General features: G+C 41.4%; 58 protein-coding genes (2 of these 58 only partly in view). 13 read left to right on the top strand and 45 right to left on the bottom strand.

All coding sequences use genetic code 11. The features are described 5' to 3' along the window. From FZ954_RS09650 to FZ954_RS09500, 32 genes are all read right to left on the bottom strand, one after another. Positions 1-274 carry the 5' portion of an acyltransferase gene (locus tag FZ954_RS09650; protein ID WP_148878216.1) on the bottom strand. Its footprint begins 260 nt before the window's first position, so the window shows 274 of its 534 coding nt (coding positions 1-274); the start codon lies at positions 272-274; the stop codon falls past the left edge of the window. Between the two features lie 348 nt (positions 275-622). Beyond that, complete coding sequence (locus FZ954_RS09645; RefSeq protein ID WP_148878215.1) at positions 623-2,083, bottom strand: lipopolysaccharide biosynthesis protein; 1,461 nt, start codon at positions 2,081-2,083, stop codon at positions 623-625. A 1-nt stretch (position 2,084) separates the two neighbouring features. Further along, positions 2,085-3,299: an O-antigen ligase gene (locus FZ954_RS09640; RefSeq protein ID WP_148878214.1), complete on the bottom strand. Its 1,215-nt coding sequence runs from the start codon at positions 3,297-3,299 to the stop codon at positions 2,085-2,087. Next, the gene (locus FZ954_RS09635; protein WP_148878213.1) at positions 3,299-4,213 is read right to left on the bottom strand and encodes a glycosyltransferase domain-containing protein; all 915 of its coding nucleotides are present in this window, start codon (positions 4,211-4,213) and stop codon (positions 3,299-3,301) included. The genes FZ954_RS09640 and FZ954_RS09635 overlap by 1 nt, the downstream gene beginning before the upstream one ends. An 8-nt stretch (positions 4,214-4,221) precedes the next feature. Beyond that, positions 4,222-5,265, bottom strand: a complete 1,044-nt coding sequence (locus FZ954_RS09630; RefSeq protein WP_148878212.1) for a glycosyltransferase family 2 protein — start codon at positions 5,263-5,265, stop codon at positions 4,222-4,224. Positions 5,266-5,300: 35 nt separating this feature from the next. Further along, the gene (locus FZ954_RS09625; RefSeq protein WP_148878211.1) at positions 5,301-6,020 is read right to left on the bottom strand and encodes a 2-C-methyl-D-erythritol 4-phosphate cytidylyltransferase; all 720 of its coding nucleotides are present in this window, start codon (positions 6,018-6,020) and stop codon (positions 5,301-5,303) included. 31 nt (positions 6,021-6,051) lie between these two features. Further along, a complete protein-coding gene (locus FZ954_RS09620; RefSeq protein WP_148878210.1) occupies positions 6,052-6,909 on the bottom strand; it encodes a phosphorylcholine transferase LicD in 858 nt (285 codons plus the stop codon). Positions 6,910-6,923: 14 nt separating this feature from the next. Next, positions 6,924-8,144, bottom strand: coding sequence for a DegT/DnrJ/EryC1/StrS aminotransferase family protein (locus FZ954_RS09615; protein WP_148878209.1), 1,221 nt, complete (start codon positions 8,142-8,144; stop codon positions 6,924-6,926). Positions 8,145-8,158: 14 nt separating this feature from the next. Continuing rightward, on the bottom strand, positions 8,159-8,851 hold the full coding sequence (locus FZ954_RS09610; RefSeq protein WP_148878208.1) for a sugar transferase: 693 nt from the start codon (positions 8,849-8,851) through the stop codon (positions 8,159-8,161). Between the two features lie 8 nt (positions 8,852-8,859). After that, positions 8,860-10,668 carry a nucleoside-diphosphate sugar epimerase/dehydratase gene (locus FZ954_RS09605; RefSeq protein ID WP_148878207.1) on the bottom strand — a complete coding sequence of 603 codons (1,809 nt, stop codon included), beginning with the start codon at positions 10,666-10,668 and terminating at the stop codon, positions 8,860-8,862. A 9-nt stretch (positions 10,669-10,677) separates the two neighbouring features. Next, positions 10,678-11,385 carry a tyrosine-protein kinase gene (locus FZ954_RS09600; protein ID WP_148878206.1) on the bottom strand — a complete coding sequence of 236 codons (708 nt, stop codon included), beginning with the start codon at positions 11,383-11,385 and terminating at the stop codon, positions 10,678-10,680. Between the two features lie 8 nt (positions 11,386-11,393). Then, complete coding sequence (locus FZ954_RS09595; protein WP_048791596.1) at positions 11,394-12,089, bottom strand: CspC family polysaccharide chain length determinant protein; 696 nt, start codon at positions 12,087-12,089, stop codon at positions 11,394-11,396. 28 nt (positions 12,090-12,117) lie between these two features. Further along, positions 12,118-12,849 (bottom strand): capsular polysaccharide biosynthesis protein Cps4B, encoded by a 732-nt coding sequence (gene cps4B, locus FZ954_RS09590; protein ID WP_062003909.1) that lies wholly within the window; start codon positions 12,847-12,849, stop codon positions 12,118-12,120. A 3-nt stretch (positions 12,850-12,852) separates the two neighbouring features. Further along, positions 12,853-14,304 carry an LCP family protein gene (locus tag FZ954_RS09585; protein ID WP_148878205.1) on the bottom strand — a complete coding sequence of 484 codons (1,452 nt, stop codon included), beginning with the start codon at positions 14,302-14,304 and terminating at the stop codon, positions 12,853-12,855. A gap of 332 nt (positions 14,305-14,636) precedes the next feature. After that, a complete protein-coding gene (gene nrdG / locus FZ954_RS09580) occupies positions 14,637-15,236 on the bottom strand; it encodes an anaerobic ribonucleoside-triphosphate reductase activating protein (RefSeq protein WP_148878204.1) in 600 nt (199 codons plus the stop codon). After that, positions 15,233-15,751 carry a GNAT family N-acetyltransferase gene (locus FZ954_RS09575; RefSeq protein ID WP_148878203.1) on the bottom strand — a complete coding sequence of 173 codons (519 nt, stop codon included), beginning with the start codon at positions 15,749-15,751 and terminating at the stop codon, positions 15,233-15,235. Before FZ954_RS09575 ends, nrdG begins: the two co-directional genes overlap by 4 nt. Before the next feature lie 9 nt (positions 15,752-15,760). Further along, entirely contained in the window at positions 15,761-16,258 is a 498-nt protein-coding gene (locus FZ954_RS09570; RefSeq protein WP_148878202.1) for a GNAT family N-acetyltransferase, read from the bottom strand. Positions 16,259-16,313: 55 nt separating this feature from the next. Continuing rightward, complete coding sequence (locus FZ954_RS09565) at positions 16,314-16,451, bottom strand: hypothetical protein (protein WP_005592063.1); 138 nt, start codon at positions 16,449-16,451, stop codon at positions 16,314-16,316. 1 nt (position 16,452) lies between these two features. Further along, positions 16,453-18,648 (bottom strand): anaerobic ribonucleoside-triphosphate reductase, encoded by a 2,196-nt coding sequence (gene nrdD, locus FZ954_RS09560; protein WP_148878231.1) that lies wholly within the window; start codon positions 18,646-18,648, stop codon positions 16,453-16,455. A gap of 121 nt (positions 18,649-18,769) precedes the next feature. Continuing rightward, on the bottom strand, positions 18,770-20,281 hold the full coding sequence (locus FZ954_RS09555; protein WP_398587659.1) for a heme transporter CcmD: 1,512 nt from the start codon (positions 20,279-20,281) through the stop codon (positions 18,770-18,772). Between the two features lie 80 nt (positions 20,282-20,361). Then, positions 20,362-20,508 carry a hypothetical protein gene (locus FZ954_RS11785; RefSeq protein ID WP_187423363.1) on the bottom strand — a complete coding sequence of 49 codons (147 nt, stop codon included), beginning with the start codon at positions 20,506-20,508 and terminating at the stop codon, positions 20,362-20,364. A gap of 286 nt (positions 20,509-20,794) precedes the next feature. After that, a complete protein-coding gene (gene cls / locus FZ954_RS09550) occupies positions 20,795-22,330 on the bottom strand; it encodes a cardiolipin synthase (protein ID WP_148878200.1) in 1,536 nt (511 codons plus the stop codon). Between the two features lie 179 nt (positions 22,331-22,509). After that, complete coding sequence (locus FZ954_RS09545) at positions 22,510-23,007, bottom strand: SP_0198 family lipoprotein (RefSeq protein WP_148878199.1); 498 nt, start codon at positions 23,005-23,007, stop codon at positions 22,510-22,512. Between the two features lie 60 nt (positions 23,008-23,067). Beyond that, complete coding sequence (locus FZ954_RS09540) at positions 23,068-24,300, bottom strand: folylpolyglutamate synthase/dihydrofolate synthase family protein (protein ID WP_148878198.1); 1,233 nt, start codon at positions 24,298-24,300, stop codon at positions 23,068-23,070. Positions 24,301-24,524: 224 nt separating this feature from the next. After that, positions 24,525-24,836, bottom strand: a complete 312-nt coding sequence (locus tag FZ954_RS09535; protein WP_005591498.1) for a DUF1292 domain-containing protein — start codon at positions 24,834-24,836, stop codon at positions 24,525-24,527. A 20-nt stretch (positions 24,837-24,856) separates the two neighbouring features. Next, positions 24,857-25,276 carry a Holliday junction resolvase RuvX gene (gene ruvX, locus FZ954_RS09530; protein WP_005591497.1) on the bottom strand — a complete coding sequence of 140 codons (420 nt, stop codon included), beginning with the start codon at positions 25,274-25,276 and terminating at the stop codon, positions 24,857-24,859. Continuing rightward, the gene (locus tag FZ954_RS09525; protein ID WP_060976488.1) at positions 25,276-25,542 is read right to left on the bottom strand and encodes an IreB family regulatory phosphoprotein; all 267 of its coding nucleotides are present in this window, start codon (positions 25,540-25,542) and stop codon (positions 25,276-25,278) included. Before FZ954_RS09525 ends, ruvX begins: the two co-directional genes overlap by 1 nt. A gap of 167 nt (positions 25,543-25,709) precedes the next feature. Next, complete coding sequence (locus FZ954_RS09520) at positions 25,710-26,267, bottom strand: SP0191 family lipoprotein (protein ID WP_148878197.1); 558 nt, start codon at positions 26,265-26,267, stop codon at positions 25,710-25,712. Positions 26,268-26,310: 43 nt separating this feature from the next. After that, positions 26,311-26,877 (bottom strand): SP0191 family lipoprotein, encoded by a 567-nt coding sequence (locus FZ954_RS09515; RefSeq protein ID WP_148878196.1) that lies wholly within the window; start codon positions 26,875-26,877, stop codon positions 26,311-26,313. A gap of 107 nt (positions 26,878-26,984) precedes the next feature. Beyond that, positions 26,985-27,383: a transcriptional regulator Spx gene (gene spx, locus FZ954_RS09510; RefSeq protein WP_005591493.1), complete on the bottom strand. Its 399-nt coding sequence runs from the start codon at positions 27,381-27,383 to the stop codon at positions 26,985-26,987. 85 nt (positions 27,384-27,468) lie between these two features. Further along, positions 27,469-28,617, bottom strand: coding sequence for a recombinase RecA (gene recA, locus FZ954_RS09505; protein WP_048763545.1), 1,149 nt, complete (start codon positions 28,615-28,617; stop codon positions 27,469-27,471). A 54-nt stretch (positions 28,618-28,671) separates the two neighbouring features. Beyond that, entirely contained in the window at positions 28,672-29,928 is a 1,257-nt protein-coding gene (locus FZ954_RS09500) for a competence/damage-inducible protein A (protein ID WP_187423362.1), read from the bottom strand. A gap of 270 nt (positions 29,929-30,198) precedes the next feature. Here FZ954_RS09500 and FZ954_RS09495 point away from each other — a divergent pair, with 270 nt between their 5' ends. Further along, entirely contained in the window at positions 30,199-30,609 is a 411-nt protein-coding gene (locus FZ954_RS09495) for a helix-turn-helix domain-containing protein (protein ID WP_148878194.1), read from the top strand. A 43-nt stretch (positions 30,610-30,652) separates the two neighbouring features. On the opposite strand, the gene FZ954_RS09490 is transcribed toward FZ954_RS09495, so the two are convergent. The 4 genes from FZ954_RS09490 to ruvA all read right to left on the bottom strand — a co-directional run bounded on the left by FZ954_RS09490 (position 30,653) and on the right by ruvA (position 33,109). Next, on the bottom strand, positions 30,653-31,210 hold the full coding sequence (locus FZ954_RS09490) for a GNAT family N-acetyltransferase (RefSeq protein WP_148878193.1): 558 nt from the start codon (positions 31,208-31,210) through the stop codon (positions 30,653-30,655). An 83-nt stretch (positions 31,211-31,293) separates the two neighbouring features. Then, positions 31,294-31,947, bottom strand: a complete 654-nt coding sequence (locus FZ954_RS09485) for a type II CAAX prenyl endopeptidase Rce1 family protein (RefSeq protein ID WP_148878192.1) — start codon at positions 31,945-31,947, stop codon at positions 31,294-31,296. A 4-nt stretch (positions 31,948-31,951) separates the two neighbouring features. After that, on the bottom strand, positions 31,952-32,506 hold the full coding sequence (locus FZ954_RS09480) for a DNA-3-methyladenine glycosylase I (RefSeq protein ID WP_148878191.1): 555 nt from the start codon (positions 32,504-32,506) through the stop codon (positions 31,952-31,954). Positions 32,507-32,515: 9 nt separating this feature from the next. Beyond that, positions 32,516-33,109, bottom strand: coding sequence for a Holliday junction branch migration protein RuvA (gene ruvA / locus FZ954_RS09475; RefSeq protein ID WP_148878190.1), 594 nt, complete (start codon positions 33,107-33,109; stop codon positions 32,516-32,518). A 168-nt stretch (positions 33,110-33,277) separates the two neighbouring features. Here ruvA and FZ954_RS09470 point away from each other — a divergent pair, with 168 nt between their 5' ends. Then, complete coding sequence (locus FZ954_RS09470; RefSeq protein WP_148878230.1) at positions 33,278-33,784, top strand: helix-turn-helix domain-containing protein; 507 nt, start codon at positions 33,278-33,280, stop codon at positions 33,782-33,784. Continuing rightward, positions 33,768-34,289 (top strand): RDD family protein, encoded by a 522-nt coding sequence (locus FZ954_RS09465; RefSeq protein ID WP_187423361.1) that lies wholly within the window; start codon positions 33,768-33,770, stop codon positions 34,287-34,289. Before FZ954_RS09470 ends, FZ954_RS09465 begins: the two co-directional genes overlap by 17 nt. 35 nt (positions 34,290-34,324) lie before the next feature. On the opposite strand, the gene mutL is transcribed toward FZ954_RS09465, so the two are convergent. Beyond that, complete coding sequence (gene mutL, locus FZ954_RS09460; protein WP_045500183.1) at positions 34,325-36,268, bottom strand: DNA mismatch repair endonuclease MutL; 1,944 nt, start codon at positions 36,266-36,268, stop codon at positions 34,325-34,327. 184 nt (positions 36,269-36,452) lie between these two features. Between mutL and FZ954_RS09455 the strand changes: the two genes are divergently transcribed. Together FZ954_RS09455 and FZ954_RS09450 are read left to right on the top strand one after the other, a co-directional pair. Continuing rightward, on the top strand, positions 36,453-36,893 hold the full coding sequence (locus tag FZ954_RS09455) for a LytTR family DNA-binding domain-containing protein (protein ID WP_045500179.1): 441 nt from the start codon (positions 36,453-36,455) through the stop codon (positions 36,891-36,893). Next, positions 36,890-37,360, top strand: a complete 471-nt coding sequence (locus FZ954_RS09450; protein WP_148878188.1) for a DUF3021 family protein — start codon at positions 36,890-36,892, stop codon at positions 37,358-37,360. The genes FZ954_RS09455 and FZ954_RS09450 overlap by 4 nt, the downstream gene beginning before the upstream one ends. A gap of 191 nt (positions 37,361-37,551) precedes the next feature. On the opposite strand, the gene mutS is transcribed toward FZ954_RS09450, so the two are convergent. Beyond that, complete coding sequence (gene mutS, locus FZ954_RS09440; RefSeq protein WP_148878187.1) at positions 37,552-40,101, bottom strand: DNA mismatch repair protein MutS; 2,550 nt, start codon at positions 40,099-40,101, stop codon at positions 37,552-37,554. 72 nt (positions 40,102-40,173) lie between these two features. Continuing rightward, on the bottom strand, positions 40,174-40,614 hold the full coding sequence (argR, locus tag FZ954_RS09435; RefSeq protein WP_148878186.1) for an arginine repressor: 441 nt from the start codon (positions 40,612-40,614) through the stop codon (positions 40,174-40,176). Positions 40,615-40,739: 125 nt separating this feature from the next. Between argR and argS the strand changes: the two genes are divergently transcribed. Next, positions 40,740-42,428 carry an arginine--tRNA ligase gene (argS, locus tag FZ954_RS09430; protein ID WP_148878185.1) on the top strand — a complete coding sequence of 563 codons (1,689 nt, stop codon included), beginning with the start codon at positions 40,740-40,742 and terminating at the stop codon, positions 42,426-42,428. Between the two features lie 51 nt (positions 42,429-42,479). Next, positions 42,480-42,746, top strand: coding sequence for a MarR family transcriptional regulator (locus tag FZ954_RS09425; protein ID WP_148878184.1), 267 nt, complete (start codon positions 42,480-42,482; stop codon positions 42,744-42,746). 46 nt (positions 42,747-42,792) lie between these two features. On the opposite strand, the gene nrdI is transcribed toward FZ954_RS09425, so the two are convergent. The 4 genes from nrdI to malQ all read right to left on the bottom strand — a co-directional run bounded on the left by nrdI (position 42,793) and on the right by malQ (position 47,863). Continuing rightward, positions 42,793-43,269, bottom strand: coding sequence for a class Ib ribonucleoside-diphosphate reductase assembly flavoprotein NrdI (gene nrdI / locus FZ954_RS09420; RefSeq protein ID WP_398587654.1), 477 nt, complete (start codon positions 43,267-43,269; stop codon positions 42,793-42,795). 63 nt (positions 43,270-43,332) lie between these two features. After that, on the bottom strand, positions 43,333-43,851 hold the full coding sequence (locus FZ954_RS09415; protein ID WP_148878182.1) for a lantibiotic ABC transporter permease: 519 nt from the start codon (positions 43,849-43,851) through the stop codon (positions 43,333-43,335). A gap of 193 nt (positions 43,852-44,044) precedes the next feature. After that, a complete protein-coding gene (gene glgP, locus FZ954_RS09410) occupies positions 44,045-46,306 on the bottom strand; it encodes a glycogen/starch/alpha-glucan family phosphorylase (protein ID WP_148878181.1) in 2,262 nt (753 codons plus the stop codon). Between the two features lie 39 nt (positions 46,307-46,345). Further along, positions 46,346-47,863 carry a 4-alpha-glucanotransferase gene (gene malQ / locus FZ954_RS09405; protein WP_260470224.1) on the bottom strand — a complete coding sequence of 506 codons (1,518 nt, stop codon included), beginning with the start codon at positions 47,861-47,863 and terminating at the stop codon, positions 46,346-46,348. Positions 47,864-48,181: 318 nt separating this feature from the next. Here malQ and FZ954_RS09400 point away from each other — a divergent pair, with 318 nt between their 5' ends. The 6 genes from FZ954_RS09400 (at position 48,182) to pulA (ending at position 55,727) form a co-directional block, all read left to right on the top strand. Further along, on the top strand, positions 48,182-49,447 hold the full coding sequence (locus tag FZ954_RS09400) for an extracellular solute-binding protein (protein ID WP_148878180.1): 1,266 nt from the start codon (positions 48,182-48,184) through the stop codon (positions 49,445-49,447). Between the two features lie 145 nt (positions 49,448-49,592). After that, positions 49,593-50,882, top strand: coding sequence for a carbohydrate ABC transporter permease (locus FZ954_RS09395; protein ID WP_005591469.1), 1,290 nt, complete (start codon positions 49,593-49,595; stop codon positions 50,880-50,882). A gap of 1 nt (position 50,883) precedes the next feature. After that, a complete protein-coding gene (locus tag FZ954_RS09390; protein ID WP_005592080.1) occupies positions 50,884-51,726 on the top strand; it encodes a sugar ABC transporter permease in 843 nt (280 codons plus the stop codon). Positions 51,727-51,830: 104 nt separating this feature from the next. Next, positions 51,831-52,643, top strand: a complete 813-nt coding sequence (locus FZ954_RS09385; RefSeq protein WP_148878179.1) for a DUF1189 family protein — start codon at positions 51,831-51,833, stop codon at positions 52,641-52,643. A 9-nt stretch (positions 52,644-52,652) separates the two neighbouring features. Continuing rightward, positions 52,653-53,636, top strand: a complete 984-nt coding sequence (locus FZ954_RS09380; protein WP_061910722.1) for a LacI family DNA-binding transcriptional regulator — start codon at positions 52,653-52,655, stop codon at positions 53,634-53,636. A gap of 15 nt (positions 53,637-53,651) precedes the next feature. Then, positions 53,652-55,727: a type I pullulanase gene (gene pulA, locus FZ954_RS09375; RefSeq protein ID WP_148878178.1), complete on the top strand. Its 2,076-nt coding sequence runs from the start codon at positions 53,652-53,654 to the stop codon at positions 55,725-55,727. A 128-nt stretch (positions 55,728-55,855) separates the two neighbouring features. On the opposite strand, the gene FZ954_RS09370 is transcribed toward pulA, so the two are convergent. Together FZ954_RS09370 and aspS are read right to left on the bottom strand one after the other, a co-directional pair. Continuing rightward, positions 55,856-56,791, bottom strand: coding sequence for a YitT family protein (locus tag FZ954_RS09370; RefSeq protein WP_148878177.1), 936 nt, complete (start codon positions 56,789-56,791; stop codon positions 55,856-55,858). Beyond that, positions 56,778-57,671, bottom strand: the 3' portion of a protein-coding gene (gene aspS, locus FZ954_RS09365; RefSeq protein ID WP_148878176.1) for an aspartate--tRNA ligase. 861 nt of this gene lie beyond the right edge of the window; the window shows 894 of its 1,755 coding nt (coding positions 862-1,755); the start codon falls outside the window, past its right edge; the stop codon is at positions 56,778-56,780. Before aspS ends, FZ954_RS09370 begins: the two co-directional genes overlap by 14 nt.

Here is a 57,671-nt window from a genome sequence, read left to right as displayed (position 1 = left end):
TAATTTCACCAAAACAATCAATATCCTTTAGACCTAAATTCCTAAGAACCCACACTCCACCATCGTGGGTAACAAATTTAACACCATTGGTAATTCTAACATTGTTACCAATGGTAATTAAATAAGGCTCACTTCCAAATTCAACATTTGGAAAAATCTCACAATTCTCACCAATCTTTCCTCCGTTTCTTAAAAATTTAGTATAATTTGTTGATAATCCCAGGTTAAATTGACTAAATATCAATTGCTTTATACATCTTTTTAAAGAAAACATTATACTATCCTCCCAACACTCCTAATAGACTCTTCAAGTGTAGTTTAAAAAATAAAATTAACGAAACAATAATGAAACTGATCATAGGAAAAACGATAGAGTATCTCCTAATATATTGATAATTTTTGAATTCAAACACAGGAGATATTCTGATAAATTAGATAAAAAACATAAGAAATGTTGCCTATAAAAACTATATATTTTTCACTAAGAAATGAAATATTAATCTAAAAGTAAAGAGATACATCTATTGAAGACAAAAGTAAGAACATAGCATGCAACTAGTAATATAGCAGGCTCCCTCATCCCTAAAATATACGTAGTCTATGCTCTCATTGTATCACCTTTTTAATATCTTTTTACGAGTAATTTAGTTGATAGTTTAAAAATCATTTTTCGATAGCTAGGAAAACACAAAATCACAAGACTATAGATGATTATGGCACATACTATAGTAAAAAATTCCCATCCAATATCACTTGATATTGACAGTAAGGAAAAAATCACAAGCCCCATAACAGCCGAACTTATATAAGGAGGCGCCAGATTTTTGAACATCTGTAAAAAAGGAACTTTGAGATATTTTTTTGCTAAGAAAAGATTAATGAAACCATAAAATAATCTAATAAAACATCTCACTACAACAATTACTTCAAATCCAAAATTTGAGAAAACTGTCAGTAAAGGAATCAGAAGGATTAACTGAATGCTTTGAGATAATACAGACAATTTTGGCAGTCCTTTGGCAGTAAATATCAAACTAATATATTGTCCAATAAGAATTGAAAAACCGTTCACTAAGCTATATAAACCGATTAAGAAGCTAGCTTCTTTCCACTGATTTCCTAGCAACACATATGTCACTAAATCTTGATACAGAAAAACTCCAACACTTAAAGGGATTAGAATAATTCCAACTGTTTGCTGAAAAGTATAAAATAATTTATAAAATTGCCCATCATCACCTTTAGTCGCAGCTAAGGCTGACAGCAGGACTGAGCTGGTGGCTGCAATAATTATATTAAAGATACTATTTGTTAAAGTAATGGAGTTTTTATACAAACCAATATAATAAGACGAAAGTGTTTGACTTAATATAAATATATCACCATTAGTTGTTAGCCACAGCAAAATAGATTCAACTAATATCCAACTACTAAAAGAAAACATTTCCTTCAGCTTGACAAGACTATATTCGAAAGAAGGTCTCCATTTAGATTGTATTGTCAAAACCAATGCAACTGAAAACTGAGCTACTAACGACCCGATAATAACACTCCAATAGCTAAAACCTAAAAACGCTAAAGGTAGAGTTACACCAACGGGAATAACGACCATTAAAATACGTATCCAAAATAACACTTTGAATTGAAAATTTTTCTTCAAAATAGCCGATTGTATACTTGAAAATGAGGTGAAAATTAAGCTGATGCTAGAAAACGATATCGCATGGCCTAATCCACGACTCCCAACCATGCTAGCAATCTGCTCTGAAAATATGATAATCAGTAACATTAAAAGACAAGAAATTCCCATGTTAGTCCAAAATGCCACATTTGCATTATCAATTAACTCTTTTTCATTATTAAATTTTTTTTGAATAATATATTTCTGAAATCCAGCATCTGTAAAAACATCCGCAAAACTGATAGTCATATTAACTGTTGCAATAACACCAAATTCCGAAGGGGTTAGCAATCGTGCCAAAATCATTGCAGTTATTGGAGTTATTAATTTTGTTGCAATTTCTGTTAAACTTGACCATTTTACAGAATTGACGATAGTTCCTGACATTTTTGTATCTAACATACTAGCTCTTTTCCAAATCTGTATTCAAAGATAATACTATTAATATTAATATTGTTCTAAAATAGAAAACAATACGAGAATAAAAAGTAACTGTTATCATATCTGATAGGATCAAACTAATTATCAAAATCAATAGCATATCTTTCATCTTAGATTTTTCTTTCAAGAAAATAGTTATACTAAGAAGCAATAAGTACCCATAATAAATGATAAATCCTACTATTCCGCCGCTTACTAACAGTTCTAAAAAATTATTATGGCTGTAATATCCATATCCCCCAAATTTTGCAAATGCTCCAATCCCCCAACCAAATATAGGCTTTTCTGTAAACATTTTCCAAGCCGTTTCCAACATATCTATACGCTTAAGTGTTGAAGTAGCATCCACAGATACCCCGGCTATATCTCGTCCAATACCTAATGTTAACAACATTTCATCAATTCTTTTTCCGACTAATGTATATAATAGTGGGTTATGCTGGATAGAAAACCACAAGATTCCTATTGCTAAAATAATAAGTATAGTTATTTTAATATTGAGTGTAAATAAACTTTTGATTCCATAATACAAAATAGGAATCAACATAAAAAGCAGGCCAGCTTTTGATCCGCTTAATAATATAAAAATAACTTGAAGAACGATTAAAAGCAAATACCTTCTATGGCGTTCATGAATGTACAGAAATAAAGTTAACATCCCTAGTATTCCAAATAGCCATGCAATTGTATTTGGATTTATATTTGAAGATAACCCCAACCTATAACCTATATGTCCTTTTAAATAATCAGCCCACCTATACCTCAATATAGGAAGCTCACTTAAAAATATAAACAATGAAGTGACAATAGTTGTTAAATACAATGTGTTCTTTAAGATATCAAAGAAATACTCACTATATTTTAAAAATAATAGATAGATATTTAAAATGTTTAAAAAAGAAACTATATTATATAAAAGAGAGAAATTCTCAGCATTTTCTGATAATTTTACTCCAATCAAAGATGTGTAAATAGATAATAATATTATCCATACGACCCCTGTGTTGCTTTTAATCTTTTGAGTATCAAACAATAAAAGAAATGAGCCAAATATCGGAGTTATATATAGCTCCCTTCCTCTAAAATATAATTCGTCAAATAATATAAAGGCTATAAAAGCTCCAACAAGTAATAAATTAAATTTTATTCGTTTTTTTTGTATAACAATTTTTCTCATTATAAATGATTCAACCCTCTATTAAACCTCGGATTTTTATTCAAATTATTACCTAGTATATAAATTTCATCTGGTGGAACTTGATTTTTCCAAAGTAAATATGGCAAACTTAATTGATCCCGAGTGGGAAATTTTAAATATTCGTCCCACCATTTATCCATTAATTTGCACATCAACTGACTGTTATGGTTTCGGATCATAATAGTATTTTCGTACAAGCCATTATGTATTGGGAAACCTTCATTTCTATAAATGTTAAGCTGTTGATTAACAATTGACATATCCGCTTTTTTCGCATACTTAATCATAATTGCTTCATCATAAATACAGTCTCTCTGGTTGTGAAAATGAACTCCCAAACTAGATGATTTCATATTCTCAATTAAAGGTTTCATACTACAAACTATTTCAATTAACCCATCTACATAGATACTATAATCATAATCTTTCAGATAAATATGTGGCAACATTTTTATTTTACGGTTTAATTGAATAGGTGAAAGTTTATTATACTCTTCGAATTGTGTAATATCTATTTTTTTCCATTTGGAGTCACTTGGTAAATCTAAATCAGTAAACATGAAATAGTCAATATCGCAATCAATGTAAAGCGGTTCTACAATAGAATCATATCGTCCAACAATACAACTATAAACTGCAATTTTTTTCCCTGTTATATCTAACTCGCCTGATGTATTAGGCTTGATAACATTTCCAGCCGTTGATGACGGTATCTTAATAAAGATTTTAAAAAGTATATCTTCAATAATCTTTTTAAAATCACCATTTTTAAAATAGTTTATATATTTTTCATTTCTACGTTTTTTTTGAAATGATGAAGAATAAAACAACTCCTGATATCTTTTATTTATTTCTACAGCAGTTTGATCATATTTTTCTTCATTCTTTTTCATTTTATCCACTATGTATTCCCTCTCATAATCAGTAATAGTTGAGAAATGAGCAACAGACTTCTGTATCTCTCTTTTATAAATAACATAACATATAATCTATCTTTAAATGAAGCGTTTGACACGATCGAACTGTTCGCTTCTATATCAAATGCAACGCTATTTTTCAAATCTTTTAATTTAACTATTTTATCTAGAAAAGATAAACCACTCTCGCGATGCATCATTATTTTAACTATTTGTCCTAAATACATCGCCATACTGTGGGCATAATATTCATCCTGAATTTTTTCATCAATTAGCAACCTCAATTCAGACTCTGCTACTTTTTTTATAGCTACAATTCTATTCTCCTGATATTTGGTAGAGGTACTATGAGATAGTCTTCTATAATAAATATAAAGAATATCTGGAATAAACAGTATATTTCTAAACACTGCATATAATTCCAAGTTCAACAACCAATCTTCTCCACCGAATTTTATGTCTGTATCAAATCTAATTTTATTATTTTCAAATAATTCTCTTTTGAAAACTCCATTCCAAATACCGGAAAAACAACCACTATTGCGGACCCTAAGATAGCTATTGAAAAATTCATCACGGCTCATATAAATTGGGATGTCATTTATACAGAGCCCTTTACAACCATATATATCTTCCTTTACTTTATTTTCAGTAAATATTTGGACTCTCTTACGATTAAATCGAACTATATCAACATCAAACTTATTTATATAATTACAAAGAATATCTAAGGCATCTTCACTTATTTCATCATCATTGTCCATAAACATTAAATACTTGCCTGAAGCATTCTCTATGCCCGTATTTCTAGCCGAACATAGTCCCTCATTTTTTTGACTATATAATTTCATCCTAAAATCTTTTTTACAGAATTCCTCGCAAATAATTTGGCTGTTATCTGTTGAGCCATCATTAACGAGAATAACTTCGAAATTCTTAAAAGATTGATTTTGTAACGAAGTTAAAGCAGGTATCAGATATTTTTCAGAATTATATACAGGCATTATAATGCTAATCAGTGGTATCATAAAATACTTATTTCCTTTCAAAATATCCTTTTATGTTAAATACCAAATATTTGGGAATTTTCTTTAGCTTCTAAGATAGCTCTAAAAACATAGTAATCTGAAGGGAAAGTTATCTTAATATTCTCCGAAGGACCCTCAACAGTATGTAATGTATATCCAAAGAAGCTCATTAAACTGGCTGAATCAATAAAATCGCTCATTCCTTGTTCTTGCGCTTTTAAATGAGATAGATAAATATCCTTGAGTACGAAACATTGAGGGGCCTTTGCAATTTGACATTGACTTCTATCTATAATTTTTCCGACAGTATCATTCTCTCCTCTTAAGCTGATAGTTTCACTAGCAGCTGATACTGTTATAGCAGAGCGATTTTTTTGCACGCATTCTATATCTTTAGATATAGTTTCAGCATCAATTAACGGTCTAACCCCATCATGTATTAATACAATGCTTTCTTCTGGAAACTTTTTAAAAGTCTCATCTAATCCATTAAAAATTGATTCTTGTCCAGTCTCTCCTCCTGAAACAATACTACAGACCTTAGTAATTTTAAATTTTTCTATTAAGTCTCTACAATAGTCTTTCCATTCAGGTAAGCAAACCAAAACAATAGCATCAATTTGTTCATGCTTTTGAAACTGTTCCAGCGTATATATAAGAATAGGCTTCCCGTGTAATTCTAAAAATTGTTTTGGCTTAGTCTTAGAATTCATTCGTTGACCTGTTCCTCCAGCAAAAATAATAGCAATATTCATACGATTTCTCCACTTTTATGATCAAGATTACTCATTCTTTTGTACAATAATAAATACCTTTGAATTGTTCATATGGTTCTGTAGTGCTAATATATACAGTGTCGTGCTTAGGAACCCTAGATTCAACTGGTGGTAGTTGCATATAATCACCCCATATCTTTGATAAATATTCCTTATAGCCTCTCATAACCGGCAAACTATAACCTTCGAAATCACACCGTATAACACTATCAAAATCTTCTTTTGGATGTTCTATCAACATCCCTTTAACAGCTCCTATTAATTCTGTAACCTTATTACACTGTTCCCAGGAATACTTAGACATTTGTTGTTCCGAGTATTTCCATAACTTATATCTAATATTTTGAGAGGGAACTAAAAAATACATAATTTTTGCCATATTTCTAAGCAGTCCCCCCTTATTATCAGGTAATCTCTGGACATTAAACAGAGAGAAGACAAATGCATGAAATAATTGTAAATACCGTCTAAATCTGGAATCAGGACAAGCATCAATCGGCATTATTTCGATTCCTATACCATGACAAATATCATCATGTATACTATGTCTATTGATAAACGTGGTCCTCCTATCTCGAATAGAAGCTCCTGCATCATGATAATTATGTTTTCGATCAGTTCTACAATAAACATAATTCGATTTCTGATTATATTTCGACCAAATTACCGCTAACCTTTCATAATCTTCCCTAGGCATAAAAATATCCACATCATCATCCCATGGAATAAACCCTCTATGCCTTTCAACACCAATTAAACAACCCCCGCAGAGAAAATAAGTAAGACTATGTTCTTTACAAAATGTATCAAAATACACTAAAATTTCTAATGTTTTCTCTTGCAGATTTCGTACATTAACTCCAGTCATCAAAATTCCTCTTACTATCCCTTATTAATTAATCGGTCCAATATAAATCTATAGTTATCGATAATATACTCCACTTCTTCGTCACTTAATCTTGTATGCAATGGTAATGTAATTTCATTTTCAAAATAACGATATGCATTTGGATAATCTTTGATATCAAAACCTAAATTCTTATAGGCCGTTAACATTGGAAGTGGCTTATAGTGCACATTACATGCAATACCCTTCTCTGCCATCTTTTGAATAATCAAGTTACGTTCTTCTAAACTGATTCCTTCAATACGTGTAACATACAAGTGTCTAGATGACTGGTGGTAAGCCCCCTCATGTTTCAGGGGCGAAATAGGCGTACCTTCAAATGCCTTATCATATTGAGCAACAATCGCTTTTCTTCGTTCCAGTAATTGAGGATATCTTTTTAATTGTACTAACCCAATTGAAGCCATGATATCTGTCATATTACATTTATAAGCCGGTTTTACAATGTCATATTCCCAAGATCCTAATTGAGTTTTCGCTAATGCATCTTTAGTCTGACCATGAAGTGATAAAATCTGAAATTCTTTATACAATTCATCATCATCAATACCAGGATGTGATTTCCATGTGACACTGCCTCCTTCTGCTGTTGTAAAGTTTTTTACAGCATGAAAAGAAAATGATGAGAAATCAGCAATATTACCAGCAGGAACATTTTTGTACGTTGCGCCTAAGGCATGAGCGCTGTCAGAAATAACTACAATCCGATTAAAGACATCTTGCAACTTACCAGTCGCTTTAAATAGATGCTGTTTTGCAAAAACAATGTCGAAAATTCTATCATAATCACATATAATTCCTGCTAGCTCTACAGGAATAATCGCTTTTGTATTAGATGTAATGGCTTCTTCAAGCAAATCATAATTCATTTCAAAAGAATTTTCTTGAATATCAACCATAACAGGAGTCGCACCTACGTGAGTGATAACACTACAAGAAGCCGTATAAGTCATCGCTGGGACGATAACCTCATCTCCTTCACCAATCTCTAGAACTCGCAAAATAAGCTCCAAAGCTGCTGTAGCAGAGTTTAAACATACCGTACGATTAGTATGAGTATACTCTGATAAGCGTCTTTCTAATTCTTTTGTTTTAGGTCCAGTTGTAATCCAACCTGAACGTAAGGTATCTGCAACTTCTGCAATTTCTTCTTCTGTAATATCTGGGGGGGAAAAAGGGATATTATATTTTTTCATAACGGATTACTCTCCTATCTAACTACTTCCACTACTGTTTGAATCATGACTTTTAGATCATTAATAAAACTAAACTGTCTCAAATACTCTAAATTATAGTGCATTTTTGCGGGTAAAACTTCGTTCACATATGCGTCATCAACCGTTAAACCACGTTCGACACATCTATTGATTATAATATCTTCATCTTTGAACGAAATGCTTGCTGGAGAGGTTATCCCAGCTGGCAACAATAAAGTTGCTTTCATTTCATCTGTATACTGATCGGTATATTTAGGAACTTCAGGTCTGGTACCAACAAAACTCATATCCCCTAATAACACATTAATCAATTGCGGCAGTTCATCTATACGATATTTCCGAATAAATTTCCCAATTTTAGTAATGCGATTATCATTGTGAGAAGTTACAAGAGAACCTTTTTTATCAGCTCCCACTACCATAGTTCGAAATTTCCAAATTTTAAATTCTCTGCCATATTGTGTAATTCGGACTTGTTTGTAAATAGCTGGGCCTGAACTATCTATTTTTATCCAAATCCCAATTATCAAGATAACAGGAGAAAATAGGATGAGAAGTACCAAAGCTAGTAAACGGTCCATTAATAATTTACAAAACAATGAAATTCGTTTATTATTCAACAATTTATAATAACGTTCCACATCTTCATTTCTAAGCTGAGCTGGCAAATCTTCGAACTTTATCATTTATACTCCTACTGTTGCGCAAATTTTATTAATTTAGCTTTCAACTCTGCTCCATCTAATTTAGAAATAGAATCAATGAAAGCTGTTACTTCTGAATTAGGTAAAGCTTGAACATTTCCTACAAATATTTTTTCATAGATTTGTTCGTCAACTCGCTCTTCGGTAGAGAGCAATTCCTCATATAATTTCTCTCCTGGGCGAATTCCAGCTTCTACAATTTGGATTTCCTCTTCCGTGTGACCGCTCAAGGTAATCATTTTTTTAGCTAAATCTAAAATTTTAACTGGCTCCCCCATATCTAACACAAAAATTTCTCCACCATGCATTAGCGCACCTGCTTGAATAACAAGACGACTTGCTTCAGGAATAGTCATGAAATATCGTGTCATTCGGAAATCTGTGACGGTAATTGGACCACCGTTCGCAATTTGCTCCTTGAACAAAGGCACTACACTACCTCGACTTCCTAAAACATTCCCAAAACGAACCGCTGCAAACAAGGTCTTCCCTTCCTCATTCAAACTTGTAACAATCATTTCAGCCACACGTTTTGTAGCTCCCATGACGTTTGGAGGATTCACAGCCTTATCTGTAGAAACCATTACAAATTTAGCAACTCCAGCTGCTTTCGCAGCTTCAGCCACATTTTTGGTTCCATAAATATTGTTTTTTACTGCTTCAGTTGGGTTGTATTCCATCAATGGGACATGCTTATGAGCTGCCGCATGGTAAACACGATCAGGTTGATACTCATGCATAATATGGAATATCCGTTCTCGATCTTGTATATCCGCGATAAGAGGCACAATTTCGACTTTATCTCCATATTGAGCAAGTAATTCTTTATGAATTAAATAGATAGAATTTTCTCCATGACCTAAAAGTAGTAATCTTGCAGGAGAAAAACGAGCAATTTGGCGGCAAAGCTCTGAGCCAATTGAGCCTCCTGCTCCTGTTACCAAAATTGTCTTACCATCAATATTGGATTGCAAACTCGTTTGATCAAGTCTAACTTCTTTTCTTCCCAATAAATCAGCAATATCAATTTCTCGTAATTTATGTACTTTTAACTTTCCTGTAACCACTTCTTCATATTTCGGCATAGCACTAACTTTAGCGCCTGTTTTTTTACAAAGAGAGAAAAGCCGTTCATACTCATCTGGTTTAAGAGAAGGAATTGCTAGGACAATCTGACTTATCTCATAGTTTGCTACAATCTCAGGGATTTGATTATCCGTACCAACAACTTTGACACCGTGCAAAAACGAGCCCTGCTTACTTGTATCACTATCTACGACAGCCACAATTTTTAACTCGGGTGACTCTTTCAAAGCCGTTTTAATAAACAGGCTTCCACCATCCCCTGCTCCAACAACTAGCGTTCTACTGACTTTACTTTCTTCAACCTCTGTATAAGTCGTTCCGTTTTTAAAACTAAACCACATTCTCCAGCAAAGACGCATGGACATAGTAAATAAAATAGAGAACATGCAACTAAGTAATAAAAAGCGATAGCTTGTATGCAAGGATAGCGCAAGTTCTACTAAGAAAATAACAAAGTAAGCACTGACCAAGGTTAGACTGATCGTACTAAGAGTTTTATAGTCCGTATAACGATTAATAATCGAGAAGAGTTTCGTTTTGATTCCAATTAAAAAATAGAGTACAACTGTCATTGTTAAGGTTTGTACAAAACTCAAATCTGACAGCAAAATATATTCAGATAAAAAGAAGTATGCCACAAAACCACTAAAATATATTAAAACAGCATCTGCTATCATCAGAATAATTCTTTTTTGTGATCGTGTTAATTCCATAATATCCCTTTATTTATTCGATTCTTCTTTCAGTTGATCCCCATAGTATCCATAGGAACCATAGAAACCATATTTATCCGCTTCGACATTGTATTTATTTAAGACTACCCCAAGGAAAGGTGTGGATGATTGTTCCAGCTGCGTTTTAGATTTCTGAACCATTTTCCGTTTGACTTCATTTGTCGATACGACTAAAAGGCTAGCATCGCAAACTTTGGCAATCAAGGTTGCGTCTACCACCATACCAATAGGCGGCGTATCCACAATAATATAGTCGTAATGACGGCGCAAGACGCTCATCATAGTGGTAAATCGTTCACTCTGGAGAAGAGCCGTTGGATTAGGTGACGCTTGTCCTGAGGTGATGACGAAGAGATTTTCCTCATCCGTTTCACACAGTCCTTGAGATAGGTCTGTATTTCTCGCAAGATACTCTGTCAAGCCAGAAACCTTCTCACCGCTCTTAAAGACTCCACCTAGCATTTTTGAATTTCGGATATCTGCATCAATCAAAAGTGTCTTATGACCCGCCTTGGCAAAGGTCAGGGCAAGATTGGTTGAAGTTGTCGTCTTTCCCTCACCTGGGAAGGTAGAACTAACAGCAATCACCTTGATATCTTCACCGCTAAGTTGGATATTGGTCCGAAGGGCATTGTAATACTCCTCTACCCGTGAAATAGAAAGTTTTTTCTTTTTTGCTAACTCTAGTATTGGCATTGTATCTCCTAACCTACCTTACTCATATCTGGGATGACACCAAGCAGGGTCATTCCTAGGGTTTCTTCGATATCTTCTGGCTTCTTGACACGGTCATCAAGGATTTCCACGCTCACTACTACAAGGACCATCAAGACACCACCCGCAAGCACTCCAATGATAGTATTGCGACGGATGTTTGGAGAAGACGGTGTTTTTGGCGTTTCTGCTTCTTCCAGCGTTGTAACGTCGGATACCTTGGTAACAGCGATGATTTTCTCAGCAGCAACTTCGCGCAAAGTATTGGCAATACGGCTTGCTTCTGCTGGATCCGCATGCGTAACCGTAATAGACACAATCCGAGTATCTGTCGGTACAGTCACCGTCACCTTAGATGCCAAGTCAGATGGTGAACCTGACAATTTCAATTCTGAAATGACGGATGCCAAAACATCTTGTGACAGGATGATTTCCTTGTAGTCCTTTACCAGATAAGAACCAGCCTGCAAGTCTTGGTTTGTCAAGGTAGGATTTTCGCCCTGCTGACGATTGACAACGTAGATACGCGTCGTGCTCTTATAAGCAGGCTTAGCAATAAAAACGCTATAACCTAGGGCTAGAATACCTGTCAATAAGGCAGTTAAGATAATTAAAAATTTCTGTTTCCAAATTGTCTTCAACAGAGACAACACATCGATTTCGATCATTTGATTTTCTTGATTCATGTATTTACTTTCTCCAGAGTTTGATTGATTAAATAAACTCGTTACTTAATAAGATTTCTTGGTTTGTCTTAAAGAGTTCTTCCGCACGCTCAGCGCCATATTTTTTCGCGACAATCTGATAGGCCTTTTGCATATAAGGCGGTCTGTCATCGAGATTGTGCATATCGCTGGCAACGAAATGAACTAAGTCCCGTTCTAGAAAGAACTGAACACGCTTTTTCATAAATTTGTAACGATCACCAAAAAGCTTTGGTTTCAAAACATTTGAACTATTGACCTGCATATAGCAGCCCATATTGATCAATTCGCTGACCCTGTCTTCGTCATTTTCCAGACAGTGATAGCGCTCAATATGTGCCACTACCGGAATCATACCGAGGCGAATGACATTGCCCAAGGCTGAGTGAATATCCTTGTAGGGTGTATTCATACTAAACTCGATCAAGACATACTTAGTGCCACCTAGACCGGGAAATGTCCCCTCTTCTAGCTTTTTCAAAATATCACTAGTATAGTAAATCTCCGCTCCATATAGCACGGTCAAATCGTCAGCAACTTGCTTGGCCAACTCCTGCACTTGCTTAAAGTTTGCTGCAATTTTTTCTTCAGGCGTTTCAAACATGCCCTTTCGGCGATGAGAAGTAGAAATAATGGTGCGAACGCCCTGACGATAGCTTTCTTCGAGCAGACGTCGGCTATCCTCTAGTGTCTTAGGACCGTCATCCACATCAAAAATGATATGCGAGTGAATATCAATCATGCTTTACTTCCCTTCCATTACTTCCTGAATCGCTGCTTTGGCAGCTGCCAAACTATTTTGATCAATTTCCATCATGTAGAGATTGGCTTCTGGCATCGCGTGGGAAGGCAGACCTGTATTTCCAGTTCCAGTCAAGGCCTGAGAAGTCACATTATAACTTCCGCCTGACTCCAGCTGAGTATTGATCAGATTCATCATTGTTTCCAAGCTCATATCGGTCTGGACAGAATCCTGCAATCCTGAAAGAATGGCGTTGTAATTCTTCAATGCATCTGTCGAAGTCAGCTTTTTAATGACTGCTGCAATGACTTTTTCTTGGTTCTTACCACGATCATTATCTCCGCCATTTAGAGAATAACGTTCACGGACGAAAGTCAACGCTTGTTCAGAATTTAATGAAATATTACCAATAGGATAATGAGTATTTCCTACAGTAAACTCTTGGTCGTTCTCAATATCAATCCCACCCAGCAAGTCAATCAACTTGAGGAAGGAAGTGAAATTTAGCCGGACATAATAATTCAAATCAATACCGTAGAGGTTTTCCAAGGTGTGAACTGAAGCATCTACGCCGTAAATACCCGCATGAGTCAGCTTATCCGGCTGATTAAGGCCACCGTCCGCAATTGGAACATAGGCATCTCGTGGTGTGGTTGTCAGCAAGACTTTCTTGGTCTTACGATTGACTGTCATGATAATGTTGACATCCGAGCGTGACACAGAAGAAATCGGGCCATAAGTGTCAATACCACTGACATAGATATTGAAGACCTCTGCATTTGGATCTTGCTTGCCAATAGCTGTATCAATCTTCTTGCTTATCTTATAAGTATAGATTTTTTTAATTTTTGAAGCATAGTCAGGATCTTCACCACGAATCGTATCTTCAAAGACGCTATTCAGAACTATAGCCTTGGCTTCACCAGAAGTCAACGACTTATAGGCAGCGAGATAAGAAGATGCTGTATCTACTGTCAGCTCATGCCCTTGTGTCTGACTGATATTTTTCATCAGTGCTTGGACATTGTCTTGGTCATTGCCTGATGGTGCTAAGACATTTGTCAACTGCTTGAGGTCCTGAACATCACTATCTGCCGGCACAACGATACTCATTTCATACTCAGAGTAGTTAGAAGTGGAGTTGACGCCAGCCGACAAGTCGACTAAACCCTTTACAGCATACATAGACACAGACACCTCAAGCAGGGCTATTATTAGGATAGCACTAGTGGTCTTGCCTGCCTTACCCTTGAAAATCAGGAATCCTGATAGAACCGCCACTACTAGGATAAGGGCTGTCACTAAGATATTCACATAGCGAAAAGCTAGAAAATGATAGCGAAAAATTGTGAAAATCAAGAAGGCCGCTAACAAAGTATAAACACCCAAGAGGGTGCTATTAACTATTTTTAATCGATCGCTTTTCTTTTTAGACTTTTTTGCTCTCTGATACATTCACCTTACTACTTTCTGTGCGAAATTACTCTAGTCTATTATAGCATAAAAACATAGCTTTTTAAGAATTTCTTAAGAATATTACATAATTGTAAAAAAATCCTATTCTTTTGTCAACGACTTCAACTTTGAAATCGAATTCAAGCTAAAACACAGAAAAATAAAGCGATACCAAGGCATTGACACTACCTTATTTTGGTAGACTAAGATAGAACTCTGCTCATGAAATTCAGAGAGCGGCTAGCACATAGTAAGGACATTTTAAGAATTGTGGACAAAGTTGGACTAAATGTTCTATTTTTATACTGAAAGTTTTGCTCCAATCTAGACGATTATAACAAGCCATCTCGGTCAACTTGCTCATAGGCTTGCAAACCATCATTGAGCTTGTCCCAGATGACTACTTGACCTGACTGAAGGGACTTCTGGACATCAATGATACGCTGATTGGAAGAGCCGCGAAATTGTAGCATGAGATTTTTCTTGGTGATATCAAAACGGCCGTCCACCAAGATGTCAATCAGGCTCAGCAGCTCCAGCTTGTCCTCCGTTTCCAGCATCATCTCCTCCCAGGTGTAGCCCGTCCAAGACCAGATATCCTTGTTCGGAAGCTCTCTCCGAATCCGCTTGACCAAGGGCAAGAGAATGCCTGTGTTGAGAAATGGCTCGCCGCCTAGAAGGGTCAGTCCCTGCACATAAGGCTCCGCCAAGTCTTTCATAATCTGCTCCTCCAACTCTTGCGTATAAGGAATGCCAGCGTTAAAAGACCAAGTTGCTGCATTATAGCAGCCCTCACAGTGAAACATACAGCCACTGACATAGAGGGAGTTGCGGACGCCTTCGCCATCTACAAAGTTAAAGGCCTTATAGTCAATGATGCGCCCCTTACTCAGCTCCTCACTTTTCCATTCTTGAGGTTTGGGATTGTTCATGACACCTCCCCATCTAGCTCTATCCAGTAGCGCTGACTTCTATCGATTGTATTTTCGTAAACACCGCCAGCAGAGAGAATGGTACGGCGGCTGGCTTCGTTGTCTTCATCGCAGGTAATCAGCACTCGTTCCAGTCCTTGCTTGCGAGCCTCTGCTAGCCCTAGCTCTAGCTGCAACTTAGCCAAGCCCTTTCTGCGTTTGCTGGGCCGGATAGAATAGCCAATATGCCCACCTTCCACAAATAATTTGTCATTCAAGGACAGGCGCAGAGCTAAAAAGCCCAGAGGCAAGCCGGTCTCATCAAAGGATAAAAATTGGATGGCAGGAACCCAACCTGCTGGCAAGTTTGCCACATCTTCCTTCCGTTCTACAATTTTCAGCCAATCCTCATAATCCTTTGCTCGTTTCCAAGTAGAGCCCATGCCGCCGTGCATATAGGATTTTGCAGCATCAAACTCCGCAATCATCTCTAAAATCGCGTCTTTATCTTCCAAAGTTGGTCGTCGTAACTTCATAAACTATCCTCAATCTACATCAATCCAATAGCGCTCTTTACCAGCTCGAATATCCTCTAAAGCCCCGCCATTGGCCAGAATCACTGCCCGACTGGCAGCATTGTCACAATCACAAGTCACTAAAGCACGTTTGATATTTTTACCTTTAGCTACTTGCAAACCTTGCTGCAGCTGCTCTTTGGCCAATCCTTTCCCACGCGCAGACGGACGAATACTGTAACCGATATGCCCGCCTTCTTGGAGTAAATGGTCATTGAGCCGCAAACGCAGATTGAGAAAGCCCACAGCCTGACCATCTGCAGCAAAAGAAACCAGTTGGACGTAAGGCACAAAACCTTGCGGCAAGCCTAGCCCTGCTTCAGCTAGCTGAATCGTCTCCAGCCAGTCCTCATAAACAAAATCCGCTCCGCCAAAGAAGCCGTCCTGTCGGCTACCAGCCGCTTCAAAGTCAGCCAGCATCTCTAAAATCTTTTCCTTGTCTTCTAGTTCTGGTCGTCTAAGCTCCATAGTTCCTCCTGATACGAAGAGAGTGAGACCGCCTTGCGCCCCACTCTGACTTCTATTATTTCTTGTTTTTTTCTAAAAATTGCTGACGCAGTTTGGCCAATCGCTCTTTTTTGCCATTGCCTCCCCGCGAATGCTTTTCATGGAAACGCTGCACCTGAGCCTTTCCTTTGTCGTCCAATTGATACTTTCCCATCTTAATCTCCCTCATACTTAATAGTCGAGCCATTCATGTGCTTGACCCGAGCTGATATTTCCTTGTGGCGGCCGTTGACCATTGGACGAGCTTGCGGATTTCCTAAGTAACCGCAAGTCCGCTTGACCACATCGACCGTCTTAGGATCGCTGTTGCCGCAGTTTGGACAGGTGAAGCCCCGCTCAGTTGGCGTGAAGTCGCCCTCAAAGTTACACTTATAACAGCGGTCAATCGGCGTATTGGTTCCCAAATAGCCGACTCGGTCATAAGCATAGTCCCAGACAGCCTCCAGCGCCTTAGGATTTTGCTGCAGCACAGGGTACTCACAATAGTGGATAAAGCCGCCTGAGGCTCCCACTTCAGGATAAATCTTCTCAAAGTCCAGCTTTTCAAAAGGCGTTGGACTCTTGCGCACATCGTAGTGGAAGGAGTTCGTATAGTATTCCTTGTCAGTAATATCCGGAACGACGCCAAACTTCTCTGTATCCAAACGGCAGAAACGGTCGGTCAGGCTTTCAGATGGTGTCGAGTAAACAGAGAAATGATAGTCATACTGCTCGGACCATTCTTCCACCCGACGCTTCATATCTTTGACAATGGCAACTGTAAAGTCCTTAGCTTCTGGATTGGTCTCCCAATTACCGCCGTAAAAGACTGCTGCCACTTCATAGAGGCCGATATAGCCCAGGGAAACCGTTGCACGACGGTGGGTAAAGAGCTGGTCTACCTGATCATACTTGCCCAAGCGTTTGCCAAAAGCCCCATACTGATAAAGAATCGGTGCATTGGCTGGACTAGCTTCCTTGGTCCGCTCCACTCGGTAGACCAAAGCGTCTTCAGCGATATTCATCCGCTCGTTAAAGATTTCCCAGAATTTATCCAAATCTCCCTCGGACTCAAGCGCAATCCGCGGCAGATTGACAGTAACGACACCAAGATTCATACGGCCGGAATTGACTTCCTGACCATTTTCATCCTTCCAACCTTGTAAGAAAGAACGGCACCCCATTGGTACCTTGAAGGATCCAGTCAAGTCGATAATTTTGTCATAGGAAAGCACATCTGGATACATGCGCTTAGTGGCACACTCCAGAGCCAGCTCTTTGATGTCGTAGTTAGGCGTTCCCGGCTCGAGATTGAGCCCACGCTTAAGGGTGAAAATCAGCTTAGGGAAAATCGCTGTGCGGTGCTCGCTTCCCAATCCCTTAATACGGATATTGAGAATGGCCTTCTGAATTTCCCGCTCAAAACGATTGGTGCCCAGACCAAAGCCCAGCGAAGTAAACGGAGTCTGACCATTTGAGGTAAAGAGAGTATTAATCTCATACTCCAACGACTGCATGGCATCGTAGATATCCTTCTTGGTCTTCGCCCAGGCGTACTCTTCCTGTTTATCCAGCAAAACCCACTGCTCTGCATCCTTGAGGTGCTTTTGATAATTAAGCTCAGCATAGGGCGCCAAGACTTCATCAATTCGGTCGGCCGAACAGCCACCATACTGGCTGGAAGCTACATTGGCAATAATCTGCGAGATTTGCGCTGTCGCGGTCTGGATAGACTTGGGGCTCTCTACTTCGGCATTCCCAATCTTGAAGCCATTTTTCAGCATGCCGTCAAAGTCAATCAGACAGCAGTTCGTCATAGGTGTATAAGGGCTGTAGTCCAAATCATGGTAGTGGATGTCCCCCTTCTGGTGGGCATTGGCCACATGAGGCGGCAACATCTTAAGCCCAATGGACTTACCAACAATCCCTGCGGTCAAATCCCGTTGGGTATTGAAAACATCGCTGTCCTTATTAGCATTCTCATTGACTACCGTGCGGTCTTTATTGAGGAGCTTGTCGATGGTAAAGTTGATATCAGTCGCCTTTGAGCGCTCAAAATCCCGTTGGGTGCGGTAAGTGATGTAGTTCTCTGCAATGGCATATTCCTTGGCATTCAAAAGCTCATGCTCAACAATGTTCTGAATCTCATAGATTTTGACAAACTTAGCGAAGCGACTGCTGATTTCTGCCACAACACGGTCTGTGATGGTTTCGAGCTTAGCTTCCAGCATAGGCGTCATGGGACCAAGGTCCTGAGCCGCTCGTACCATAGCCTTATAGATCTTAGTCACATCAAAAGCTACTCTCCGGCCGTCTCGCTTCTCAACGTAGATGGTAGGCGCTGTATCAAATTTTGCTTCTCTTAAAATCATCACAAACACTTCCTCTTCTCAATTAATCATCTACCAAACATTATATCACTCCAAAATAAAAAATCAATATGTTGTGTTAAAATTGTTATTTTTTTATTTTACACACAACATATTGATTTAATTACTTGATTTGATAAAGCTTGAAGTGATTGAGTTTTAGGTTTACTTCTTCATAATCTTGAGAAATTTTCTTTTTCACATCCGAAAAGAGTTTCACATCTTTATTGACTAAAATAAACTTTGGACTTGCTTCGTTTAAAGCATTACGCAAGAAAATGCGATTTTCCTCCGTTCCTGTATAAAGCGACGGACTCAGTAGAGAAACAGCGGATAAACGCTGCGATTTTTTATAGAGGCTAGCTGTATTGTCCCAAGCATAAATGCTATCCTTGCTAGTGCTGTTTTCACGAATATGTTGGGCAGCCAGATTTCTCTCTGCTGAAACTCCGTTGGATAGAATATACTCATTTACAAATGGATAAGCTACGAGATAAAGCATCGCAAGCAAAGGCAGAAAGAGTTGCTTGCCCAAGTAACGATTCCAGCCAGAAGTCTGGGTAGGCTTACGGTGGCGTCTTTCATGTCCATCCCTGTCTCCACCTGTATCCAGCCACAAGGCCAGTAACAGCAAGGCAAAAGGCAGAGTCGTCAACAATTGATAGGCACCCTTCTCTGGCAGGCCCAGAACACCAACAAAACTGATAGGAAGACCTAGTAAACCAATAAAGCGCATGCCACGCGCGGCAGTTGGTTCTTCTTTGAAAGCAAAAGCCGTCATCAGCGCTGTCGCAAAACCTAATCCTAGGAAAAGCAAACCATAATAGAGCAAATGATCGAATATATAGCTGCCATTGAGACGAAAAGCCTCTAGAACATAAGTAGCTTGGCTAATCGCTACACCAAAAGAGCCATTCAAAACTGTATAGTAGCCCAGTGGATAAAAGACTAGAGAAAAACCTAATAGACCTGCCAGCAATTGATAAAAGCCACGCGCTTTTCGCTTGTCAGTGATATTGTACAAGAGCAAGAACAGCGTCGTCAATGAGTAAAAGAGCAGACTAAAAGCTGGCTCGATTAGAAAAGCCAAGGCTCCAACCATCCCAAAACGAATAAAAGACTCATCACGGACACGTCCTTGTAAGTACTTCACGAGATGGTACAAACTCCGAAAGATAAATGGAAAGGCAAAAATAATAGAATAAGTTCCGCCAAATCCCAGTGTCAGTACAAACAAATAGAACAGGACTGTAATCTGGCGAGCTAGACCACTTCTAACCGTTATTTGTGAAATTGTCTGGAAGAGATATACTCCTGCCAAGGTCAAAGCCACTACTTGGAAAAGTAAAAACAATAGCTGACCCAAAAATAAATTCCCCAACCAGCTTACCAAATAGTAGAGGAGACCACTGGTACCATAAATATTTGCATAGGCAACTTCTCCCTGAGCCAGCGCCCAGCCAGCATATAGATTTTGCGATTGCAAATTGGTGGCTAAGTTGGTTAGTAGAGGATTGATGACGCTTGTCAAACTGACCAAGACGCTCCAAAAAAATAGTTGTAAGGAGGGAACTGGCTCGATTATTTTCTCTAATCGCCGTCTCTCACTCGTATTTTGCCAGGTTTCTGCGGACATAGATACTAAAATTTCCACGTTTTCCTGCTGATTTCTTTCATTCATAAAAGTTCTCCTTGATTTCCATACTCTATAGTATATCAAAAAGCACTCTTTCTGTCAGCCTTATCTTGGCTCCCTTTCTTTTTCTGTCCCTTCTTTGCCAAACGCTCCAAATCGCGAAATCTCAGGTAAATTGGCCGTTTTTCTGGACAAGGAAGCCGATAAATTATTTTTGCTATTTCCATCTTTAACCCTCCTTTGATTCTCTGCTCCCAATTTACTATCCGTAAAATAAAGGCAGTAATCACAAGAAAGCATGATTTGTAGCTAATGTCTCAGCAAAAGACAGAAAAAAGAGGCTGGGACAAAAGTCCTAGCCTCTCAATTGTCTTTGGATTGTCAAGCAAGACGCAGGGGTTGAGTGGGCTCTACTAGGCTGATTTTATCAGCTTTTACAGCCCTACTCAACTGTGCGGAGGTGGGACGACGAAATCGAATTCTAACGAATTACCGATTTCTGTCCCACTCTCCTTAAAGTAGCGGAGCAAATAATTGCATGATTTCCTTCAGTAAACGCTGGTACCAGCTATTCTGAAGGGTTTCAAGGGAGATTTCTTTGGAAACGTCAAACAAGCCTTCAAAATCCTGCTTAATGTCCGCAATCGTTTCTGTCTGATACATAAGAACCGCATTTTCATAATGATGCACCAGACTACGGTAGTCAAAATTAATAGTTCCGACCACGGCTAACTCATCATCTGAAATAACGTTTTTACTGTGGATAAAACCAGGAGTGTACTCATAGATCCTAACACCAGCTTCCAGCAAGTCTGGATAGGCACCACGAGTGACTATCTGAATCAGCTTTTTATCAGGAATAAATGGCGTCACAATGCGAACATCCACCCCTCTCATGGCTGCGTTTTTGATATCCTCTGTCAAATCATAGTCAATAATCAAATAAGGGGTCGTGATATAGACATAATCGATGGCTTGATTGATGATATTCTGGTAGACAGCCTTGCCCACCTGTTCCTTATAAATCGGCTTGGGACCACTACCATACGGGATATAAAGCCCTTTGCCTTCCACTCGCTGGCTATCAAAATGATAACGGTCAAAGTCTGTAATTTCCCCGCGATTGATGTACCAATTCATCAAGAAAAGACGCGTCAGAGCCTTCACTGCACTACCTTCCAGACGGACACCGCCATCTTTCCAATGTCCGAAACGCACGATATGGTTGATATACTCGTCTGCCAGATTGATACCTCCTGTATAGCCGACTTGCCCATCCACCACCAAAATCTTGCGGTGATCACGATTATTATAGGCCACCGTCATCCGCGGAATCACCTTATTAAACTTATGAGCATCAATTCCCATCTTGCGCAGTCTTTTCGTGTAATCTCCCGAGAGGGTCGCCATACAGCCAATGTCATCGTAGAGCAGCTTGACTTCAACTCCCTGCTGGACTTTATCTACCAAAATCTCAAGGACACGGTTCCACATCAAACCTGGATCAATGATATAAAATTCCAGAAAAATGAATTTCTTGGCCGAACGCAAATCATCCAGCATAGCTTCAAACATCTCTTCTCCAAGAGGGAAATATTGCGAAGCCGTGCCATCGTAGACATCGGCATTGTGATCCATACTCAGCAAAGACTTGACAATGCCAAAGGCTGATTTATTTTCCTGCTTGAGTTCGACTCGCAGGTCATAGCTGTTGTCCTCTCGAAACTTCATTGAGTCCATTTTTTCCAGCTGCTGGATTTCTTTTTTGGAAAGGCGGCGCTCCCCAAACATCAGATAAAGCAGAAAACCAAAGACAGGTACGACTGCGAACAAAAGCCAGGTCACCTTACTTTCAGGAGGCATATTCCGATTGACAATCGCCAAGATAGTCCCAATATATAAAGAAACAATGACAAGGGCTGATAACCAATTAGGCACCAATTGACTAAAATAGAAAAAGACTGCAAAAACAAGAAATAATTCCAGTAACATGATAATGATGCTGAAACCATACTTAGACATCAGCAAACGAAACTTGCCTAGATTCATCCTAATCCTTCCTCATCTCACATTTTATCTAGTATAACAATAATTAGCAGTAATTTCAAAATTTTTTCAAAAAATGACCTCTAGTCCAAGGGTAAAGGAAGCCCCTGCACTCTGTTATTCACAAACGCAAAAAGCTGGAGCATCTGTCCAGCCTTTTTAGGATATTCCTTTTTTGAAAATTATTGCTTGGTGAAGATGATTGTGTCGTCATCATCGTTTTCCTGCGACAAATCTTCCAGAGTCAGTTGATTGCCCTCTACGCGATAGCGCTTAACGTCATCCCCAACAATCATAGTTTGATTGGTTGGATCAATCAGCACCTGTTTAATTTTCTGGTCACCGTCGCGTTCGACTTTGGTCAGGGTTCCTTTATTTCCAGAAACTTCTAGGGTTAAGGCATCACCTTCATGAGTGGCCTTATAGGTCCCATCTAAGTCACTGGCAGCCGTTTGACTGGAGGTAGAAGCCTCTGAACTACTAGTATTTGCGCTACTGTTTGTATTGCTACTTGCCTTGCTATTTGATGACACTGTCTCAGATGACTGAGAAACAGAGGAACTCGCTTGAGATTGAGCAGCCTGATTGGATGGATTTTGACCAGAATTGCCACAAGCTACCAATACAAAAGCGGTCATAGCCGTAAGGGCTGAAAGAACTAATTTTTTTGAAACCTTCATTTTGTTTCTCCTTTCTTTGTTCCACTTCTATTTTACCAAACAAGGCTTTCTATGGTCAACTTATACACTCTGGAGGTAGGCTCGAACCTCTGCAATGAAATAGAGTGAGCCCGTTACGAAAAGAACTTGGTCGGCCGTCTGCTCTTGTTTGAAATTCTCAATAAAAGCTCTATAATCAGCCACATATTCAAAGTCCGCAGCTTCTGCCTGCCCCACAGATTCTCCGTAGTCAAAGCTAGTCACCGTCACCTGAACCTCTGGCAGAGCCTCCTGCAAATAGGCCAGCATACCGCTATAATCCTTGCGCTTCAAAGCTCCAAACAGCAGGCTACATGTCTTGCCCTTCTGCCCCTTGATAAACTCGACCAGACGCGCCAAAGCTGGTAAATTATGAGCACCATCCAGATAGATATTCGGGCTAATTTCCTCTAGCCGCCCCGCCCAATGGGTCTTCTGCAAAGAAGAAGGAAGCAGAGAAAAATCAATTTCCCAGCCCATTTGCTTCATAAAAAGCAGAAAAGCCTGCAAAGCCAGCGCTGCATTTTCTTCTTGGTAATCACCTTGTAATCCCAAGACCAAATGCGATAAAAGCAGGTCTTTATTCTTAAAAGAACGATCAGAAAACCAAAAATCTCGACCGTATTCGTACAAATCCAAGTCCAAGCTTTCTGCCCGCTGCTCACAGACCTGACGAGCCTCCTCCGGCAAGGGGCCAATGACTGCGGAACGACCTTTTTTGAAAATACCAGCCTTCTGCTCTGCAATCGCTGTAAGCGTCTGCCCCAACGTCTCCTGATGATCAAAGCCCACTGAGGTCACCACTGCAACTTGCCCATCCAAGACATTGGTCGTATCCAACAGTCCGCCAATTCCTACCTCGATGAGAGCCAGATCAACCTTCTCCTCTCTGAAATAAAGAAAGGCCAGCAAGGTCAAGATTTCAAAATAGGATAGCTGGTCGTGCGTCTTGACCAATTCCCTCTCCATTTCCTGAATCTGCCGCCCCAAGCGAACAAAATCAGCATCCGAAATCGGCAGCCCATTGATACAAATACGGTCATGAACGCTAATCATATGTGGCGATGTAAAGCTGGCTACTTTTTTCCCTTGATCGGCAAATAAATTCCGCATAAAAGCAATAGTGGAGCCCTTGCCATTCGTTCCCGTCACATGAATGACTGGATAAGCCCGTTCAGGATTCCCCAGCAAATCTACCGCTCTCTGCATCCGTTCCAAACCTGAACGAAAGTTTAGGCCAATACGACCATTCAACCATTTTTCAATCTCATTCATCACTTTTCCTACATAAAAAGAGAAGCGAAGCAGACTTCAAATGTGAATCGCCACTCGCTTCTCTCTCTTTTCTATTCTTTGTAAAGAAACTAGCTATGGCCAAGCTGAGATAAATTCTCAAACTGGCTGATTTTCTAGTTTCTAAGTTCGGGCTAAAAAGGTCCCCCAGACCTTACTCGCTTTCTGGTTTTCAAGCTCGGGCTAAAAAGGTCCCCCGGACCTTTTTACTCCTCCATAAAGCTGTTGAAGACTTCTTCAATCATATCCCACTCTGCATCAGAATCTTCTGGGATTGGTTCCAATTCGCCTTCTGTTCCGTCTTCATTTTCTGTAAATGAGTAAGCTTGGATTTCAACTTCGCCATTCTCATCTTCTTCAGCATTTACTGGTACTAAAAGTACGTAATTTTTTCCAAACTCTTCCTTACCATCAATCGTCAGAAGAATTTCAAATAAATTCTCGTTCCCTTGCTCATCTACCAAGGTAATCAATTCAGGCTGTGCCTGTTCATGGTCATGATTATGATCGTGTGCCATAATTGTTTCCTCAATTCTTTCTAAAAGTTTCTATCTAAATAATTTTGTAAAATTAGCTGAGCCGCCAATTTATCAATCACTTTTTTGCGCTTGCTGCGGCTGACATCCGCCTGTTCAATCAGCATGCGCTCAGCAGCCACTGTCGTCAGACGCTCGTCCTGATACTCAACCGGGATTTGGAAAAGCTGGGCAATCTTCTCGCCATAAGCCTTACTCGCTTCCACTCGTGGACCGCTGGTATTGTTCATATTTTTCGGAAGGCCAAGTACAAACTTGTCCACCTTATATTGCTCGACAAGCTCCGTCAAACGCTCAAAACCGAACTGCTCTTTCTCTTCATCAATCTGAATGATTTCAAGTCCCTGAGCGGTGAAGCCAAGTGGATCGCTAATTGCGACGCCCACTGTTTTCGAGCCAACATCTAGTCCCATAATTCTCATCAGAGGTCAACGCCTTGCCCTTTCAGATAATAACGCACCAGTTCCTCTACGATTTCATCGCGTTCGTATTTACGAATCTGATTTCGAGCATTATTATAACGAGGCACATAAGCAGGATCTCCACTCAGCACGTAACCTACGATTTGATTGATTGGATTGTAGCCCTTATCATTGAGTGACTTGTAGACATCGGTCAAAGTCTCGCTAATTTCTTTTTTGTTTGAATCATCAAGATTAAAACGTACAGTTTCGTCTGTAAATCCCACAATTACACCCTCTTTCTTTAAGAATACCATCATTATAGCATAATTACAGCAGTTTCACAAACTTAATCCATGTAAATTTTCTACTTTTTCGACATTTTTTCAACTATTTACCGCTCCTTCCCATCAAAAAACTAGCCCTTTTCAAAGACTAGTTTTCATCAGAAATATTAGGACGGATTGCTAATTTCCTTGCCCCCTTCATCTTGGAAGGACTTGATAAATTCTTCTGGAGTCTGAGACTTCATTTGGCTAAAGATTGGCCCATAGGTCGGTACTTTAGAAGCCGCATCATAATCAAGATTTGTCGGATCAATAACGAAATCAATATCAACAGTGCCTTTTTCGGTTACTTTAACATTCACTTGAATACCTTTTACTTGTTCAAGTTTATCCACTCCTGAACTTTGCTTGAAGCTCTTACTCACCTCTTCTTGCAGAGAGGACAAGTCTTGACCAGCTAAGGCAGACTTAGCTTCTTCTGGCAAATTTTGTGAAATAGCAATATTCACTTTTTCATATTTCTTGCCCGCGTAGGTAACTGTCAAGGTCATCGTTTGATCAAGGCCTTGTACCTTTTGATTTAACTGATAAGACTTGGTAACCGATTTATCTTTTGCCTTGCTTTGGACAGACTGATTGTTACCAGCTTTTCCACTATGTGATTGTTGTCCACAGGCTGTCAACACCGCCAAACTAGCCATTAAAAGTACTACTGATTTTTTCATTTCTTTCTCCTTTTTGGTTTTCTATGATTGACAAGAAGCTTCCTTACTGTCGCTCCTCAGCCCCGTTCATCAATAAATTATTGATATATTCTTCAGGTGGCATCTTTGTCATTTCTTTTAGATTGCTATTTTTAAAATAATTTAAAGTGAGTGCCTTTTCAATATCCAAATTGTCAAAATCGTAAGTTGACGTGATTTTCAGTTCATTTTCATTAAGAATCTGAACGGTTCCGGTGAAACCAGCAACAGTTTTTGCTTGAGTATAGTCCGTATCCTTTTGCATTGATTCATCCAAGAGCCGCTGAGTCTCCTCCAGTCCCACTTCTTTAATAGCATTTTTGATACTATCATCCGTTGGAGTAATTCTCTCCATAATCACCTTGATAAAACGTTTCCCTTGATAAGTGATAATTTGACTAGATTGAATTCCTTGCTCATCTTTGGGGAAAACTAGCTTTTTGGTGATGACTTCCTGCTTTTCAGCCTGACTGATAATGGGGAGATTAGTTGTAATTTCCTCTTTTTTTCCCTTTGGCTTGTCCGCTTTCTTATGAGCGCAGCCAGTCAATATCACAGCTGCTAAGCCAAAAATTAGTAAAAATTTCTTCACGTTCCGTCCTCCTCAGAGATATTGTATCATAGTTTAACCGCTTGTCAATCATTTTTAGGTAATGATACAGAAAAAAGGCAGCCTAAAAGGCGCCTTTCCTTATCTAATTATAGAGCTGCTCGTAAGCGAGCTTCTGTATTCTCAACATTACGCACTGCACGAGGTAAGAAGGCACGGATATCATCTTCCTTGTAACCAACTTGGAGACGCTTGTCATCCACCAAAATCGGACTTTTCAGAATCCGCGGTGTTTCCATGATGATGTCAATGACTTCGTTTACACTCAAATCTTCAATATCAACACCGAGTCCTTTTGCATAACGGTTTTTTGAAGATACAATGCTGGCAATGCCATTTTCGGTTTTTGCTAAAATATCAAGAATTTCTTCTTTGGTAATTCCTTCCTTACCAAGGTTTTGCTCCTTGTAAGTCAATTGATGGGCGTTTAGCCAGGTCTTTGCTTTTTTGCAGCTAGTACAACTTGAAACCGTATAAATTGTGATCATGCAAGTACTCCTTTCGCTACACGATACTACTATCGTAGTATATTATACCACAAAAACCATCAGTCTTGCGACCTATTTTGAAAAATTATTCCTCAATGTCAAAGGCATCGTCTAGATCAAGAGTCACTTCTTCTAATTTTTCAAGAGGAGCCTCAGCCTTACCCTTCACCGCTTCTGCTGGTTCATCATCTTCAATCAAACCGTAACGTACACGGACTTGACGGTCGATTTCATCAAAGACTTCTGGATGATCAGCCAAGTATTTCTTAGCATTTTCAGAACCTTGGCCAATTTTTTCATCATTGTAGGAGTACCAAGCACCCGCTTTTTTGATGATATCCAAGTCGGTCGCAATCTTAATTAGCTCGCCTGTCTTAGAAATACCTTCTCCGTACATGATTTCCACAAAGGCTTCCTTGAATGGTGGAGCCACCTTGTTTTTAACGACCTTGATTTTGGTTTCCTTACCGACATTGGTGTCCTTCGCATCGCCTGTACCCTTGATTTGGGTATTACCACGGACATCCAGACGAACAGAAGCGTAGAACTTCAAAGCACGTCCACCTGGTGTTGTTTCAGGATTTCCAAACATAACTCCAACTTTTTCACGAAGTTGGTTGATAAAGATGGCAATCGTCTTAGTTTTGTTGATGGAAGCAGACAATTTGCGCATGGCCTGACTCATCATCCGAGCCTGCAAACCGACGTGGCTATCACCGATATCGCCATCGATTTCTGCACGTGGTACCAGAGCTGCAACAGAGTCGATAACAACAAGGTCAACCGCACCAGAGTCAATCAATTTACCAGCAATCTCAAGGCCTTGCTCGCCAGAGTCAGGTTGTGACAGCAGCAATTCATCAATGTTGACACCCAAAGCTGCAGCGTATGACGGATCCAAAGCGTGCTCCGCATCGATAAAGGCTGCGATACCACCTTCTTTTTGAGCTTGAGCCACTGCGTGAAGAGCAACGGTTGTTTTACCAGAAGACTCTGGACCGTAAATCTCAATAATCCGTCCTTTAGGATAACCACCCGCACCAAGGGCGATATCCAAAGCCAGAGAGCCTGAACTCATGACTTGAACCTTTTGCTCCGCCCGCTCGCCCAGACGCATAATCGCTCCCTTACCGAAGTCTTTTTCAATATTCTTCAGAGCGTTATCCAAAGCTTTTTGGCGTTCATCTCCAAATTTCTTTGTAATTTCATCCAAATTTTTCTGTTTTTTTGCCATTTATTTCTCCTGTTTTAAAATTATCTTTTGAATATCTGTTTATTATACCAAAAATCAGTTCTTTAATAAAGTTTTTCGTACGAGGTTGAAGGCGTGCATGACGGCGATCTTCCGCACATCACCTCGGCTGCGACCAGCAATATTGACCTCAATCATTTCCGTTCCTAATTCACTCGCTAAGCCGATAAAAACTGTCCCAGCTGGATGGCCTTCCAGTGAATCTGGACCTGCCACACCTGTCAGACTGACAGCCAAGTCACTCTGAGTCAACTTTCTAGCCTGCTCTGCCATTTTCCCAGCCGTAAAAGCTGAAACGACACCATGCTTCTCCAGCTCTCCCAGTGGAATATCCAGCATCCGGCTCTTTTCTTCCATGCTATAGGTGACAAAGCCACCTGAAAAAATAGCGGAAGCCCCAGCAAAATCCGCCAAGGTCGCCTGAAAGAGGCCAGCTGTCAAACTCTCCGCCGCTGAAATCGTCTTCCCTTGACTCTTGAGCAGATCAAAGGCCACTTGAGCCAAGGAATTGTCATCTCCATAACCGTAGAAAATCTCGGACAAAGACTGCCCCTCAAAAGTTTGATATGCCAAAATAGACTTTTCCACAGCCTCAAACTTAGCATCCGCTTCTGCCTGACTCAAAGCCTTGGTGGACAGTCGCAAGGTCACTTCGCCCGTCTTTGCATAAGGTGCAATGGTCGGATCGCTTTGTTGATCAATCATTTCAGCCAAAATAGTCACCAGCTGACTCTCGCCAATTCCGAAGAAGCGCAGCACCCGTGAATACAGTTTTTGACCTGTGGATAAGAGGGGAACCAGCTCGTTATTGACCATAGGTTTGAGCTCGCTAGGTGGGCCAGGCAGGACTACATAGGTCACTCCGTCTGCTTCTAACAATCCTCCGACAGCTAAGCCAGTCGCATTTGGTAGCGGAGTCGAGCCTGTCACCAGCTGGGCCTGACGTTCATTGTTGGGCGTTCGGGCATAGTCTGGTCGGCTGGCAAAAAAACGATCCAACTTTTCCACAGCCGCTGGGTCGAAGCTCAAATCTCGACCGACAAACTTAGCCAAGGTCTGCTTGGTCAAATCATCCTCTGTTGGCCCCAAACCTCCTGTCAGGATAATTAAATCACTGCGCTCTTTGGCAATTTCTAGGACAGAGAGAAGGCGATTTTCATTGTCCCCCACTGCCGTCTGAAAATAGACATCAACTCCTAGACTAGCTAGCTTTTCAGATAAAAATTGGGCATTGGTATTGACAATCTGACCTGTCAGAATCTCGGTGCCCACAGCAATAATTTCTGCTTTCATAGAACCTCCTACCTTACTATTCGGAATTGGCTTTATTTTATCACAAAAAAGAGTAAAAAAGTTGATTTTCATTTCAAGAAATAAAAAGAACTGTCAACTTATTGACAAAGTTGTCAACATCCTGTGGATAACTTTTAAAAATCTGTTTGTTATGGAGAATAACTGGATTGTTAGGCAGATGCTATTGGCAAAGGAACTTTTTCTTTTTATAATAAAAATGAAAAGGATGTAAAGAAGAAACTTATTTATTTCATTAGAAAGGGAATCATCATGAAAATCTCTCAAGTTCTCAAAGATATTCGTCAACATCATCAACTCACTCAGGAAGCCTTAGCAGAAAGACTCAAGGTTTCCCGCTCTGCCATTGCCCGCTGGGAAAGTGGAAAAGGAATCCCTGATATTGGCAATCTCATCGCTATCAGTCGGGAGTTTGATCTCAGTCTAGATCAGCTCATCAAGGAGGACGAGCATTTGGAGAAAAAGGTCATCGAAGACAGCAAGGCCAAGAAATGGCATTATTTAGTCATCCTCTACCTTTTTTCCATCTTGGTTTATATTGGTGTCTTTGCTTACTTGCACCATATCTTTATGGCTGGCTTCCTCATCTCCACGCTCTTTATGCTTTTCTACGAGCTGCGTATCTTTATCAAGGAAAAGATTTGGATGCAGAAGGAGGAGTAATAATATTCACACTGTACAGAAAAGGCTTAGACAACTATCTTGTCTAGGCCTTTTTTTCGTCATTCTTTAACTTACTTTCATAGCGGAGACGGATGGTCGGCTCTCCGCGAAGGCTCAATCCCTCCTTTTCCCACATCAAGGTCATCCCAATTTTTTCTAAAACTCCTTGACTAGCAAGATTGGGCTTAGTCGTGTGGGCAAGAAATATTTTTATCCCCGGCATGTTCTGAGCCAATTCTTTCAAGGCTAAGGCTGCTTCAGTAGCATAGCCTTTTCTGTGGTAGTTAGCATTGACTGTATAGCCTATTTCCGCCGTTTCTTGTTCCGTATCTATTCGAAGAGAGATATTGCCAATTAATTTACCTTCAGATTTCAACTCGATACCGTAGCGGCCCAAAGGAGCACTTAAATTATATAAGACAAGGCTCTCTCGGCTCTCTTCTATGCTTTGGTGCTCTGGATAATCATATTTTAATAATTCTCCATCTGAAGTATATTCATGATAATCCAACAAATCATCCATAGTCATAGGACGTAAGAGGAGACGCTCCGTCTCCAAGATAGGATTCTCTGCCAAATATACTAAGGCTCTATTATCCATCCTTCATTTCCTTTATTAAAAATCTTCAAAATAGTTAAAAAGTAGCCACTAGACTTTCACTTTATTTACTTACCACTCTACTGCTACATTAAAAAAATTGTCACCATAAAAGCAACTATATTGTTGCAACAATGGAGGGCAATTGGATACCAGATATTTTTGTCCTTTCTCAGATACAGGAGCGAGAGAAGAAGACCTCCGGCAATATAGGAAATAGCTGTCACCCACTCTGATAAGGCCCAGCTGTGCATATGAAGGGTGGCAAATAGAATGGTTGTCAACACAATACCGAGCCAGTTAGAGAATTTTGCCAAAAAAGTACCTAGGAAAAAGCGGCGGAAGAAAAACTCTTCAACGATTGGCCCGATAAAGCAACCGATAACCAAGATTAAAAATGGATTTTTCAACAAGGCACCTTGAATACTGGCATCATTCTGCCCCTGCAGTGGCAAGCCCAGACTCTGTTTAATCAAAGCTGAAAGCAGGTTGCAGGCAATGGACAGGAAGAAAACGAAGACCATATATAAAGAGATCGTTTTTAGAAATTCCTTCTTCTTGGTCAGAATCAAGGCCAACTGCTCCTTTAATTCTTCACGATAAGCTAAGATTCCTAAGATAAATAAAAGGAAATAAACTGGATAAATCAGCCAATTTATCCCAATCAGCTGCAAGCCTCTACCTAGAAACAAAATGGCATAAAGGGTGATAAAAATGTGGAGAAATTTTCTTGTTTTCATTGTTCTACTTCCAATCACAATCATTTTCATGGTCATTGATAAGGCCAGCTGCTTCTAGGAATGAATAGACACAAACGGGACCAACAAATTTGAAGCCTTGCTTTTTCAGCGCCTTGGACATGGTTTCTGAAAGCTCTGTCTTCGTCGGAGCTTCCTTGTAATTCGTAATTTGATTGTCAATTGTTTTGAAATCTACAAAGGACCAGATATAGTCGTTAAAAGAGCCAAACTGCTTTTGAAGAGCCAAAAAAGCTTGAGCATTGGCTCTAGTCGCATAGATTTTCATCTTATTGCGGACGATATTAGGATTGTCCAAAAGAGCATCCAAGTCTGCATCCGTCATCTGAGCAATTTTCTGGGCATCATAGAAATGAAAAGCTTCTCGAAAAGCTTGGCGTTTATTGAGAATGGTCTCCCAAGAAAGTCCAGCCTGATAGGTCTCCATGCAGAGCAATTCAAATAATTTCTGATCATCATGGAGGGGCTTGCCCCACTCCTCATCATGATAGGCCACATACAAGGGGTTGTTCATTTTTACCCAGCCACAACGTTTGGTCATATCTTCCTCCTATTTTACCAACATCTTAAGGGCAGACTTGATATAGTTTTCAGCCGTATCAGTCGTGCCTTCAAAGAATTTCTTGATTTTCTTAAGTTCCGCGGCTTTGTAGCCCAGAGCCAGCATAGCTTCCATGGCTTCTTCCAGCTCTTGGTTTTCATTGCTAGCTTGCACTGCAGCCTTGGCAAGAAGTTCGTCACCAGCTACTGCCACTTTTCCTTCCAAGTCCAGCACCATCTGCTGGGCTGTTTTCTTACCAATTTTAGGAAACTTGGTCAGGTAGGTAATGTTTTTTTGCTCAATGGCTTGCACTAAGCCAGCATTATCATCCGCCGCAATAATAGCCAGGGCAGACACTGGCCCAATACCTGAGACCGAAATCAAACTAAGAAAGAGTTGCTTCTCCTCTTCTGAGCGAAAGCCATAAAGCAGCTGCGCATCCTCACGGACAACCTGATGCACATAAATTTGCGTTTCTTGATTGACTAGACTTGAGTATGCATAAGGATTGGCCACATGAAGAATATAGCCGATCGAGTTGACTTCCAATACAATGTACTTGGCTGTTATTTTACTGATGATTCCTTTAAAATATTCGTACATAATCTTCCTTCTTTTTGTATCATTTTGCCTATCTAGTATATCATATTTTCAGTCTGGAAACTGCAAACAGAGGTGCAACCATTGGTTGACAAAATGTACAGGAAGCTGTATTCTCAAGATAACTAAAAGCTGTTAGGATAGAGATAGAAAAAGAAAGGAGCTGTCATGATGAAACTCGCTGATAAATTATTTGAACTAAGAAAAGAAAAAGGCTGGTCACAAGAAAAGCTAGCTGAACAAATCAATGTCTCTCGCCAGAGCATTTCCAAGTGGGAATCTGGCCAAGCACTGCCAGAGCTGGAAAAAATTGTAGAGCTGAGCAAGATTTTCCAGGTGACGACAGATTATCTGCTTTTAGAAGAAAGTGACAAGCCGGAAATAAGACCCGTCCTCTCAGAAGACGAAAAAGACCGCTACTATAAGCAAGTAAAATCTTATGGCTTCTGGCATATTTTGTATATTCTTGTATCAGCCTTGGCTATTTATCTCTTTTCTGCAGGTTCTAGCTTCCCAGCAAAATTCACTGGCCTGGTCTGGTTAACTTTTTTCCTCCTAGTCGCATCCGCAATGGCTATTAACAAGGCGCTAAAGATGAAGGAAAAGTATCTGGACAAGGTTATAGGCCTTGATGAGGATTCTAAGAAAGAAGATGCTCAAGATGAAACTAAAAACTGATAATCCCTTACCAGTCAAAACTCGTCTAAAAGAGCTGTTTGGAGACTGGCTTTTCATCTCGGGCTACCTCATTGCTCTTTTTTTACTGGCTATGGGTTTTTACTATCTGGTTTTAGGAGGCATTCCTGCATTCACTGAAGTCCAGAGCCAAATTCTGGCTTTTTCTACCTCAGTCCTGTCTCTAACTATTATCTTTGCTTGGTTAGACTATAGAAAAGGAAGTTTTGGCAAGCGTTGGGCAGGTTTACAGTTGGTTTACAAACATAGGAGCCTTTCCCACAGCCTTTTGCGCTCTGCTATCAAGTTTTTCCCTTGGCAGCTGGGACATATGGGAGCTATCCGTAGTGCTTATCAAGCAGATGCCCTGTCAATTTTCTTGTCAACTTCAGCAGGGATTCTCTTCTTGATCTTTCTGCTGATCGGACTGCTTCGCAAGGACAAACGCCATCCAGCTGATTTACTTGCTGGGACACAAGTTCAGCTCAAAAATTCAAAACAGCTCTAGTTCTATGACTAGGGCTGTTTTATCTTCTATAAAGTTTAGTATTTCCCCAACTCCCGTAGGCTAGTATGATTTTCCTGAATGCGGCGGAACATTTTTTCCATATCCGACTTGGTAAAGTTGACCAAGACCGGCCGGCCGTGTGGGCAGTTATAGGGATTGTCACACTGGGACAGCTGAAAGAGCAAGTCACGCGCAGAATAGTCATCCAGACTGTGATTGGCCTTGATGGAGCGTTTGCAGCTCATCATAATGGCCAGCTCTGCTCGATATTTCTTGATGGAAACTTCCTTGGTCAAGAGCAGCATATCACACATCTCATAGATGCCTGCCTCAATCTCCTCTTCCTTAAACCAAATGGGGTGCTCACGGAGGATAAACTGATTGGCTCCATACTCTTCTAAAAAGATACCAGCATCTTCTAATAGCTCCATCCGCTGCTTGATTCGCAGCATATCGTCCGCTGGAAATTCAAAGATATAGGGCACTAAAAGCTGCTGCTGGCTATTGTCCACATCCCCAATCTTCTCCCGATAATACTCATACTTGACCCGCTCTTGGGCAGCATGCTGGTCAATAATATAAAGACCGCCCTTGCCCTGAGCAAAGAGATAAGTACCATGCATCTGACCGAAATATTCTAACTCTGGGAAGCTTGATTTCTCTTCCTGCTCCAACTTATCCACAGCCCGCTCCAGACTAGCCTGGTCAAGCTCTGGATGGTCTAGTTGGTCATAGCTAACTGGCTTTCTCTCTGCAAATTTGACCGAAGTCGGTTGCGGTTCTGCTTTTTCATCTGTCGCTTGATGAACAGGCTTTGCTAATTCTTCAAAGGATAGTTGCTGCTCGGCCACCTGCGGCTTGAGGAAGAAGTCATTCTGCTCCTTATCGTAGTAGAGGCGATTTTCTTTAAGGGGAAGACTAGTCTGTTCGGGCTTAGTCGCACGCTTAACAGTTGATTTGGCTAGATTTTCCAAAGCATCTGGGATAAGGTCCTGCTCCTTGAGACTAGTCGCAATGGCTTGCGAAATCAAGGCCATGAGTTCGCGTTCTTTAGAAATGCGCACCTCTTGCTTGGTCGGATGGACATTGACATCGGCTAGATAGGGGTCAATCTGAATATTGATGACCGCTAGTGGAAAGCGACCTACCATCAGCTTGCTGCCGTAGCCGTCCAAAATAGCTCGATTGAGCAGGAAATTCTTAATGTAGCGGCCGTTGATGAGAATCGTAATATAATTCCGATTCGCACGAGTCAACTCAGGCAGGCTGACATAGCCGCTCACTTCAAAGTCCAAATCTGAAGCAGAGATTTCCACCATTTTCTTAGCTGTTGCCAAACCATAGATTCCTGCAATAGCCTGACGCAGATTACCACTGCCGGCAGTCCGTGTCATTTCGCGGCCGTCGCTGATAAGGGTGAAAGCCACTTCCGGATGGGCCAGACTAAGCCGATTAATCACATCAACGATGTGGGATAGCTCAGCCTGCTGGCTCTTCATATACTTGAGCCTGGCTGGAGTATTAAAGAAGAGATCTTCTACCTTGATTTTCGTTCCCACCGGACTGCTGGTAGGTTCGTGCTTTTCTATCTCGCCACCCTGCGCAACCAGCAGAGTCCCGTGCTGGCCAGCTTCCGTCGCTGTCTCAATGGTAAAACGCGAGACAGAAGCAATGGAAGGAATGGCCTCGCCTCGGAAACCCAATGTCCGAATCCGAAAGAGATCCGCCTGCTTCTTGATTTTACTGGTAGCATGGCGGCGGAGGGCCAGAGGGACATCTTCGTGGTCTATGCCCTCGCCATTATCCGTCACCTGAATGCTCTTGAGTCCGGCCTCCTCGATTTCGATGGTAATCTGACTAGCACCCGCATCAATTGAATTTTCCACTAGCTCCTTGACCACGCTGCTAGGCCGCTCAATGACCTCACCTGCCGCAATCTGATTGGCTAGAATTTCTGGAAGTTCGATAATTTTTGACATCTTTTTCTCCGTATTTGTTCTGCTATCTATTATAACACATTGGGCTCTTTCTAGCAGAGGGCAGACTTATCTTGCCCGCTCTGCTCACAAGACAAACCATATAGACACAAATAGCTGCCACATAGACAAAAGGGCTTGTTTTCGCTGCCAAGTTGCGGTTTAATAAAGGTGAAAGGAGGAAGTTATGAAAGTTAAGCTAAGAATCGATTCTCAAGTCACCGAAGACTCCGTCAGCATTGAGGCTCGCCTCATGACAGAAAGCATCCAGGAATTGGTCCACTTTGCTCAACATCTAGGCAAAGAAGACAAGATTCATGTCAAGAAAGAGGACGAAATCTATTTGCTGGATGCTAAGGAAATTCATCGAGTCTATACAGAAAATCGTCAGGTTCAGGTTCGAACAGCAAAAGACGGCTATCGAGCTCAACAAGCTCTTTATCAGTTGCTGCAGGTCCTGCCGGAGTATTTCCTGCAGATTTCTCAGTCAGAGATTATCAACAGCCGACAAATCAGCCACCTCAAGCTGACTCCAAATGGTCTGATTCAAATATTTCTGAAAAACGGTGATCAGACTTACTCGTCCCGCCGTTATCTCAAATCCATTAAAGAAAGGTTGCAATTATGAAAACTCGTCTTAAAGAACTCTTTTTCGGAGGAATTGGAGGGATTTTCATCGGTCTCTTCTTCTCCATGATTGTTTCTTATTTTTACAATCCAGCTTATCTACCGCTTCATCCTCGCTCGCCTATCGGCCACTTCTTTTTGAGCCAGCATGTCCATGTTTCTCTCATCATGCTCTACTGCATGCTTATCTGGTTTATCATGGGAGCTATTTTCAGATGGAGCGGAAGCTTCTTCCAAAGAGACTGGAGCATTCTGCGCTCCATCATCAGCCACTATGGTGTGATGATTCTGACCTTTGCACTTTTGGCTAATCTAGCTGGATTTTTCCCAAGAGAAAAAATACTCAGCCTGACACTGACTGCCGTCGGGGAATTCACCCTCATTTATCTGATTATTTCATGTGCCATCTACTACCGCACTTACCGCAACATTCAAAAAATCAATAGCGGTTTGTCTAGCAAATCGTGAGAATAAAAAGAGAGTGGGACAGAAATCGGTAATTCGTTAGAATTCGATTTCGTCGTCCCACCTCCGCACAGTTGAGTAGGGCTGTAAAAGCTGATGAAATCAGCGTAGTAGAGCCCACTCAACCACTGCGTCTTGCTCGACAATCCAAAGACAATTGAGAGGCTAGGACTTTTGTCCCAGCCTCTTTGTTTTTACAACTTCTTCTTGAGCTCGGCTACCGCCGCCATGACTTCTAGGGGAGTCATATTGTAGATGTCCAAGTCTCGTAGTTCAGTCAGGACTGGATTTTCCGATTCCTCTGCGAAAAGAGACATCTGCTCCGCCACTTGTGACTGCTTCGGTCTGGATGCAGCAGGAAGCTCTGAGCCTAGTCCTGTATCCTGACTCTCCAAATGACTCAAAATGCTATCCGCCCGCTCCAGCAATTTCTCAGGAAGTCCGGCAATCTTCGCCACGTGGATTCCATAAGACTTGTCAGCCGGACCTGGCTCAATCTTATGCAGGAAAGTTACCTGTCCGTCCTTTTCCAAGGTTGCTACATGGACATTTTCCAAATGCTCCAAGCTATCCTCTAAGGCTGTCAGCTCATGATAGTGGGTGGCAAAGAGGGTCTTGGCTCCAGTATAGTGATGAATGTGCTCGATAATAGCCTGAGCCAGCGCCATCCCATCATAAGTCGCCGTCCCACGGCCCAGCTCATCAAAGAGAATGAGCGAACGCTCGCTGGCCTGCCGAATGGCCCGATTGGCCTCCATCATCTCCACCATAAAGGTGGACTGGCCAGACACCAGGTCATCCGCTGCACCGATGCGAGTGAAAATCGCATCGAATAGCGGCAGACTGGCAGACTGGGCGGGCACATAAGAGCCCATCTGCGCCATAATGACGATGATCGCCAGTTGGCGCATATAAGTTGATTTCCCGCTCATATTCGGCCCGGTAATCAGCTGGATGTCCGTTTCCTGGTCCAGCAGAATACTATTTGGAATGTAGCTTTGGGCACCCATGACCTTTTCCACAACAGCATGCCGACCTTTTTCAATCTGCAGACGGCGCTCCGCAGTAAAGACCGGGCGCACCAAATGCTGCTGTTCAGCCACCGCAGCAAAGCTCTGCAGGACATCTACAGCTGCTAGCGTTTGTGCCAAGGCCTGCAAGCGCTTGATGTATTTGCCAACTTCTTCGCGAATCCGCATAAAGATCTCGTATTCCAGATTAGCAGATTTTTCACGCGCCTCCAGCATCTCTCCCTCAATCCGAGCCAACTCCTCCGTTCCGAAACGCTCAGAATTTTTCAGGGTCGCCTTGCGGAAGAAATGACCAGGCACATGAGCCAGCTGGGAATTGGTCACATGGAAATAATAACCATCTTTTTTGTTGTAATCAATCTTCAGATTGCTGATGCCGCTGTTAGCACGTTCTTTGACTTCCAGCTCTGCAATCCATCCAGTCCCCTCCCTCAGCACAAGCCGATACTGATCCAAGGTCTCATCAAAGCCTGTCCGAATGATATTGCCCTCGGTGATGATATGGGGCGCATCCGGCGAAATAGCTGAGCTAATCAAGCCCGCCAACTCTGGAATAGGATCCAAACCCTCAATCAAACGATCTAGATGCGGGCTGCCGATTCCTTGCAAGATAGCCTTAATCTGAGGCACATTGCCCAATGTTGCTGCCAACTGCAGCAGATCCTTGGGATTGGTCTTGCCAAAAGACACTCGACTAGCCAGCCGCTCAATATCATAGACTCCCTTGAGGCTCTCCGTCAAATCACTCCGCTCAAAGAAATGATCCAGAAAAACCTCGACGACATTCTGCCGCTGACTAATTCGCGCTTCATCAATCAGCGGACGCTGGATCCAAGAGCGCAGCATACGGCCGCCCATGGCCGTCTTGGTCTCGTCCATCAGCCAATAAAGACTGCCGTGTTTCTTACCCGAGCGAGCATTTTCTGTCAAATCAAGACTCGCCTTGGTGGCATAGTCCATTTGCAGAAAGTCCTTGATTTCATAATGCTGGGCCTTCTTTAAATGGCTGAGCTCCCTCATCTGGGTCCGGTGCACATACTCCAGCAATTTCCCCGCTGCCTGACGCTCCATAGGAGACAGCTCCTCGCCCAGCAGCTGAACATCGTCCAAAGCTGTCTGTACATAGGATAATAAGAGGTTCATTTGTCCAGCCAAGACCTGCTCCTCAGCTTCTGGCAAGGCATAGCCCAGCACCACTTCCCTAGCTTTCAAATTGCGGATTTCCCCGCAGACCAAGGTAAAGTCCTCTAAACTAGTCACCTGAAACTCACCGGTCACCAAGTCCATATAAGCCAAACCATAGAGGCCCTCTGAGTAATCCAGAGCCACCAGAAAGTTATTCGCAGAATCCGGCTTAGTAGAGTCCACCACCGTCCCCGGTGTGATAACCTGAACGACCTCTCGCTTAACAACCCCCTTGGCTTCCTTGGGATCTTCCATCTGCTCCGCAATTGCTACCTTATAGCCTGATTCGACCAAAACATCAATATACTGCTGAGCCGAATGATAGGGAACTCCGGCCATGGGAATTGGATTTTCTGCATTTTTATTGCGGCTGGTGAGAGAAATCTCTAAAATCTGCGCGGCATTGACTGCATCATCATAAAACAACTCATAGAAATCCCCCATCCGAAAGAGCAAGAAAGCATCTGGATAGTCCTTTTTGATATCCAAATACTGCTGCATACCTGGCGATAACTTTTCTACTGCCATCTCTATCCTTTCTAAAAACAAGCGAGGTCCGGACTTCCGTCTCAAACCTCTCCGTCAATTCTAAGCTTTTGGCTATTCCATACCTTCTTTGACACTCATCTCGATTTCTCTAGCGACATCCTGATCCCGGCAAATTACGAGCAAGGTATTGGCCCCTGCAACGGTTCCTAAAATCCGACTATCCAGAGAACCATCTACCACATTTGCCAAGACCGTCGCTTCGCCTAGTCCTGTACGGAAAACCAGCGTAAACTCCGCTCGAGAAACAGCCTGAACATGACTGGCCAGAAATCCAGCTAGGTCCAACTCCTCTGCTTCATGAGCCAGCACATAGTAGACTTGCCCGTCTTTCTTCAGTTTGGTCAAGCCAATCTCTCTTAAATCCCGCGAGAGGGTTGTTTGGGTTACAAATATCCCCTCATCTTCCAGTCTTTTTTGAATATCCTTTTGTGTTCCTAACTTTTCTTCCTTGATCATCCATTTAATAAGCTGATGACGCTCGATTTTTCTCATACTCGACCTCATTGACTGAATATTTATACTCTCAATTATATCAAAAAATCTATCTTATACCAAAAAAATTGAAGATTCTTCATAAAATATGATAGAATAGTAACAAAAGACCCAAAGGAGCAAATATGGATAATAAACAATTAATCGCTAGCGAATTGGCCAAAGTTATTGACAGCTTGGACCAAAGCGCTATCTCTAACCTACTAGAGCAACCGAAAAGTTCCGATCTTGGAGACATTGCCTTCCCAGCTTTCTCACTTGCAAAAGTAGAACGCAAGGCTCCTCAAGCTATTGCTGCAGATATTGCTGAAAAGATCGACCCAAGTCACTTTGAAAAAGTTGTCGCAACTGGACCTTATGTCAACTTCTTCCTCAACAAAGCTAAAATCTCTGATCAAGTCATCAAAGAAGTCATCAAGGAAGGCGCTGACTATGGTCAACAGAACGAAGGTCAGGGCGGAAATATCACCATCGACCTTTCCAGCCCTAACATTGCAAAGCCTTTCTCTGTCGGACACTTACGTTCAACCGTTATCGGTGATGCCTTGTCCAATATCTTCCGCAAGATGGGCTACAATACCATCAAGATCAACCACTTAGGTGACTGGGGCAAGCAATTCGGTCTCCTCATGGTTGCTTACAAGAAATGGGGCAACAAGGAAGCCGTTGAAGCTAACCCAATCGATGAACTCTTGCAACTTTACGTCCGCATCAATGCTGAAATCGAAAACGATCCAGCCTTGGATGAAGAAGGTCGCCTTTGGTTCAAGAAACTGGAAGATGGCGATCCAGAAGCAACAGAACTATGGCAATGGTTCCGTGACGAAAGTCTCGTTGAATTTAACCGTATCTATGAATTGCTCGGCGTTGAATTTGATAGCTTAAATGGCGAAGCCTTCTACAATGACAAGATGGACGAGGCCGTTAAGATTTTGGAAGATAAGGGTCTTCTGAAAGAATCAAAAGGCGCTAGCATTGTGGACTTGGACGATGTCAACCTGCCACCAGCTATGATTAAAAAATCAGACGGTGCTACGCTTTACATCACCCGGGATATTGCCACTGCTATGTACCGTGCGCGCACTTACAACTTCGTTAAGAACGTTTACGTCGTTGGTCAAGAGCAATCAAACCACTTCCGTCAGCTCAAGGCCGTCCTTAAGAAGATGGGATTTGACTGGAGCGATGACATGATCCACGTGGACTTTGGTCTGGTTACGAAAAACCGCCAAAAACTTTCAACACGTAAAGGAAACATCATCCTTCTGGAACCAACTCTGCAAGAAGCGATCAGCCGTGCAAAAGCTCAAATTGAAGAAAAAAATCCAAATCTGGAAAACAAAGAAGCTGTTGCTCATGCAGTTGGTGTCGGTGCCGTTAAATTCTACGACCTTAAAACTGACCGCCGCAACGGTTATGACTTTGATTTGGAAGCAATGGTTTCCTTTGAAGGTGAAACTGGACCGTATGTACAATATGCCTATGCACGTATCCAGTCTATCCTACGCAAAGCAGACTTCAAGCCAAGTCTTGACGTTAACTACAATCTCAACGATGCTGAAAGCTGGGAAATTATCAAACTGCTCCAAGACTTCGCTCGCGTAATCAAACGTGCAGCTGATAACTTTGAGCCATCTCTGATTGCCAAATACGCAATCAGCCTAGCTCAAGCCTTCAATAAATACTATGCTCACACTCGCATCTTGGATGAATCTCCGGAACGCGACAGCCGTCTAGCTCTCAGCTACACTACTGCTGTTGTGCTGAAGGAAGCTCTCCGCATGCTTGGTGTAGAAGCACCAGAAAAAATGTAACCCTACACAAACCTTCCAGTTTTGGGAGGTTTTCTTAGGAAGAGATATTTTATGAATGAAACTGCTTATATTTTAGTTGCCCTTAGCTTGGTCATTCTCTTTTTGTACAACAAGAGAGAAAAGGTAAAGTTGCAGATTTTGCTGCAGCAAGAACTCCTAAAAAGTGATCATTTTCGACAAGAACTCCAAGAAAAAATGGCCACTAGCGAAAACCAAAATGACCTTATTGCTTACATTAACAAAAAATACCGTTTAGGAATTTTATATTCAAAAGAGCTGGTCGAAACGATCACCAGCGAGCATGCAAGTCAAGAATAGAATCAAAAGCCGCTCGGTCAAAAATGTTGATCGAACGGCTTTTTACTTATGCTTTTATTTCGTACAATTCCTCGATAATGCCAGCTATTTTTTTAATATCGCCTAACATACCACGCATTTCAAAATCAGCTAAAACAGGGAAACCAAAACGCTGGCTGTATTGCTTAGCAGTCAGGCAGTACTGGTTGTTAAAGTTACGGTTGCCACTTCCGATAACTCCCAAACACTTGCTAGCATTCTGCCCATAATCTATAAAATCGGCCACATCTGTCGTAAGAATCTCGACATCGCCATTATCTACACCATTGCCACCTTCCAGATAGGTCGGTAGAAAGGTAATGAAAGGATTGGTCATTTCAAAGAACGGACGTCCCTCTTTCACTAAGTCTTTGATGTGGATTTTCTCAATCTCTAAACTCGGATGCTGCTCTAACAAATAGTCGCTCAAACGACGGACAAAACTCTCTGTATTGCCACTCAAGCTAATATAAACTAAGGAAACTTTCATGTTTATTTGCTCCATTCCAAAAAAATAACATTTATCCGCTAATCTAGCTTATCAGCAGTAAATGTTATTTGCCAAATCTTAATCTTCTTCAACCGCTTCTACACTCTCAGCTTCCTTTTGCTGCTTGATCAGCTTAAAGATAACGATGGAAAGGAAGATAAGACTAACAACAACAGAGAAGCCGATAGTAAAGTTCAGTCCCAGCATCTGAGATGAGAGTAAGGTCGGATCTGAAAAAGAAGACGTCGCAATCCCTTTTGCTACCACATAACCATACGCTGTTCCAATCAGGCCAATAAGAACGTTCACGATGTAAATAAGATTGGCTTTGAAAATATCTTTCTTAAAAACGAAGAACCAAGCTGCAATCAAAAGAAGCAAGCCAACATAAAAGAAAATATTATTTATTAGCGAACCTGACAGTTCAGCGCTCTTGCTAAAGTAAGCTGCATACTGAGATTTTGCTGGCTCATTGATCCCCTTTAGTAAGGTTTCCACGGCATCATTTGAAGAGGAGAACTTCGAAAGAAGTTCCCACAAAGTGCCTACTGTTTCTAACCCCAGTAAGACATAGAGATAAATTGGTTTCTTTTTCATAACAACCTCCTGTAAAGAAATACTTTTTCTTATTATACACCCAAAAGAAAAGACTGACAAGAGCCAAGGTCTGCTACGATTTTAAAGCTCTATCTACCAGAAAAGCTTATCCTCCAAGGCTACTTACTCTAGTCTTCTAACAAGAGAAAAGCCAAGACAGGACTGTCTAGGCTTTTTCACTTATTTAAAATAATTAGTTCTCCAAATGCCATACTTCGTCATTGTATTGTTGGATTGTACGGTCTGCTGAGAAGAAGCCAGCTTTTGCAATGTTAACGATCACTTTATCCAACCATGCATCACGATCTTCGTAGTCCGCAAGCATTTGCTCTTTCACCTTGATGTAGTCTTCCAAGTCAAGAAGCGTCATGAACCAGTCTTTGTTGATCAATTCATTGTAAAGACGTTCCAAACGTTCTTTCTTACCTACCGCAAGAACAGCATCGCTGATGATAAAGTCAACCAACGGTTTGATAGCTGGACGAGCGTAAAATTCACTTGATTTGTAGGCTGCTTTTGCGTAAAGGTCGATAACTGTTTCAGAATCTTCACCAAAGATGTAGATGTTGTCTTTGCCAACCAACTCAGCGATTTCCACGTTAGCACCGTCCATAGTACCAAGTGTCAAAGCACCGTTAAGCATGAATTTCATATTACCAGTACCTGAAGCTTCTTTAGAAGCAAGTGAAATTTGCTCAGAAATATCACCAGCTGCAATCAAGAAGCTTGATGCTGTAACGTTATAGTTCTCAACCATAACCACTTGCAAGTGTGGTGCCACTGCTGGGTCATTCGCGATGATTTCTGACAAGCAAAGGATCAAGTGAATGATGTCTTGAGCAATTGTGTAAGCAGGAGCTGCCTTACCACCAAAGAAGACAGTGATTGGACGAGCAGGAATGTTACCAGCCTTGATGTCCAAGTACTTGTGGATGACATACAAAGCGTTCATTTGTTGGCGTTTGTACTCGTGTAGACGCTTGATTTGGATATCAAAGATAGAATCTGGATTGATTTCTACACCTTGAGCTTCCTTCAAGTGACGAGCCAATTTACGCTTGTTGTGAGCCTTAATGCCTTCCAGCTTTTCTTTCACTTCTTGCTTGCCAGCAAAGTCAAGTAGACCTTCCAACTTAGCAGCATCATGGTGCCAATCGCGACCAAGAAGTTCATCTAAGTAGCTAGACAAACGTGGGTTAGCGTGCATGAGCCAACGACGGAATGTGATACCGTTTGTCTTGTTGTTGAATTTCTCTGGATAAATATCGTAGAAAGCTTTCAACTCAGAGTTCTTCAAGATTTCAGTGTGGAGTGCTGCAACCCCGTTAACGCTGTATCCATAGTGGATATCCATGTGTGCCATGTGAACACGACCGCTCTCGTCAATGATTTGAACAGCTGGATCTTTGTATTCTGCTTTGACACGACGATCCAATTCTTCGATGATTGGTACCAAGTGAGGAACCACTTCTTGCAAGAATTCAAGAGGCCATTTTTCAAGGGCTTCAGCAAGGATGGTGTGGTTTGTGTAGGCAGTCATGCTACGAACGATTGAGATTGCTTCATCAAGCTCGATACCACGCGCAGTCAAAAGACGGATCAATTCAGGAATAACCAGTGATGGGTGAGTGTCGTTGATTTGTACAACTGCATAGTCTGCAAGGTCATGCAAGTTGCTTCCTTTTTCGATCGCTTCGTCGATGATCAATTGTGCACCGTTTGAAACCATGAAGTATTGTTGGAAAATACGGAGCAATTCACCTTGCTTGTCGCTATCATCTGGATAAAGGAAAAGAGTTAAGTTGTGAGCGATATCTGTCTTGTCAAATTCAATTCCCTCTTTGATGATTGAAGAATCAACTGAATCTAGGTCAAACAAGCGCAAACGGTTTTTAGTAGCTGTCTTGTAACCAGGAACATCAATATCGTAAAGAGTTGATGTCAAGGTAAAGTGCGCAAATGGCACTTGGTAGCTACGACTTGAGCGAACCAACCAGTTTTGCTCAGTCAACCAGAAATTTGGAATAGTTGTTTGTTCATTGTTTTTAAGGACTTGTTGGAAAAGACCAAAGTGGTAGTTTAGTCCAACACCGTCACCATTAAGCCCCAAGGTTGCGATAGAGTCCAAGAAGCAGGCTGCCAAACGGCCCAAACCACCATTACCAAGAGATGGTTCCAATTCTACTTCTTCAACTTCGATCAAGTCTTTACCGGCAGCGGCAAGTTCTTTTTTCACATCGTCGTAAAGACCAAGGTTAATCAAGTTGTTTGACAAGAGTTTACCAATCAGAAACTCCGCAGAGATGTAGTAGAGTTTCTTTTTACCAGTATTAACTGGCTTTTGAGCGCTCGCTAATTTTGTGTAGTTCAAGAGAGCCAAATAAAGCTCTTCATTGCTACAATCAGCAATTTTCTTTTGATAAGTTTTTTGGATATATGTTTGTAAGTTTGACATGATTTCTCCTAGTATTAGAAAGTATTGAAATTTATTGTCTTATGAAAGTAAGTCAGTATTCAGACGACGGTAGACCTTAGTCAAATGATAAAGCTGACCTTCTACGATAGGGTTTAGCTCTTCAGCTGTCATCCGCCATGCCCAGTTGCCGCCAATTGTAGAAGGCAGGTTCATGCGGGCAGAGCCATCTAGCTCTAGCAAATCTTGCATCGTTGCGATAGCCATGTAGCTAACAGAAGCAAAGATTGTACGAAGCATTGCATGTGGCACCGTTTCGTATTCTTTGCGGTTAGTATACTGAGCCATGTATTCACGGGTTGGATCATCGATCTCATCCTTATACCAGCCCAATACAGTATTATTGTCGTGAGTACCAGTGTACATCACAGAGTTATGTGGCGCCAAGTGTGGACTATCGATGCTTTCATCATCTGGATTGAAAGCGAATTGCAGAATCTTCATACCTGGGAAACCAGTTCGTTCACGCAATTCAATGACTTCATCCGTCATGAATCCAAGGTCTTCTGCAATGATGTTCAAATCACCTAAAGCTTCTTTCACTGCGGCAAACAGCTTATAACCTGGACCTTTGACCCAGTGACCAGTAGCCGCGGTATCAGACTCAGCTGGCACTTCCCAATAAGACTCAAAGCCACGGAAGTGGTCGATCCGAACAATGTCGTAAATCTTAAAGCTTTCGCGAAGGCGCTCAATCCACCAAGCATAACCATCTTGATCCATGGCATCCCAATTATAAATTGGGTTACCCCACAATTGGCCAGTCTCTGAAAATTCATCTGGTGGGCAGCCAGCAACCTTAACTGGGCGGCCTTGCTTATCTGTCTTGAAGAAGTGAGGTTGAGCCCAGACATCTGCGCTGTCAGCAGCTACATAGATTGGCATGTCTCCAACGATCTCGATGTGATGGTCATTAGCATATTTCTTGAGTTCCAACCATTGTTTAAAGAAGAGATATTGAGTTACACGGTGGTACTCCAGCTTGTCTGCCAATTTCTCACGATAGCTAGCCAAGCTTTCTGGTTGGCGACGACGAATCGCTTCATCTGGCCATTCTGTCCAAGCTTTCAGATCAAAATGCTCTTTAACAGCCATGTATTCTGCAAAAAGCTCCAACCAAGCTGCATTTTCTGCAACAAAGTGACGGAATTTGTCAAGATCGCCAACTTTAAGGAAACGAGCAACCGCTTTTTCCAAAAGAGGACGACGTGCTTCAAACACTTTTGCATAATCTACAGCTTTTGGATCATCACCAAAATCAACACCTTTTAGATCTTCTTCTGCCAACAGGCCTTCGTCAATCAAGAAATCCAAATCAATAAAGTGCGTATTCCCTGCAAAGGCTGAGAAAGACTGGTAAGGAGAGTCCCCATAGCTAGTCGTTCCCAAAGGCAAGATTTGCCAATAACGTTGCTTCGTTCTAACTAAGAAATCCACAAAATCATAAGCAGACTGACCAAAAGAACCAATCCCGTACTTGCCTGGCAAAGAGGAAATGTGCATCAATACACCACTTTGTCTCGCTTTCATATGTAACACCTCAAAAATTTTTTCATGCTTGTTTCCTACTTTATTTAGCGAAAACGTTTGCGTTGCTTGAATTATAACCTATTTTTTTTTCAAGTGCAAGCTTTTTAAAAAACTTTTTTTATTTATTATACCATAGATTTCCATTTTCTTTCCTTATACATCGTTTAAATTAACACTCTTTCCTTAAAAATTTTTTAAAATTTTCTTAAAAACGCTTGCAAGCGTTTACCTTTTGTGCTAAAATTATTTTAAGTTCAAGAAAACGTTTGCGCTATGCAAGCGTGTTCTTAGATGGTATTATTTTTTTATTCTTTAGGAGGAATAATCATGAAAAACAAAATGTTGAAGAGCGTTGCTGTTCTCGGTACTGTTGCATTGGCAGGCTTCATCTTGACAGCTTGCGGAAGCAAATCTTCTTCAAGCAAGTCATCTGAATCAGGCGACAAGAACGTTACAGTATACGTTGAAGAGCAGTACAAGGCTTACATGGAGAAAGCTGCTGCAGCTTTTGAAAAAGAAACTGGTTCTAAAGTTACTATTAAAACTGGTGACCAAATGGGTGGATTGGACAACCTTTCACTCGACAACCAGTCTGGTAAAGCTCCAGACGTTTTGATGGCTCCATACGACCGCGTAGGAAGCCTCGGTACAGATGGACAATTAAACGAAGTAAAATTAAGCAAAGATAGTAAGACAGATAAAACTACTGAATCTCTTGTAACAACAGAAGGTAAAACATACGGAGCACCTGCTGTTATCGAGACTTTGGTAATGTACTATAACAAAGACCTGATCCAAAAAGCTCCTACAACATTTGCTGAACTTGAAGAGTTGGCTAAAGATAGCAAGTACGCTTTCGAAGGCGAAGATGGCAAAACATCTGCTTTCCTTGCTGACTGGACAAACTTCTACTACGCTTACGGACTTCTAGCTGGTAACGGCGGTTATGTATTCGGTGACAATGGTAAAGATCCTAAAGATATCGGTCTTGCTAATGAAGGTGCAATTAAAGGTATTGAATACGCTAAAACTTGGTATGCAAAATGGCCTAAAGGAATGCAAGATACTGAAGGCGCTGGAAACTTGATCCAGTCTCAATTCCAAAAAGGCAAAACTGCTGCTATCATCGATGGCCCTTGGAAAGCATCTGCTTTAAAAGAAGCTAAAGTAAACTATGGTGTTTCAACTATCCCAACTCTTCCAAACGGAAAAGAATATGCTGCTTTCGGTGGTGGTAAAGCTTGGGTTATCCCAACTGGTGCTAAAAACCCAGAAGTTGCTCAAAAATTCGTTGACTTCTTGACTTCAACTGCACAACAAAAAGCATTTTACGATGCTACTAACGAAGTACCTGCTAACACAGAAGCACGCGAGTATGCAGTAAGCAAGAAAGATGAACTGACAGACGCAGTTGTTAAACAGTTCCAATCAGCTCAACCAATGCCAAACATCTCTGAAATGAGTACTGTTTGGGATCCAGCTAAGAACATGCTCTTCGATGCTGTAAGCGGCAAGAAAGATGCTAAAACTTCAGCTGAAGATGCTGTTAAATTGATCAAAGAAACTATCGATCAAAAATTCGGCAACAAATAAGCAAGTTTAAATAAAGGGGTGGGAATTTTCCCTACCCCTTGTTTGATAGAATAAGGATTTACTCTATCTTCTAATAAGAAAAACTCGGATTAGGACTTGTACTTGCTGCAATTCCTCAATCTTTCTCGTATCTAAGGAGACTACAATGACAAAAAAAGATCCCAAACAAGCCATGTTGCGCTCCCTCATTCCAGGGTTGGGGCAAATCTATAATGATCAAAAAGCCAAAGGATACATCTTTCTTGGGGTTACGGTTGCATTCTTAGCTTATTTCGTAGCTATTGCCCTACCAGAAATTGAAAATCTCATCACCCTTGGTGAAGTCCGTGGTGACAACTCACTCTTCATGCTGATCCGCGGTGCCTTCCACCTCATCCTCGTGGTATTTTTCCTGATTTTCTATGGATTTAACTTGAAGGATGCTCGGACGGTTGCTAAACAGTGGAACAATGATTATCCTGTTCATACTACTTTGAAGGAAATGTTTGATGGAATCTATGAAAATGGCTTCCCTTACTTACTCATCATCCCTTCTTATCTGGCAATGACCTTTGCTATCATTTTCCCTGTATTGGTAACGCTCTTGATCGCCTTTACCAACTATGATTTCAAACACTTGCCACCAAATAAGCTTTTGGATTGGGTTGGCTTTACCAACTTTGCTAACATTTGGCAATTGAGTACCTTCCGTGCGGCCTTTGGTTCTGTCTTGACTTGGACTATCATCTGGGCACTGGCAGCCTCTACTTTGCAAATCGTAATCGGTATTTTCACTGCTATTATTGCCAACCAACCATTCATCAAAGGAAAACGCATCTTCGGTGTTATCTTCTTGCTTCCTTGGGCAGTTCCAGCCTTTATCACTATCCTGACTTTCTCAAACATGTTCAACGATAGTATCGGTGCCATCAACACTCAAGTCATCCCGCTTCTCAGCAAGGTTCTTCCCTTCCTAGATGGACATCTGATCCCGTGGAAGACTGATCCGACTTGGACTAAGATTGCTCTGATTATGATGCAAGGTTGGCTTGGATTCCCTTATATCTACGTCCTGACCTTGGGTATTTTGCAGTCTATTCCAAATGACCTTTACGAAGCAGCTTACATCGACGGAGCCAATGCTTGGCAGAAATTCCGCAACATCACTTTCCCAATGATCTTGGCAGTTGCGGCACCAACTTTGATCAGTCAATACACCTTTAACTTTAATAACTTCTCAATCATCTACCTCTTCAATGCAGGTGGTCCTGGTAGTGTCGGTGGAGGAGCCGGTTCAACCGATATCCTGATCTCTTGGATTTATCGATTGACCACAGGTACAGCACCGCAATATTCAATGGCGGCGGCTGTTACCCTCATCATCTCCATCATCGTCATCTCTATCTCTATGATTGCCTTCAAGAAACTACACGCATTTGATATGGAGGATGTATAAGATGAATAGTTCTGTTAAATTTAAACGTTTTATCAACCATAGTTTGACCTATCTCTACCTTGTAGTGCTTTCCATTATCATTCTCTACCCGCTCTTGATCACGATTATGTCAGCTTTCAAGACGGGGAATGTCGTGGCCTTCAAGCTAGACACAGACATCAACTTCAGTCTGGAAAACTTCTCTCGTCTCTTCTCAGAGACTCTATATGGTACTTGGTACTTTAACACCATTATCATTGCCGTCTTGACAATGATTGTCCAAACCAGTATAGTGGTACTTGCAGGTTATGCATACAGCCGTTACAATTTCATCGCAAGAAAGCAAAGTCTGGTTTTCTTCTTGATTATCCAAATGGTGCCAACCATTGCAGCTCTGACCGCCTTCTTCGTTATGGCGCTGATGCTCAATGCCCTCAACCAAAGCTGGTTCCTCATCTTCCTTTATGTGGGTGGTGGTATTCCAATGAATGCTTGGTTGATGAAAGGATACTTCGATACCGTTCCTATGTCTCTAGATGAGTCAGCTAAATTAGACGGTGCTGGTCATTTCAGACGCTTCTGGCAGATTGTCCTGCCGCTCGTTCGTCCAATGATTGCTGTGCAAGCTCTCTGGGCCTTCATGGGACCTTTCGGAGACTATATCCTCTCCAGCTTCCTTCTTCGTGAAAAAGAATTTTATACGGTTGCAGTTGGTCTTCGTACCTTCGTCAGCGATGTCAAGAATCAAAAAATTGCCTTCTTTGCTGCCGGTGCGATTCTCACTGCCCTTCCAATCTGTATTCTCTTCTTCTTCCTGCAAAAGAATTTTGTATCTGGTTTAACAAGTGGTGGAGACAAGGGATAATCTTGTCCCACCCTGTTTTTGATTTAAAGACAATTATAGTTATATGGCAGCCAATAAGTTCTTTATTGGCCACCACCTGATTATAATTTTAGAAAGAGGCAGCTATGTTACCTTATCCTTTGAATTATTTTTCGAGCTTGATTGGTTTTAGAAGAACTTTCGCCAATCGTCGGATGCTTAGCTGGTTCCAGCTCATCTTTACCAGCATCTTTTTGATTTCTCTGTCTTTGATTCCCGTGGCCGTTCAAACAGCATCTTTGACGAGCTATGCTCTGGATACTTTTGTTGATAAGGCATTTGACACTCTGGATGAAGACGTGATGATTGACTTTGACCATCATGCCCAGATGAAAGACCATGTGCTGACCACTGAAAATCCTGAAGGGATTCATCACAATACCGCTGGGACTGTCATTATCGGCCATCACGAGGAGCTCAAATTAGGCAAGGAGCTGACGCTTTACTTTGACAAAGAAAATCTTAAAATCACTAAAGAAGGAAAAGAACTGGCCAATATCCGCTACCAAGCCATTGACCAGAAGGCTCTAAAAAGTAAAGAAGCCCTGACCAAAGCCATTTCTAAAGACTGGTTCCAACAAAACCGCTTGGTGATCAGCCTCTTTCTAGTCCTCTCCGCAGGCTTCCTCTTTAGCATTAACTTTGCCTTTCTAGCACTCGGTGCTTCCTTCTTGCTCTATCTGACCAAGAAATCACGGTTATTTTCTTTTAAAACCTTTAAAGAATGCTATCATTTTATCCTCAACTGCCTAGGATTACCAACGATTATCGGTCTTATCTGCGGCTTATTTGGGCAAAGTCTGCCTACGATTATCACCGTTCAAAATATCTTGTTTGTTCTTTATTTGGTGATTATTTTCTACAAAACACATTTTCGTGATGAGGATTTCAGAAATTAGGAGGTTATTATGCGCGTTACGATTAAAGAAGTAGCGAAACTAGCGGGTGTGTCTCCCTCAACGGTGACACGCGTCGTACAAAACAAGTCTACCATCAGTGATGAAACAAAAAAACGCGTCCGCGCTGCTATGAAAGAGCTGGACTATCATCCAAATCTCAACGCTAGAAGTCTGGTCAGCCAATCAACCCAAGTCATCGGTCTGGTGCTGCCCGATGATTCGGATCTTTTTTACCAAAACCCATTCTTCCCAACTGTCTTACGAGGGATTTCACGCATCGCATCTGAACATGACTATGCCATTCAGATTAGTACTGGACAGGACGAAGAGCGTCGTTTAGAAAATATCAAACAAATGATTTTCGGAAAACGCGTCGATGGTTTGATTTTTCTCTATTCTAAGCCAAACGATCCGCTGGTTGACTTTGCGATTAAAAACCAATTTCCTTTCTTGATTTTAGGGAAAGCAGTGTCACCATTTGTTTCTTTGGTCGATAATGATAATATCAAGGCTGGCTACGATGCAACCAAATATTTCCTAGATCAAGGTTATAAAAAAATTGCCTTTCTAGCTGGGAATAAAGAGCTTGTCGTATCCCAAGACCGCTTTACCGGCTACAAACAAGCCCTAGAAGAAGCAGGCATCCCTCTCGATGAAAACATCGTCAAGTTTTCTTTCGGTTTCCTCTTGGAAGATAGCAGTTATAAGATTATGGAAAAGATGCCTATTCAGGAAATCGAAGCCTTTGTGACATCGGATAGTATGGTTGCCGAAGGGGCTCTCCACTATCTCAAAGACATTGACTACCGCTTCCCGATTATCACTTTTGACTCTATCAAGCCACGCATCAACGTGGATGCCTACATTAATATCAATACCCTCGAGTTGGGGAGGGAATCTTTCCGTACCTTACTCCAAATCATTAAAGATAATAAGGATGACAAGCATACTTGCTATCGCCAAGTCATCCCCCACAGCATTCTTACTCGTTAGTTAAGGAGAAATTTCATGGTTTATCGTATTTTCCAAGCCTACTTAGATGATGAAAATAACATCACTATCGAATTGGAAAAGTCCTTTGATGCTTATTCTATCCACTTTACTCTAGAGGACAAGCATAGCTCTAGTCCTTTGACCATCAAAAAAATTGAGAATCAAGAACATCAGATTGTCTACACCCTTTCAGTCAATGACCCGATTGATTTGACTGAATCCTACACAGTCTATGATCAAGACCGCAATCACACCATTCTCCAGTATCGTCACATTGTCCAAAAGCCAATTTTTGATGAATTATTTAGCTACCAAGAAAGAGATTTGGGAGCTAGCTATAGCCCTCAGGCAACAGATTTCAAACTGTGGGCGCCTATTTCAGAAAAAGTCTTGCTGCATCTGGAAGAGCAGGTCATTCCCCTCCAAAGGCAAGATAGGGGTGTCTGGCATACGCAGGTCCTTGGAGACTTAGAAGGCAAGGCCTACTACTATATCCATAAGGTGAACGGAAAATGGGTAGAAGTACATGACCCCTACGCTCTCTCTTCAGATGCCAACTCTGGTCATAGTTATGTCATTGACCGCAAAAAGATTAGCAGACCTATTCGTCGGGCTGCCAGCCAAGTAAAACCAACAGAAGCCGTTATCTATGAAATGAGCGTGCGTGATTTCTCCATGCAAAAGGAAGCTGGTTTTTCACAACCTGGTAAATTTGCTTCTCTGTCCGAATCTCCAACCGTACACGGCCAGACCTTTGGTCTCAAATACTTGCAAGATTTAGGCATTACACACGTTCAGCTTATGCCAGTCTATGACTTTGGCAGTGTTGACGAAAAACACCCCGAACTCGTTTACAATTGGGGCTATGATCCCGTCCAGTATAATGTTCCTGAAGGCAGCTTCTCAAGCGACCCACACAATCCCTATAGCCGTATCTTTGAACTACAAGACGCGATTGCAGCTTATCACCAGGCTGATATGAGCGTTATCATGGATGTCGTCTACAATCACGTCTATGAGGCAGATGCCTATGCTTTTGAGAAGATTGTGCCAGGCTACTTCTATCGTCTCGATGAACAGGGCCTACGGACAAATGGCACCTTCTGTGGAAATGATGTAGCCAGCGAAAAAGCTATGGTGCGCCATTATATCCAACAATCTGTCCAACAATGGGTTAGCCTCTACGGCTTTGATGGTTTTCGCTTTGACCTGATGGGCATTCTCGACATAACCACCATGAAGCAAATCGCTCAGGAACTAAAAGCCATTCATCCCAACATCTACCTTTACGGAGAAGGTTGGCAGATGCCTACTGGTCTTGATAGTGACCTTCTGGCTCATCAGTTCAACGCTGAACAACTACCTGAGTATGGATTCTTCAGCGATCATTTCCGTGATACGATCAAGCAAACCATCGCCCAAGGTAGCCGACTGGAGAAAGAGCATGCGACCAGCTGGCTAGAAAATGTCCTGACAGCCAATGTCGGCTTGACAGGAGAGCCACATTTCCTAGCGCCTCATCAGGCAATCAACTATGTAGAATGCCATGACAATGCAACGGTGTTTGATTATTTTGATATTCAAAATCCAAATATCAGCCTACGTCAGCGCCTAGCTAACTCTCGCCTAGCATTGCACATCGTTCTCTTAGCGCAAGGAGTTCCTTTCCTCCACAGCGGGCAGGAATTTTATCGGACCAAGAATCTGATTGACAACACCTACAACCTGCCTGATGATGTCAACAAGCTAGACTGGCTGCGCTCACTTCACTACACTGAAGACATTGAATTTTTGAAGCAACTCATTGCCTTTAGAAAGGCTCATCCGCTTTTGACTCTGACAACTAGCTCGGCTATTCAAAAGGCTTGTCAGGTCAAATGGCTCAGCCCTATCCTCCTTGAATATAAGATTCAAAAAGACAAACAAGCGCTGACTATTTTGATTAACTTTGGTACTGAAGCAGCGACTTATGAAAATAAAATGAAGCAAAGCATTTACCTTCAGTATCCGCACATTAACGCTAAAAAACCAATCGCCCCGCTAGCAGACTCTTATACAGTTCCTGCTAAGCAAGTCTTGGTTTTGAAATAAAGTAAAAATATAAAAAGGAACAGGTTCATTTTGGATGGGAAAACATCCAGCTGAACTTGTTCCTTTTTTATGTATAAATGGAAGCATTGAATTTGAGTAAGATCCACTAGCAATGCCGTTAATCGAGACTACTCTTCTACAAATCTTCCTAAAATATGTACATTGTCAGATACAGAGACAAAGGCTGTCGGATCTGTCTGCTTCATGATGTACTTAAATTCGTTAAATTCAGCACGCGTAATAACTGTAATCAGCACCGCCTTTTGCTCGTGATTGTAAGTTCCCTCCGCCCCATTGATAATAGTCGCACCGCGGTGGAGCTTGTGGTGAATCTTGTTAATCACTTCTTCAGGATGACTGGTGATAATCATGGCCTGCATCCGCTTTTGCTTGGTAAAGACAGCGTCCGTTACACGGCTCGATACAAAGATGGTAATCATCGAGTAGAGAGCGTATTCCCAACCGAAGGTCAAACCAGCAATCAGCATAATAATACCATTTACAATCAGGGAGATACTGCCTACATTACGGCCTGTTTTCTTGCGAATGGTCAAGCTAACAATATCCGTCCCTCCACTCGAGATGCTTGACTTGAGGGCAAAACCGATCCCTGTCCCCATGACAGCTCCCCCAAACAGGGCATTGATAATGGGATTGGTCGTCAATGTCACTTCTGGCACAAAATGGATAAAAAGCGAGCTCATCGAAACAGTGATAAAAGTAAAAACAGTAAATTTATGCCCGATTTGGTACCAAGCCAAAATCATTAGTGGAATGTTGATCGCATAAAAAGTAATGGAAACTGGAATGGTAAAGCCGATAAAACGACCACTCAAAGCCGAGACAATCTGCGCCAGGCCCGTTGCACCACTTGAGTAGACATGGCCTGGCTGAAAGAAGAAATTGACCGCTACTGCTGAGAGGAAGCCATATACCAAAGAGGCTGAAAATTTCTCATCGTATTTTTCACGCGAAATACTTTTCAGGACTTCTAGCAACTTGACATGATAGGCAAAGCGATGAAGATAATAGCGAAAAAGTTTCCGCAAACTAGTCTTTTTCATGTGATTCTACTTGTAAACTTAATTCCTCTAATTGTGCTGGAGCAACCAAGCTTGGTGCTTGCGTCATTGGGTCAGTAGCCTTGTTATTCTTAGGAAAAGCAATGACTTCACGGATATTTTCTTCACCAGCTAGAAGCATGACGAAGCGATCCAGACCCAAGGCCAGACCTCCATGTGGTGGGAAACCATAATCCATAGCTTCTAGAAGGAAGCCGAACTGGTCTTGCGCTTCTTCAGCTGAGAAGCCTAAGGCCTTAAACATACGTTCCTGCAGATCTTTTTGGTTGATCCGTAGGCTACCACCACCTAGTTCATAGCCATTGAGTACGATATCATAGGCAACCGCACGAACCTTGCTCAGGTCTCCTTCCAGCTCCTGCTCAGAATCTTTTTGAGGCAGGGTGAACGGATGGTGGGCACTCATATAGCGGCCCTCTTCTTCAGACCACTCAAACATTGGCCAATCTACGACCCACAAGTAGTTAAATTTAGCGGGGTCAATCAAACCTAATTCCTTGCCTAAACGGACACGAAGAGCGCCTAGAGCTGCATTGGCAACATCCAAGGTGTCTGCCACAAAGAGAACCAAGTCGTTTTCTTCTAATTGTAAAGCAGTTGTCAACTCACTTGACAGGTCTGTCAAGAACTTAGCAACAGGACCAGTCAGCTCTCCATCAACTACTTTCACCCAAGCAAGTCCCTTAGCTCCATGCTGCTTAGCTTGCTCTGTCAGCTTATCAATGTCTTTACGCGAGTATTTGTCAGCCGCATTTTTCACTACAATCGCTTTGACAGCCGGCGCCTCAGAAAAGACCTTGAAATCAACACCCTTGACAAGTTCTGTCAAGTCCTGCAATAACATGTCAAAGCGAGTATCTGG

Source organism: Streptococcus sp. Marseille-P7375, assembly GCF_902460365.1.
GTDB classification, from domain to species: Bacteria; Bacillota; Bacilli; order Lactobacillales; family Streptococcaceae; genus Streptococcus; species Streptococcus cristatus_I.
The sequence above is the reverse complement of the archived record's forward strand: the minus strand, read 5'-3'. Positions and strand labels throughout refer to the sequence as shown.

What these genes read in the sequence shown, in the direction of transcription:
- FZ954_RS09645 (WP_148878215.1), bottom strand. Translation starts at nt 2,083, where the DNA reads ATGTTAGATACAAAAATGTCAGGAACTATCGTCAATTCTGTAAAATGG.
- FZ954_RS09640 (WP_148878214.1), bottom strand. Translation starts at nt 3,299, where the DNA reads ATGAGAAAAATTGTTATACAAAAAAAACGAATAAAATTTAATTTATTA.
- FZ954_RS09635 (WP_148878213.1), bottom strand. Translation starts at nt 4,213, where the DNA reads ATGAAAAAGAATGAAGAAAAATATGATCAAACTGCTGTAGAAATAAAT.
- FZ954_RS09630 (WP_148878212.1), bottom strand. Translation starts at nt 5,265, where the DNA reads ATGATACCACTGATTAGCATTATAATGCCTGTATATAATTCTGAAAAA.
- FZ954_RS09625 (WP_148878211.1), bottom strand. Translation starts at nt 6,020, where the DNA reads ATGAATATTGCTATTATTTTTGCTGGAGGAACAGGTCAACGAATGAAT.
- FZ954_RS09620 (WP_148878210.1), bottom strand. Translation starts at nt 6,909, where the DNA reads ATGACTGGAGTTAATGTACGAAATCTGCAAGAGAAAACATTAGAAATT.
- FZ954_RS09615 (WP_148878209.1), bottom strand. Translation starts at nt 8,144, where the DNA reads ATGAAAAAATATAATATCCCTTTTTCCCCCCCAGATATTACAGAAGAA.
- FZ954_RS09610 (WP_148878208.1), bottom strand. Translation starts at nt 8,851, where the DNA reads ATGATAAAGTTCGAAGATTTGCCAGCTCAGCTTAGAAATGAAGATGTG.
- FZ954_RS09605 (WP_148878207.1), bottom strand. Translation starts at nt 10,668, where the DNA reads ATGGAATTAACACGATCACAAAAAAGAATTATTCTGATGATAGCAGAT.
- FZ954_RS09600 (WP_148878206.1), bottom strand. Translation starts at nt 11,385, where the DNA reads ATGCCAATACTAGAGTTAGCAAAAAAGAAAAAACTTTCTATTTCACGG.
- FZ954_RS09595 (WP_048791596.1), bottom strand. Translation starts at nt 12,089, where the DNA reads ATGAATCAAGAAAATCAAATGATCGAAATCGATGTGTTGTCTCTGTTG.
- cps4B (WP_062003909.1), bottom strand. Translation starts at nt 12,849, where the DNA reads ATGATTGATATTCACTCGCATATCATTTTTGATGTGGATGACGGTCCT.
- FZ954_RS09585 (WP_148878205.1), bottom strand. Translation starts at nt 14,304, where the DNA reads ATGTATCAGAGAGCAAAAAAGTCTAAAAAGAAAAGCGATCGATTAAAA.
- nrdG (WP_148878204.1), bottom strand. Translation starts at nt 15,236, where the DNA reads ATGAACAATCCCAAACCTCAAGAATGGAAAAGTGAGGAGCTGAGTAAG.
- FZ954_RS09575 (WP_148878203.1), bottom strand. Translation starts at nt 15,751, where the DNA reads ATGAAGTTACGACGACCAACTTTGGAAGATAAAGACGCGATTTTAGAG.
- FZ954_RS09570 (WP_148878202.1), bottom strand. Translation starts at nt 16,258, where the DNA reads ATGGAGCTTAGACGACCAGAACTAGAAGACAAGGAAAAGATTTTAGAG.
- FZ954_RS09565 (WP_005592063.1), bottom strand. Translation starts at nt 16,451, where the DNA reads ATGGGAAAGTATCAATTGGACGACAAAGGAAAGGCTCAGGTGCAGCGT.
- nrdD (WP_148878231.1), bottom strand. Translation starts at nt 18,648, where the DNA reads ATGATTTTAAGAGAAGCAAAATTTGATACAGCGCCTACCATCTACGTT.
- FZ954_RS09555 (WP_398587659.1), bottom strand. Translation starts at nt 20,281, where the DNA reads ATGTCCGCAGAAACCTGGCAAAATACGAGTGAGAGACGGCGATTAGAG.
- FZ954_RS11785 (WP_187423363.1), bottom strand. Translation starts at nt 20,508, where the DNA reads ATGGAAATAGCAAAAATAATTTATCGGCTTCCTTGTCCAGAAAAACGG.
- cls (WP_148878200.1), bottom strand. Translation starts at nt 22,330, where the DNA reads ATGAATCTAGGCAAGTTTCGTTTGCTGATGTCTAAGTATGGTTTCAGC.
- FZ954_RS09545 (WP_148878199.1), bottom strand. Translation starts at nt 23,007, where the DNA reads ATGAAGGTTTCAAAAAAATTAGTTCTTTCAGCCCTTACGGCTATGACC.
- FZ954_RS09540 (WP_148878198.1), bottom strand. Translation starts at nt 24,300, where the DNA reads ATGAATGAGATTGAAAAATGGTTGAATGGTCGTATTGGCCTAAACTTT.
- FZ954_RS09535 (WP_005591498.1), bottom strand. Translation starts at nt 24,836, where the DNA reads ATGGCACACGATCATAATCATGACCATGAACAGGCACAGCCTGAATTG.
- ruvX (WP_005591497.1), bottom strand. Translation starts at nt 25,276, where the DNA reads ATGAGAATTATGGGACTAGATGTTGGCTCGAAAACAGTGGGCGTCGCA.
- FZ954_RS09520 (WP_148878197.1), bottom strand. Translation starts at nt 26,267, where the DNA reads ATGAAAAAATCAGTAGTACTTTTAATGGCTAGTTTGGCGGTGTTGACA.
- spx (WP_005591493.1), bottom strand. Translation starts at nt 27,383, where the DNA reads ATGATCACAATTTATACGGTTTCAAGTTGTACTAGCTGCAAAAAAGCA.
- recA (WP_048763545.1), bottom strand. Translation starts at nt 28,617, where the DNA reads ATGGCAAAAAAACAGAAAAATTTGGATGAAATTACAAAGAAATTTGGA.
- FZ954_RS09500 (WP_187423362.1), bottom strand. Translation starts at nt 29,928, where the DNA reads ATGAAAGCAGAAATTATTGCTGTGGGCACCGAGATTCTGACAGGTCAG.
- FZ954_RS09495 (WP_148878194.1), top strand. Translation starts at nt 30,199, where the DNA reads ATGAAAATCTCTCAAGTTCTCAAAGATATTCGTCAACATCATCAACTC.
- FZ954_RS09490 (WP_148878193.1), bottom strand. Translation starts at nt 31,210, where the DNA reads ATGGATAATAGAGCCTTAGTATATTTGGCAGAGAATCCTATCTTGGAG.
- FZ954_RS09485 (WP_148878192.1), bottom strand. Translation starts at nt 31,947, where the DNA reads ATGAAAACAAGAAAATTTCTCCACATTTTTATCACCCTTTATGCCATT.
- FZ954_RS09480 (WP_148878191.1), bottom strand. Translation starts at nt 32,506, where the DNA reads ATGACCAAACGTTGTGGCTGGGTAAAAATGAACAACCCCTTGTATGTG.
- ruvA (WP_148878190.1), bottom strand. Translation starts at nt 33,109, where the DNA reads ATGTACGAATATTTTAAAGGAATCATCAGTAAAATAACAGCCAAGTAC.
- FZ954_RS09470 (WP_148878230.1), top strand. Translation starts at nt 33,278, where the DNA reads ATGAAACTCGCTGATAAATTATTTGAACTAAGAAAAGAAAAAGGCTGG.
- FZ954_RS09465 (WP_187423361.1), top strand. Translation starts at nt 33,768, where the DNA reads ATGAAACTAAAAACTGATAATCCCTTACCAGTCAAAACTCGTCTAAAA.
- mutL (WP_045500183.1), bottom strand. Translation starts at nt 36,268, where the DNA reads ATGTCAAAAATTATCGAACTTCCAGAAATTCTAGCCAATCAGATTGCG.
- FZ954_RS09455 (WP_045500179.1), top strand. Translation starts at nt 36,453, where the DNA reads ATGAAAGTTAAGCTAAGAATCGATTCTCAAGTCACCGAAGACTCCGTC.
- FZ954_RS09450 (WP_148878188.1), top strand. Translation starts at nt 36,890, where the DNA reads ATGAAAACTCGTCTTAAAGAACTCTTTTTCGGAGGAATTGGAGGGATT.
- mutS (WP_148878187.1), bottom strand. Translation starts at nt 40,101, where the DNA reads ATGGCAGTAGAAAAGTTATCGCCAGGTATGCAGCAGTATTTGGATATC.
- argR (WP_148878186.1), bottom strand. Translation starts at nt 40,614, where the DNA reads ATGAGAAAAATCGAGCGTCATCAGCTTATTAAATGGATGATCAAGGAA.
- argS (WP_148878185.1), top strand. Translation starts at nt 40,740, where the DNA reads ATGGATAATAAACAATTAATCGCTAGCGAATTGGCCAAAGTTATTGAC.
- FZ954_RS09425 (WP_148878184.1), top strand. Translation starts at nt 42,480, where the DNA reads ATGAATGAAACTGCTTATATTTTAGTTGCCCTTAGCTTGGTCATTCTC.
- nrdI (WP_398587654.1), bottom strand. Translation starts at nt 43,269, where the DNA reads ATGGAGCAAATAAACATGAAAGTTTCCTTAGTTTATATTAGCTTGAGT.
- FZ954_RS09415 (WP_148878182.1), bottom strand. Translation starts at nt 43,851, where the DNA reads ATGAAAAAGAAACCAATTTATCTCTATGTCTTACTGGGGTTAGAAACA.
- glgP (WP_148878181.1), bottom strand. Translation starts at nt 46,306, where the DNA reads ATGTCAAACTTACAAACATATATCCAAAAAACTTATCAAAAGAAAATT.
- FZ954_RS09400 (WP_148878180.1), top strand. Translation starts at nt 48,182, where the DNA reads ATGAAAAACAAAATGTTGAAGAGCGTTGCTGTTCTCGGTACTGTTGCA.
- FZ954_RS09395 (WP_005591469.1), top strand. Translation starts at nt 49,593, where the DNA reads ATGACAAAAAAAGATCCCAAACAAGCCATGTTGCGCTCCCTCATTCCA.
- FZ954_RS09390 (WP_005592080.1), top strand. Translation starts at nt 50,884, where the DNA reads ATGAATAGTTCTGTTAAATTTAAACGTTTTATCAACCATAGTTTGACC.
- FZ954_RS09385 (WP_148878179.1), top strand. Translation starts at nt 51,831, where the DNA reads ATGTTACCTTATCCTTTGAATTATTTTTCGAGCTTGATTGGTTTTAGA.
- FZ954_RS09380 (WP_061910722.1), top strand. Translation starts at nt 52,653, where the DNA reads ATGCGCGTTACGATTAAAGAAGTAGCGAAACTAGCGGGTGTGTCTCCC.
- pulA (WP_148878178.1), top strand. Translation starts at nt 53,652, where the DNA reads ATGGTTTATCGTATTTTCCAAGCCTACTTAGATGATGAAAATAACATC.
- FZ954_RS09370 (WP_148878177.1), bottom strand. Translation starts at nt 56,791, where the DNA reads ATGAAAAAGACTAGTTTGCGGAAACTTTTTCGCTATTATCTTCATCGC.